The sequence below is a fragment of the Arthrobacter sp. UNC362MFTsu5.1 genome, from assembly GCF_000685965.1.
In the GTDB taxonomy this organism is placed as follows: domain Bacteria; phylum Actinomycetota; class Actinomycetes; order Actinomycetales; family Micrococcaceae; genus Arthrobacter.
On the sequence record NZ_JMLE01000015.1, the window covers coordinates 57672 to 115342 of the forward strand.

Below are 57671 nucleotides of genomic sequence, written 5' to 3' on the forward strand. Positions count from 1 at the left end.
TGATCACGGACAAGGACGAGGTGTCCTCCCGCGTGGACAAGGACGCCATCGAGGAACACCTCGCCGGCATCTGCCGGCAGCTGATCGCCGTCCCGCACGACCGCGGAGTGGCCGACGGCGACCTGGTCACCCTGGACGTGCTGAAGCCGGAAACCCGGCGCGCGTACAAGGAGATCGCGGCCGCGATTGTGGACGGGTACGTGTAGGTTTTACGGCGTGGGCCGCGTCTGCTATTTGGGCGCGGACGGTTGCGTGTCCAGCCACTCCCGGAACGTCTGGCGTCCGACGGCGGCGCCCGGCTTCGGGATCAGGTCGCCGTTGCGCATGGCTTTGCCCATGGAGCCGGGGACAAAGATCTTCACCGCCCGCTTCCGCCTGCCGGTCCTCTTCAGGTAGGCGCGGACCAGGGCGGCGAGTTCCTCATGGCGCGGACCGCCCAGGTCCGCCACCCGGCCCTGTGGCCCTGCTTCCGCGGCATCCACCAGTGCCTCGGCCACTTCACGCGCCGCCACGGGCTGGGTCCGCATCTGCGGAACGAGCACCAGCGGGCCCAGTGAAGCCACGCTGACGGTCAACGGCACAAACTCGTGGAACTGCGTGGACCGCAACAGGGTCCACGGCACATCCCCGTGCCGGACGGTGTCCTCCTGCACCAGCTTTCCCGCGTACAGCCCCGACGTCGCCCTGTCGATGCCCACAATCGAGAGGGCAACATGGTGCCGCACGCCGGCCTTCTTCTCGGCAGCCAGCAGATTCTGGGTGCTGTTGGTGAAGTAGTCCACGGCCTTCTTGGTGGACACCGCCCGGGGGCCGGACACGTCGATGACAGTCTCCACGCCGCGCAGTGCCTCGTCCAGGCCGCGGCCGGTGACCAGGTCCACGCCGTCGGCGCGGCTCAGGCTCACCACCTGGTGCCCCCGGGCCCTGGCGATGCTGACTACATGACGGCCCACAGTTCCGGTTCCCCCGGCAACGGCGATGTTCATATCGTGCCTCCTTTGCTCACCTCCGGCGGGTGAGGATTTCTCCGCTGCTGGTGAGGTGGTCTGCGACGTCCCTGAGCTTGATGTTCGATTCGGAGCTCGCCTTGGTCAGGACCAGGAAGGCCTGCTGGGGAGTGATCTTGAACCTTTCCATCAGGATCCCTTTTGCCTGGCCTATCAGGTCCCTGGTGTCCAGTGCCTGGGTCAGTTGCTCGATTTCCTTGGCATCGGAGAACGCGATGGCGGCATGGGCAGCCACGAGGAGGGCGATCTGTTCCGATTCCTCGTCGAAGACGTTCACCTCATCGCCGTAGAGGTTCAGGGCACCCAGTTTGTCCCCCTCCACAAAGAGCTGGATGGAGAGCATGCTGCGGGCGCCGATGTCATAGGCCGCCTGGGCAAAGTCCGGCCACCGCATGTCCTTGCTCAGGTCGGGCACCCGGACCACCCGCTGGTCATACGCGGCGTCGAGGCAGGGACCCTGGCCACTTTCGCTTTGCAGCGCGTCCACCCTGAGGGGAAGTTCACCCGACGCGGCCCGGGACTGGATCTCGCGGCGGCCGATCACCAGGCTGACGGAGGCCTCGGTGACGTGCGGGATCAGTTCCCGGGCGGCGTGGACGATGATGGCCAGGATCGCTTCGGTGTCCTGCTCCTGTTGCAGCTCGCGGGCAAGCTCACTAAGCCGGCCGGCCAGTCCGCCGCCGAGGTCAGCTGGCTGGTCAACCGGTTCACGCGTGTTGGCGGACTTCGATGTCATGTCTCGTCCCTAAGTCGTCCTAAAGCCGGGATCTGCGAAGATGTGCTCCGCGATACTTCTGATCGTAGTCCGCAAAGGGCCGGCACGAGAGGGGTCCCCGGGGAGGATTCGATCCTGGGCTACACCGGGGTGAACTTGGATGCGAAGCGGTACATGAACGCCGCCATGGCGTCCCGGTTCACTGCCTGGTAGGGGCGGAAGGTCCTGGTCCCGTCCGCTTCCTTCCAGCCGGTGGAGATGTCCTGGGCGGCCAGCCACGTGATCTCGTGGTAGTACACGTTGTCCTTGGCCACATCCGTGAACGGCGAGGCAGCCGGCGGATCAAATGCGGGCCTGCCGGCGAGGCGGTACATAAAGGCGGCCATCGCATCACGGTTGACCGGCCTGCTCGGACCGAACGTCCGGGTGCCGTTGCCGTCAACCCAGCCCGTGGAAACGTTCCGGGCCGTGAGCCAGATGATCTCCTTGAAGAACATGTCGCTCGGAGCGAGGTCCGCGAACGGCGAGACGGGCGGCGGCCAGAAATCCGGTTTGCCGGCCAGCCGGTGCATAAAGGCGGCCATGGCGTCGCGGTTCACCGGCCCCAGCGGACGGTACGTCTTGGAACCGTTCGGTTCAATCCAGCCGGTGCTGATGCCCTGGCCCGCGAGCCAGTTGATCTCCGCCTCGAACTGGGTGCCCGGGGGAACGTCGGCGAACACCAGCGGCGAGGCGGGGGCAGTGAGGAGGATGTTTTCCGTCAGCCCCGAAAGGACCTGCCCGGCCTCCACCGTCAGCACGGGCGACTCCACGGACCAGTCAGTCTGGCCGTACCACTGCGGCTCCAGGCCGTCCGCTTCAAAGAGGAGCTTGTACGTCCCCGGCGTCACATGCCCGATATCGAAGTTTCCGCCGGCATCCGTCCGGGCGCTGGGAACCCCGCTGGACCCGTCCTGCGGATTGGCCGTGACGAAGACCCCTGCCGGCGAGATGCCGTCTGGGACCGTGACCGTGCCGCTGATGGCCCCGGCGGCGGTGAGTGACTGGTCCACGTTGTTGATGCCGCCGAGGTGGGGGACCTCCAGCACCTTGGCGGCGGCCTCGGTGGACCCGCCGTAGTAGGTGCTGACAATGCCGCCGCCGGCCCGGTCCTGCGAGGAAAAGGACAGCTGGTACCGGCCGGGCGGGAGGCCCCTCAGCGTGTAGCTGCCGTCGGCCCGCGCATACACCGTGGCGGAATGCAGGTAGCTGGTATGGCCCGTCTCGCTGGCAACAATCCTGACCTTGGAGGCGTCCACGCCCGACGGTACGGTGAGCCGGCCGCTGATGAAAGCGCCGTCGTCGAGCGTTGCCGAAACACCGCCGACGCTCTGGCCGGCTGCAACCGTGATGCTGGTGGCCTGGCTGAAGGTGGCACCGTTCTTGTACCACTGCGGGGCGGGACGGGCGCTGTCCGGGCTGGGCCACGACTGGTAGTCAAAACGCACCGTGTAGGACCCGGCGGCGAGTTCGCCGAAACGGTATGAACCGTCCGCGGAAACGCCGATCTGCCGGGAGTAATTGGTCCCCGAAATTGCCACGTACGCATTCTTCACATCCGCACCCCGGGGAACGGATAGCGTGCCGCTGATGGTGGCTTCGACTGCCGCGGTGGCCACCGGCGCCGGTGCCATAAACAGCAGCGGCAGAATCACCGCGAGGATTACCGGCCCCAATGTTTTGGGCCGCCCGAGCATTTTCAATTGTTCCCCCAGAGAATGAATCCAAACGGCACCCGGAAAAGTGCAAGTGAGCGAAGTCTATTCGGGCCGGATTAACATGTCGAACAAATGCTTCCTCCAACCGTTCCATGCACCGCGCGGCGTGTCAGGCCAATCCAGGATCGGGCCGCCGATATGCAGTGAACTCGGGTTAGAGTCGTTTCCGTGATGAACATCTTGTCTGGCCTGTGGCCGCTGTGCTGCCTGCCACTCGCCTAGAGCCAGCCCGCCGCGCTCACGCTCTGTGGATAGCACCGGGCGCCGTGGCAGTTATCGTCGCCGCGGCGTACGTCGTGTTCGCAGCGTGGCAGTGGTCGCAGTTCACGGTGAAGTCGTGGGATCTGAGCATTTTCGCCCAACTCCTCGACCGGTACGCCACGCTCCAGGTGCCGATTGTGACGGTGAAGGGTGACGGGTTCAACCTCCTGGGTGACCACTTCCACCCGTTGCTGGCCATCCTCGCTCCGGTCTACGCTGCCTTCCCCCACGCCTTCACCCTCCTCGTGATCCAGGCGCTGTGCTTCGCAGCTGCCGCAGGCATCCTCGCCCGCGCAGCGCAACGACGCCTCGGCCTAGCGGCGGGCATCCTTCTTGGGATCGCATTCGGGCTAAGCTGGGGATTGCAGTACGCCGCGGAAGCTCAGTTTCACGAAATTGCCCTCGCCGTTCCTCTCCTCACCGGCAGTCTCGTCGCTGTTCTTGAGAGCCGGTGGTGCGCGGCCGCGATCTGGGCAGCACCCCTGGTGTTCGTGAAAGAAGACCTCGGGCTTACCGTGGTCGCAATCGGCCTTCTCATCGCCTACCGTGTCCGCAAACCGATCGGTTTCTGGCTGGCCGCGTGGGGGTTCGGCTGGTTCGCGCTGGCCACCCTGGTCATCCTGCCTCTGCTGAACCCAAAGGGGGCATGGGCATATGCAGGCAATGCGAACCCGATGGCCATCCTGTCCGACCCCGCTTCGCTCTTCAATCCGTCCAAGGGCGAGACTGTGCTGCTGCTCATCGTGTTCACCGGAGGGTTGATAGCAAGGTCTCCAATTGCGCTCGTGCTGGTTCCGACGTTGGCATGGCGGTTCCTGGCCACCAATGACGGCTACTGGGGGCCCACCTGGCACTACAGTGCGGTCCTCATGCCGATCGCATTCGTCGCCCTCCTCGACGCGATCGATCGCGGACCCGATAGCCGCTGGGCGTGGCTGCGCACATATACCTCCCATGGTGTCGCCATCGCGATCACTGCAGCAGTCGTGCTTCAACCGAGTCTTCCGCTGCGCACCATCACTGACCCGAAAGCCTGGACAAGGCCCGCCCGGGCTGACGCCGCCGCGGCCGTGCTCGCCCCCGTGCCGGCGGGGGCGAGCGTTGAGACAGACATCGGGCTGATGAACTATCTAGTCGATGACCATGACGTGTACTGGATCGGCAACACGAACCCCACCCCGGACTGCATCCTCGTGGACCGGATTGCCGGAGGCATTCCCAAGGAATGGGGCAACCTGAAAAAAATTGCTGAGCGATTACACCCATCCACCGACTACGCCGTCACTCACGAGATCGAGGGCTATGAACTCGCCTGCCGCATCGACCGTTAACGACCCACGCTGACCTACATGCTGTACAGGCGGTACATGAAGGCCGCCATAGCATCGCGGTTGACGGAGTTGAACGGACGGTAGGTGAACCTTCCGTTTCCTTCGTCCCAGCCGGAGGAGATGCCCACGGAGGCAAGCCAGGTGATCTCCTTGTAGAACTGGGTTGAGGTGGTCACATCCGCGAACGGTGAGGTGGCCGGGGGAGTGAACGCGGGCTCGCCCGCCAGACGGTAGAGGAACGCCGCCATGGCGTCACGCTTCACGGTGGTCAGCGGACGGTACGTGTACTGGCCGTTGCCTTCATCCCAGCCGCCGGAGATGCCGTACTCCGCCATCCAGTTCATCTCCTTGTAGAACTGCGTTCCGGGAGCAACATCATCGAACCACGAGTAGTACGGCGGGGTGTAGTCGGGCTGTCCTCCCAGGCGGGCCAGGCGGAACATGAACGCGGCCATCGCGTCGCGGTTGACGGGTGTCACCGGGCGGTACGTGGTGGTGCCGTTCACGTTCCAGCCCGTGCTGATGCCCTTGCTGGCGAGCCAGTTGATTTCGCCCGCGAACTGCGTTCCGGCGGGCACATCCGCGAACGGCCCGGAAATTTCGGATCCGCCGTTCAGGAAGTCCGCAGCCGTGGTGTAGCTGCCGGCCGGGGCAACCTCGAAGTTGAAGAAGTTGACCGTGCCCAGGAGGTACACCTCATTCTGGACGCGGGCGATGCCGACGCCGATGGTGGTGAAGCCGGGGTCGCTCATGATGGCATTGTGCGGGGCTGAAGCGATCCACTGATCCACCAGGCCGGCTCCGGAGTAGTCAGGGCGGCCGGCGATGATTTCCGCCGCCATGGTCCAGCGGCCCGCCACCCGGGGATCCGTGTGGAAGCCGGGGTTGTGCGCGAACGTGCCGCTGGTGGCCATGGTGTCGGACCAGTCCTCGGCCATTTCCGACACCGTGGCATTGAACGTCACTGCCTTCAGGCCCTTGGTGGCGCGGAAGGCATTGATGGCGTTGAAGACATCGGTGATCTGCTGGCTGTTTGTCCTGTCGATGCTCCCGCCGGCAGGCGTGGCCCCCTCGGTGACGGCACCGCGTTCGGTGACGGCGCCGCTGCCGGCGGCGGGTGCCTGACCGGCGTCGAGCGCCTTAGGAGCGGGTGCCGGTGCGACTGCAGGGGCTCCCACCTGCTCGCCCTGGGCATTGGACGTTTCCGTGCCCGGCGCCACCGGCGCTGCGGTGGCTGCCGTGCCGCCCACAAAGAAAGTGGCCGAAAGCAGTGCGGTGCAGGTGAGGGCGGCTGCGGCCTTTGTTGCAGTTCTGGTATTCCGCAACGAGCGCAGACTTGTGGTGAATAGGTGCAATTGATTTCTCCCCGTTTAGACATGTGAGCCGGGGGAAAATGGTGCAGCGATGAGACCTCCGGTAGCCCCCAGTATTCGCCGGCCCCGGAAGCGCAGCGACATGCAAAGAATGCCACAGACATTGCGGCCAAACAATCACCGTTCGAAAGCAATTATTTCGCGGCAAAATTCGCGGCTAAAGGAGGGCCGCAGCGGGACTTTCAAGCCGGGCTTTGACAGTGGTGCCAGCCCCCGGCGCCGTCCGGACTTCCAGTGTCCCGCCCGCAGCATTGAAGGTGTCCCGCAGAATCCTCAGGCCGCTGTGCCCTTCCGCCGAACCCTGGGCCTGGTCAAAGCCGATGCCGTCGTCGGCGACGGAAATCTCGGCGCCGCCGGGGTCGTTCGTCAAGCTGACGCGGACGTTGGTGGCGTGCGAATGCTTGGCCACGTTGGCCAGGGATTCCCGGGCAACCCGGTACAGCATGGCGGACTGGTCGCGGTCCAGGTCAATGTCCGCCGGGAGATCCAGTTGCAGCGTGATGCCCCGGTCCTGCACCGGACCGGCGAGCCTCGCTAACGCCGCCGGCAGCCCGAACTCAGCCAAGTCGGGCGGGTACAGCTCGGTTGTTATTTCCCGCAGCTTCCGGATGTTGCGCTGCAGGATGGAGCGTGCCTCGGTGAGCAGCGGATTGTTGCCCTGGCCGTGGAGCTCTTCGGATTCGAGGGCGTAGGACAGGCCGGACAGGTCCTGGATCACGTCGTCGTGGAGGTCCCTGGCAATCCTCCGGCGTTCCAGGTCAGAAGCCTCCACAGCATGTTTGAGCAAGCGGTGGCCGGTGGTTCGGTTCGCCTGGATCTTGCGAGCCAGCCGGACCGCGGTGGGCAGCTGCGCCAGCTGGAGTGCGAACAGCGAGAGCAGGAGCGGCGGAACCATGCCGAACAGGACCTCTTCCTGTACCCCGCGCAGCGGTTCGTCGTCGTAATAGGCCTCGAAGATCAGCGGCGTCCCGTTTGCAGCCGCGAAGCGGACATACACCTCAACCAGTTCCCCGCGGGCCGATTCGAACTGGTTCTCGAATTCCTGATGATGGCCTAGGGCGGCCGTGGCGTCGCCCCCCGCCAGCAGCTGCCGCTCCGGAGCCCGTAGTTCAAAAACCTGGCCGATCAGGGAGCTCTGGTCCGAATACACCACCGTGCCGTCCGGACTCCAGATCTTGATCCGCAGCACGCCCTCCTTATCCAGCCACGGCCCCACCTTTTGGTCCAGCTCGGAAATCGCGGCAGGGTCACCGGCCAGGAGTTGATCGGTTGCGAGGGGACCGGCGGTATGGTCCGCGAGCCGCTGGGTGACGAGGATCGCCTCCTGCAGGGCATGGTCTTCCGCCTCGGCGCGGACCCAGAACGTCACGGGGAGTGCCACCAGCACCAGGGCGAGGACGCCCATCAGGAGGAACTTCACCACCGCCGCGCGCACTTCGGAATGCTCGGCTGAACCGTGCTCATCCGGCGGACGCGCGCCGTGCTGATCCGGCGGACGCGCGCCGCGGCGCCAGTCAGCGTGCATGAACATTGCTTGTCTGCCTGAGGGCTTCCAGCAGTGTGGCAAGCGAGCCGTCCTTGGGCAGGAACGCGCAGATGCCCGCGGCTGCCGCCTGCCGTTGCGCCTCCGGAGTCGGCGCCCCGACCAGCATGACGATGCGGGTGTGGGGCGCGGCAGCCAGAATCTGCAGCGCTGCCGCAATGCCGTCCTCGCCGCGCAGGCGGTAGTCAAGAATGACGACGTCGGGAGCAAGTTCGCGGACCAGGTCAACACCCGCTTGCGCCGAGTCCGCAGTACCCACGCTGAGCATGTCCGGTTCGCGGTCCAGTGCGCCGGCGAGGAGCTCGGTGAACGTCCGGTGGCGGTTGATGGTCATGACGCGGATTCTTCGCGGCGCCGGGGCGCCACCGGCGCCGGGCGGGGCGACGTCGGCCGTGGCCTCCAGGAGCCTGGCGTGGATGGACCGCAAAACAGGACCCGGAGCGCAGCCCATTTCCCGGTCCATGATCCGCCGGCACTGATCGAAGGCACGCAGCGCCTCCGTGGGCTGGCCGTTCTTCTCGAGCCCAAGGACCAAGGCCGTCCAGGCCTGCTCGCTGAGGGGATCATCAGCCACCGCTTCCCTCGCCCAGGTAGCGGCGAGCTGCGTTTTTCCCAGGGCAAGGGCTGACTCCGCCGCCAGCACCCGGGCATGGAAAACCCGCGCCGCGTGGCGTGTCCGCTCCGCCTCTGCCCAGGACGGCACCAGTTCATCGCCCATCAGGGGCGCCGAGGCCAGGCCCAGGGCCTCCTGGAGCAGCACAATCGCGCGCTGGGGCGTGGCGGATTCGGCACCGTGTACCAGGGATTCGAAGCGGTCCAGGTCCAGGTCCACCAGCGCCCGGTCCAGCATGTAGCCGCCGGTCACGGTCCGCAGCGGGCCGTCCTTGCCCATCCCGGGCTGCAGGTGGCGCCGCAGCACACTCACGTAGCTCTCCAGGGTGGGGAGTGCCTCGGGCGGGGCCTGCCCGGCCCAGAGGATGTCGATGAGGCGGTCCTTGGAAACGGGAGCGCCCAGGTTCAGCAGCAGGAGTTCGAGAATCTGCCGGGGCTTGGGGCCGCCGAGCTCCCCGTATCCGAGTACTGTTTCGCCGCGCCGGATCCGGAGCGGGCCGATGATGTTGGCCTCGAGACGGCATGTTGCCGGCCCCGTCAGTGCGGGCGGCGTTGCCTGGTCTGATTTCGCTAAATCCACTGAAGACATCAAAGAGACCTGCGATTCAGTCGGGAAGCTTTTGTCCATCGTCGCTACTTACCGCCCCGGGGACACGAGTAGCCCCTACTGGTCTTTTGCCCCTCGAAGTTACTTATTTGCCCGTCGTCACTTCCTGCGCACCCGTTTGACACTCCTTTTGCCGCAGGGCGGGGGTTGCCCCAACAAGGTTTTTCCTAGGTGCCCGGTTCACCATGGCCTCATTCCATCCCTCCAACGGCAGGCATGTCATGAGACCCTTCAACTGGATGCCCCTGGGCCCGTCCGACGCTAAGGCGTCCGCGCCCCCAAACCCTGAAGACAGCAGTTTTTACGCCAGACGCGGGCGGCACGCAGCCCCCCGCCCGGCACGAGTCAGGCCGGCGCGGGTCCGGCTGGTCGCGGCCATCGCGGCCATCGTCATGCCGGTTGGCATGGGACTTCCCGTAGCCGCCCACGCCGTTACGGCTCCCGTCGGCCAAGGGTTTACGGTGAGCCCCGCCGACCTGGCGTTCATTCTGCAGCAGATCAAAATCGCCGAAGCGCACGCGGCAACCCTCTCGCCGGAACACCCGTGCGACACCATGATCGGCACCGGCCCCAACCAGATCGCCAGCCCCCTCGTCTCCAAGGGGCTGCGCACGGTGGACGGCTCCTGCAACAACCTCGTGCCCGGCCAGGAAACCTTCGGCGCGGCCGACGAAATCTTCCCGCGGCTGGGCTCCAAATCATTCCGCCCCGCGGAGTCCGGATCACTCGGGGGACCGCCGGCGCCGACCAGCTACGAGCAGAAGTCCGGCGTCGTTTTCGATTCCCAGCCCCGTGTGATCAGCAACCTGGTGGTTGACCAGACCTCCACCAACCCCGCCGCCGTGGCCGCGGCAGGTAATCCGGTCAGGACCCAGGGCGCCGAGGGCGTGGTGCCGTGCACCACGGATCCCACCCCGGACGCTGCCGGCATCCCTGCAGGCTGCGTTCCGTCCCACCAGACCTTGTTCATGCCGAACGTGACCACCGACGTGGGCCTTTCGCCACCGTACAACTCGATGTTCACGCTGTTCGGACAGTTCTTCGACCACGGCGTGGATCAGACCGTCAAGGGCGGAGGCACGGTGTTCGTGCCACTGAAGGCCGACGATCCGCTGATCGCGGGGCCCGACCACATCCTGGGCAACGGCGACGACCTGGACCCGAACCTGCGCTTCATGGTGCTGACCCGCGGCCAGAACCAGCCGGGCGCGGACGGCATCCTGGGCACGGAGGACGACATCCAGGACGCCGTGAACACGGACTCGCCCTGGGTTGACCAGAGCCAGACCTACACCTCCCACCCCTCACACCAGGTATTCCTCCGCGAATACCTGAACAACAACGCCGGCAGGCCCGTGTCCACGGGCAAGCTGCTGGGCGGCCCGGCCGGTCCCACCGCCGGCGGCATGGCCACCTGGGCCACCACCAAGGCGCAGGCTGCAGCACTGCTGGGCCTCCGGCTGGTGGACACCGATGTGACCAACATCCCGATGATTGCCGCGGACCCCTACGGCAAGTTCATTCCCGGCCCCAACGGACTGCCGCAGTACGTGACCGCCACCGGCCTGGTGGAAGGCAACATCGCCTCCCCGGTTCCGGTTCCGGCCAACGCACTGCACTTCGACACGCCGTTCCTGACGGATATTGCCCACAACGCGGATCCCACACCGGTGGACACCGACCGCAACCCCGACACACCCCCGGTGGCCCCGGTCCCGGACGGCGACAACGTTGCCTCCTCCGACTTCGCCAACCAGCCGGCGGGAACGTACGACGACGAAATGCTCAACGCACACTTCATCGCCGGCGACGGCCGCGTCAACGAAAACATCGGCCTCACGGCCATCCACCAGATCTTCCACTCCGAGCACGACCGTCTGGTGGGCGACATCAAGAATGTGCTGACCGGCGACACGACGGCGAGCGGCACTGCTGCGCTCCAGGAATGGCAGCTGGCCGCGGGTGCTGAAGGCTGGAACGGTGAGCGCCTCTTCCAGGCGGCACGGTTCATCACGGAAATGGAGTACCAGCACCTGGTCTTCGAGGAGTTTGCCCGCAAGGTTCAGCCTGCGATCAACCCCTTCCAGCCGTTCGCCTTCACCCAGACCGAGCTCAACCCGGCCATCAAGGCGGAATTCGCCCATGCCGTGTACCGGTTCGGCCACTCGATGCTGACGGAGACCATCTCCCGCCGCAACGAGGATCAGCCCGGCCCGGACACTGTGTTCGGCACCGCCGATGACATCCGCGGAAGCGACAACGACATCTCGCTGCTCGACGGGTTCCTCAACCCGCCGGCCTACACGAACGGCGGCCCCGCCGGCCAGCTGACCTCCGAGGAAGCAGCCGGCAGCATCATCATGGGTATGTCCGACCAGGTAGGCAACGAGCTCGACGAGTTCGTCACCGACACCCTCCGGAACAACCTGCTGGGCCTCCCGCTGGACCTGCCCACGATCAACATGACCAGGGCCCGGTCCGAAGGCATCCCGACGCTGAACAACCTCCGCCGGGAGCTCCACGCCGCCACCAACGACGGCCAGCTGCAGCCCTACACCAACTGGATCGATTTCGGCGAGAACCTCAAGCACCCGGAGTCGCTGATCAACTTCGTGGCAGCCTACGGGCAGCACCCGACGATCCTCACGGATGCCGGCCCCGATGCAACCCTGGGGACGGCCGACGACGGACCGGCCACGCTCGATTCACGCCGCACGGCTGCCCGTAAGATCGTCAGCCCCGACACCCTCGCCGGCGAAGTCGGCCCGAGTGACGCCGCGGCGTTCATGAACAGCATCGGTGCCTGGGCGAACGACGGCACGAGGTCCATCACCGGACTCGACACCGTTGACCTCTGGGTTGGCGGCCTGGCCGAGCGGACCAACCTGTTCGGCGGCCTGCTGGGCAGCACTTTCAACTTCGTGTTTGAAAGCCAGCTCACCGACCTCCAGAACGGCGACCGCCTGTACTACCTCGCGCGCACCCCGGGCATGAACCTGAGGGCGCAACTGGAAGGCAACTCCTTCGCCGAAATGATGATGCGCAACACCAACGTGCACACCCTGAAGGCCGATGCATTCGCCACGGCGGACTGCAAGTTCGAACTCAAGAACCTGGCGGGCACCGCCGACGGCTTCACGGCCTCGGGCAACACGGTGGCCGATGACCCGGCGTCGGAATGCAACGAAACAGCGCTCCTGATCCGGATGCCCGACGGCACCATCAAGTACCGCGCCATCAACACCGTGGACCCCTCCGGGATCAACGGCCAGAGCGTCTACAACGGCACCGCCGGCGTGGACCGGATGTACGGAGGCAACGACAACGACACCTTCTGGGGCGGCCTGGGCAACGACATCATCCAGGGCGGTGACGGCGCCGACGTCGCACTCGGCGGTGAAGGTGATGACATCATCACCGACCTCGCCGGCGACGACGTACCCAAGGGCGGTCCCGGAAACGACGCGATCGACGCCGGTCCGGGCCTGGACATCCTCATGGGTGGCGACGGCAAGGACTTCTCGAACGGTGGAGCCAACATCAACGAAACCTTCGCTGGTGCCGGTGACGACTTCATCATCGCCGGGCAGGGAGAAGACGCAGTGTTTGGTGACAGCGGCGACGACTGGCAGGAAGGCGGCGATCAGCCGGACCTCCTCCAGGGGGACAGCGGAAACCTGTTCTTCCTGGACGATTCCCAGAAGCCGGGCCATGACATCCTCATCGGCCAGGGCGGCGACGACGACTACGACATGGAAGGCGGCGACGACGTCGGCCTCGCAGGACCCGGCATCGAGAAGGTCGCCGGAGCCTCCGGGTACGACTGGGAAATCGGCCTTCAGGATCCGCAGGCGCAGGACGCTGACCTGAATCTTCCGATCCCGCCGCTGGACATCCTCCAGGTGGGCGTCCGCGACAAGTTCAACGAACTTGAGGCGCTCTCCGGTGCAAACCTCGACGACATCCTTCGCGGCGACGACCTGGTTCCCAGCGCCGTCGGCGGCGCCGGATTCATCGGATGCGACGTGCTGGACCAGGCAGGACTTGACCGCATCGCCGGCCTCGACCCGCTGGTACCCGCGCTCAGCACTCCCGCTGACACGGTCATCGCGGCATCGGCATCCAGGAGCTGCCCGCTGCTGGTCCCCGGCAGCAACGTCTGGGGCGATGGCAACATCCTCCTTGGCGGCGGCGGCAGCGACCTGATCGAAGGACGTGGCGCCGATGACATCATCGACGGCGACAGGTACTTCAGCGTTCGCCTCAGTGTCCGCACGGACGCGAACAACCCGGCCTCCGAGATTGGCAGCGCGGCCGGAATGACCACGCAGTACCTGCGGGACGGCGCCGGCAACCTCACCGGTCCCACCCTCCAGGAGGCAGTGTTCGCGGGAACCGTGAACCCGGGCAACATCGTGGCAGTGCGCGAAATCCTGACGGGTACCGGCGGCACCGACACGGCACTGTTCTCCGGGCCGCTGTCCAACTACACGATCGTCGCCACCCCGGCAACGGACACCGAGCTGGCCAAGGTGACGGTCACCCAGACCGGCGCCGACGTGGCCGGCCAGCGGGCCAGCGACGGGATCGACACCCTGCGGAACATCGAGCGGCTGCAGTTCGCCGACCAGGTGGTTGTGCTGCAGGTGCCTGATGCGCCGGCCATCGGCTCGGCGACCGCAGGCAACACCTCCGCCACGGTGACGTTCACGGCTCCGGCCGCCAACGGGTCCTCTCCGATAACGGGCTTCGAGGTCGTCGTGAACACCGGCGGCGCGGCTGTCCGGACGGTCACCGGCATTGCGGCCACGGCCACCAGCGCCACGGTCACCGGACTGACCAACGGCACCTCGTACACCTTCCAGGTGCGCGCGGTGAACCAGTTCGGCGCAGGGGCGATGTCCGCGGCATCCAACGCGGTCACACCCGCCGCCACGGCTCCCGGTGCGCCGACCAATGTGGCGGCCACGGCAGGCGCCGCATCGGCAACCGTCACGTGGACGGCGCCGGCCAGCGACGGCGGGTCCCCGATTACCGGGTCCCAGATCGACGTCCGCATGGGAACCGCGGTGGTCAGGACCGTCACCTTCACCGACGCGGCCACCAGCCAGGTGGTCACCGGGCTGGACAACGGTACCCAGTACACCTTCGTGGTCCGGGCGGTCAACGCCGCCGGGGCCAGCGCGGGCTCTGCACCGTCGAATGCGGTCAACACGCCAGCCGCGCCAGGCGCTCCGGTGATCGGAACCGCCAGGCAAGGGGCCAACCGGGGAGCAGTGACGGCCATCGCCAACTGGACGCCGCCAGCCGCCACCGGCGGTTCCCCGATCACGGGCTACAAGGTAACGGCACTGCGGATGAGCTCGGCCGCAGCCAACGCCACCGTGGTCTCACGGACAGACTCCGCAGTCCTGCCGGCGACGGCCAGGTCCCTGGAGATGACCCTGACCAACAACAACTACCGCTTCATAGTGGTAGCCATCAACGCGGCGGGCACCAGCCCGGAGTCCGCCCGTTCGAACAGCGTGGTGCCGCGGTAAGTATGGCACAGCGCAGCTAGCAGCTGCTGGCAAGTGAAGGGGGTGGCCCGCCGGCCACCCCCTTCGCTGTGCGCGGGGCTCCTGGGCAGGGGAGAGCCAAGGCGCTGCTCACAGCTCGAAGGTACGGGTACCCGCTCTGCCGGCAGCGCCTCCTGCAGGCGCAGACCCTGCCGGCGCGGCGCCCCACGTGCAGGCTCACCGTCGGCAGGCACAACGAAAGGCCAGGCCGGCTGAGATGCCCTCTCAGCCGGCCTGGCCCGTCGTCGTGATTTGCTGTTAGTGGCCGTGCACCGGTTCCTCGGCAGCGGCGGCCTCAGCCGGTTCCTTGGCCATGTCCACGCCCGTGCCCGTTTCCGACCGCGGAGCCACTTTGACGTCGTCGGCGGAATTTCCTGCGGCGCGGGCAACGCCGCGGCGGACAGCCTCCACCGTCTTGTCGCTCAGCAGCGGGCCGGTGTAAGCGAATTCGAGCTCGCCGTCGCCCACCCGCGTGTCGTAGTTGCCCAGCGCATCGGCGAGGATTCCTTCCAGCGTGATGGCCTCAGCCACCGTGCCGGGGGTGGACGTGCTCACCGTGAAACGGAGGTCGTGCACCAGCACCTGGGCCACGTGGACATGTTCCAGCCCCGGAAACGCCTGGTCGTGGCCGAAGGCAAGGTCAACCAGCTCGCCGCCGTCAGCGATGGTGGCATCAGCCGGCAAGGCAACAATGAGCTCAGGGACCGTATGCTGCAGCACGCTGGCCCCCAGGACGTCCGGTGATATCGGGGACACGGCCAGGCCAAGGCTGTCGGCGGCGGAAAAGAGCGCCGTGCGGAGCTTGTCCACGTCCGCGTCCGGGGCCGGGTGGACCGCCACCGCAATGCGCCGGCGGACCATGAGCCCGTCGTGGCTCACCTGGGGCCGGCCGTTCCCCAGCTCGGAGCCCGACCCGGACGTCAGGACGACGCCGGACGGGTCGGAAGGGCGCGGACCGGGAGCTCCGGCGGTGCAGCCGGCCAGCAGCGAGGAAGCCAGCACCACCGAGACGGCAACAGCGGCCGCCTTCATCTCAGGTGCCCGCCGGGAAGCCCGGCTGGTATTTCGGGACGAAGAAGTTGGCCGGCAGGGTGTCCGGGACGGCCGGGTCCGACGTGATCGGATCGTTGTTCCGGAGGTCACCTACGGAGAACTGGACCATCATGTCGTGGTCCTCGTGCACCAGGTTGTGGCAGTGCACCATGTAGCGCCCGCCCGTGTGGGCTCCGGTGTCGAACTGGGTCAGCAATGTGACGGTCTCGTTCTCCCCGGTATAGAAGACGTCCTTGGGCCCCGTCTCCCAGGCGAACGGCTGCCCGCCGTTGGTGTTGCGGCCGATGATCTTCGCGTCAATCAGGTGGATGTGCACCGGATGGAACCAGCCGCCGGACGCGTTGGTGATGGTCCACTGCTCCACGTCAAAGGCCTGGGGGTTGCCCAGCAGCTTGGTAAATCCGGACGCTTCCACGTCGGCCCAGGTGACGCCGCTGACCACCCATTCCCCGTTTTCGCGTTCCACCCTCAGCTCCCGCTTGGCCACCACCAGGTCCGGTGTCAGGCTCATGGTGGGCAGTCCTCCGCGCGCCGCATTCGGCGAGCCGCCGTCGTCGAGCGTCTTGGGAATCGCGGAGATGGTCCCCTTGCTCGAGCCGGAGTTGCGGACCACTTCGAACTGCATGATTTTGTCCGTATTGGCAAAATCCTCGTTGTTCTTGTTGCTCAGGTTCTTCAGCTGGATCTTCTGCCCGGGCTTGTACTTCCGGAAGTCGATGAGGATCTCGTAGCGCTCGGCAGTTCCCTGCCGCCAGGACTGGACAGCCTGGACCTTGGGCACCATGCCGCCGTCCGTGCCGACGATATAGACCGGCTCGCCCGTGGAAAGCGTGGGGCGGTAGGACCGGGTAATCGAGGCCACCAGGACCCGGAAACGGTAGATGCGCGGCTTCACTTTCATGGTGGGCCACGGCACCCCGTTGACCATGATGATGTCGCCCCACAGGCCCTTGTGGTCGTTGTCGTTGTAGCCGAAGGTGCCGTCGGCGTTGAAGAGCGCATCCGAGATCATCAGCGGCACATCGAACTCACCCTGCGGCAGCTGGTCACGTTCAAACTTGTCGGAGAGGGGGTAGAAGCCGGCCAGGCCCGAGTACACGTTCTGGGCCGTCACGTGGTGCTTGTGGTCGTGGTACCAGAGCGTGCGGCCGGTTTGCCAGTTGGGATAGTGGTAGTTCTTGACGTATCCAGGCGGAGTGACGTCGTTGGCGTAGCCGTCGTACTGCGGCAGCGACGCCGAGCCGTGCAGGTGGGTGACGGTCTGGAAGGCCAGGGGATGCAGCAGGCCCAGCGCGGGGAAGTCATTGCGGATCCGCACCTCCGTCCGGGTTCCCTGGATGGCACGGATGGTGGGGCCGGGGAAAATGCCGTTGTAGCCGGCGAGCGTGGTGGTGAGGCCGGGGACGAGCTGGGTTTGGCCAAGCTTCTGGGTCAACGCGTACTTGGCATACGGCCGGGCGGGGTCGCCGTCGTCGAATCCTGTTTCGAACGGCTCCAGCACGGGCGGCCGCCGGAAGACGCCGGCGTACGGAACCGGCGTGTTTTGAGGCGCCAGCTGGCTGGTGGTGATGGGCGGCGTGGTAGGTGGAGGAACGGTGAGCGGTGCCCCCTTCATCCCGACGAGGCTGAATGCCCCTAGCGTTCCGCCCAGCTTTAGAACTTCCCTGCGAGTTGTCATGACCTCTCCTCAATGGTGAGTAATGCATGCCCATGCAGACCACCGCATGGGCACCCAATGCCGGAGATCAAGCTGTCCTGAGGCCTGTCAGCCTTCATCCCTTTCAGCGTCAGGTCATGGCTTGCTCAATCCTGATCAGATGATGCCCGTCGCAACTTGTAAAAAGGCTGGAACGGCAACGCCGGCGGCCGTCCGGGCCGGGCCTGCATAGGATGAAAGGGATGACCTCCGCACAAGCCACCAAACCCTTCAGCCTCCGCAGCATTGCCGTCCCCGCATTCGGACCCGCGCTGCTCTTCTGCATCGGTGAGGGAGCCGTGCTGCCGGTGGTGGCGCTTTCCGCGCGCGACCTTGGCGCGTCCGTGGCGGTGGCCGCGCTGATTGTCACGCTGATCGGCCTGGGGTCGTGGTTCTTCAACCTGCCGGCCTCCCTGATCACGCTCAAATTCGGCGAACGCTGGTCCATCGTCGGCGCCGCGGCGGCGGGTGCCCTGGCACTGACGGCGGCGGGGCTGTCCTCGGTGATTCCCCACGGACTGTGGCTGCTCGCGGTGGCGATGATCGTCGTCGGAATGTCCGCCAGCGTCTTCAGCCTGGCCCGGCAGAAATACCTGACCGAAGCGGTGCCGGTGGCCTTCCGCGCCCGCGCCCTGTCCACCCTGGGCGGCGTGAGCAGGATCGGCATCTTCATCGGGCCGTTCGTGGGCGCCGGCGTGATGCAGTTTGCGGGCATCAGCGGCGCGTACTGGGTGGGGGTGGCAGCCATGGCAGCCGCCGCCGTCCTGTCCGTCACCATCCCCGACCTCCCGGCTGTGGGCGGTTCGGGCGACGCGCACCGCGGCCCCGAGCCCACCATGCGCGGCATCGCCAGGTCCCACGCGGGCGTGTTCCTCACCGTGGGCGCCGGCATCCTGCTGCTCAGCGCCCTGCGCGCCTCCCGGCAGGTGGTCATCCCGCTGTGGGCGGACAACCTGGGCATGGACGCCACGCACGCCTCGCTGATCTACGGACTCTCCGGGGCGATCGACATGCTGGTGTTCTACCCGGCCGGCAAGCTCATGGACCGCAAGGGCAGGCAGTGGGTGGCCATCCCGTCCACGGTGATCATGGGCACCGCGCTGATGCTCATCCCGCTGACGGGCAGCTTTGTGGGCCTGCTCCTGGCGGCGCTGCTGATCGGGTTCGGCAACGGCATCAGCTCCGGCCTGATCATGACCCTCGGCGCCGACTTCTCCCCGGACCGCGGCCGCGGCCAGTTCCTGGGGCTCTGGCGCTTCATTGCCGACGCCGGCGCCACCGGCGGTCCGGTGCTCCTCTCCGGCGTCACCGCCGCCGTCTCACTGGGGGCCGGCGTATGGGCCACCGGCGTACTGGGGTTCGCCGCCGCCGTCGTATTTGCCATCACCATTCCACGGCTCAAGCACCGCCGGAACTACTGACGGCGGGCGTCCATTTACCTGTTGCCTCACAGGGCCCCGTGTGCCAGCCTCGAAGTGATCCCGTCGCCGGGGCGACGACGGGCGGCAGAGGAGGAACACGGCATGGGACTGATCCATATTGACTTGTTCACGACGCTCGACGGCGTGGCGCAGGCGCCCGGCGGCCCCGAGGAGGACGCGGCAGTCGGCTTCGAATTTGGCGGCTGGCAGGCACCCCTCATCGACGAGGTGGTGGGCGGGCAGGTCCAGTCAGGGATGGCGGGGATGGACGCGCTGCTGCTGGGGCGCCGGACCTACGATATTTTCGCCGCGTACTGGCCGCACCAGAACGGTGAGATCGCGCGGCTGTTCAACAGCATCCCGAAGTATGTTGCCTCGCGCCAGGCGCCCGTCCTCGAGTGGGCGGACTCCACACTGCTCGGCGCTGATGTGGCGGCGGGCGTGAGCGAACTGCGCGACCGGCACCAGAACATCCACGTGATCGGCAGCCTCAACTTCGTGCAGACCCTGTTCGCCGAGCGGCTCTTCGACCGGCTCACGCTCTGGGTGTATCCGATCCTGCTTGGCAAGGGAAAGAAGGTCTTCGCCGACGGGGTGGTTCCGACCAACCTCACCATCATCGAGCCGGTGGTCGTCTCGCCGAAGGGTGCGGTGCTGCAGCGCTACGCGCTCGCCGAGGGCACGCCCGGCGTCGGCGATATGTCTGAGGTCGAGCCGGAGGGGTAGGGGGTTCGTTGGGGGTTCCTCGGCGGTCGCTTTGGGGTTCCTTGGCGTGCGGTGCGGGCGCCGCGATGGCGCGGCGCCACTAGCGGTCCGGGCGGATCCGGGACAGACTGCCCGTATGAAAATTGTCGAAGTTTTGGCGCCCTTCACCGGAAGCTGGCAGGGCCACAACCTTTTCCGGTTCATGCCCACGGATGACTACCAGGAATCAGTGTCCGCCGCGATGGTCGCCGTGACGGCCAAGGACTACGTGACCATCGAGTACACGTGGTCGCACGAGGGCCAGCCGCAGAACGGCCTGCTGCTCCTGGGCTCAGGCCCGGCGGACTCAGGCCCGGCGGACTCGGGCCCGGCGGGTGACGCCAACGCGGCGGGCGAGGCGACGGCGGCAGGCGAGGCGCCGCCGTCGGACTCCGACGCTTCCGGAACGGGCGCGACGGCGGTGTGGGTGGACTCCTTCCATGCGGCGCCGCAGTGGCTCACCCTGTCCGGGACCATCGACGACGACGGCGTGGTCCGGCTGGCCTGCACGTATCCCGCCCCGGAAGGTCCCGACTGGGGCTGGCAGATCCACGTCGAACCCGGCAGCGGCAACGGCGGACGCATCACCATGCACAACCTGGTTCCGGGATACGACCCGTACCAGGTGGTCGAAGCCACGTACCGCCGGCAGGCTTAGGGGCGCGCCATGGAGTCCATCAGGGCACTCATCGCCTCCGCCGAACACGAATCCCGGCTGCCCGACGGGGAAGACGAGCGGTTTTCCGGTTACGGCCTCATGGGCCAGGCCTTCAGCTCGGGCTACCTGCTGGCCATGCGCAGGTTTCCTGTCACCTCCGTGGGGCCGGGCTACACCTCGGTGTGGGTGCGCCGACCCTCCGGGTCCTGGACCATGTACACGAGTGTGCCCGCCGCTGTGTCCTGCCCGCGCTACTTCGGCAGCGCCCTGGAGTCCACCTCGGTACACCAGATCGACGTCGCGTGGCTTGATGACCACCGCTTCACGGTGGATATAGCGGACGACGTCGGCCTCCACTGGGAGGTCAGCCTCGCCGCCACCCCGATCACCCGGGCGATGTCCTCGGTTGCCTCCGCGCTGCCGGCGAAACTCTGGCGGAACCCGGCGTTCCTGCGGGTGATGGGAGCCGTGGCCGGGCCGGTGCTGCAGGCCGGAAAGATGGGACTGCTCGGCCGGGTCCCCAACGGGCAGGGCTTCCGGGCCAGCCCCAGGCGGGTGTGGTTCATCTCCGGCAGCACCGCCACACTCCGGGGCGAGGACCTGGGCAGCCTGAAGCCCCTCCCGGTGCAGACCCGGCTGGGCGACTTCTGGATTCCCCAACGCGGGATCTTCATGATGGGCACCGCGGCATTCGACACGTTCGACCCCGCCGCGCACCACGCACTCCCGGGCACGCCGTCGTGACCGGCGGCTTCGGCTGCGGGATCTTCGAACTCACCCCGCCGCCCAACTAGGTCGCAGCAGATGTCGTTTTGAGCCCTCATAACGACATCTGCTGCTACCTAGTTGGGGACCTGGCTACTCAACCGGGGCGGGGACGCCTTCCCTGGTTCGCGCAAGGATGCCGTCCACGACGTAGCCCGCGTCCCGGCCCGCTCCGCCGATCAGGCCCGACGTGAGCGAGTACTGGAACGGCATGCCCACGAAATACAGTCCGGGCAGTTCCGGCACGGCGCCGCGGCGGGTTTCCGGCCAGCCCCAGTCCGTCAGGCTCAGGCCTTCGATCCAGTCGAGCGACGGCTTGTAGCCCGTCGCCCAGATGACGGTCCGTACGCTGCGGGACGTGCCGTCGTCGAATGCTGGCTGACCGCCGGCAACGGCGCTGAACCGCGGCAGCCGGACCACACCGGCCCTGTCCAGGTCCTTGACCGAGATCCGGATCAGCGGGGCCCCGCGCCGGTGAAAGTTGGCGCGCACTTTCCGTCCCAGCGGGTTGTCCGTCGTCAGGACACGATGGATGAAGCGCCAGTAAAGGGGGCCGGCCCAGCGCAGCACGGGGTCGGGAATCTGCGGCGTGGGGCGGCCGGCGATGAAGGTCCGGCGGGTGGCGGCGAGCTCCAGGGCGATCTCAGCACCGGAGGTCCCGGCGCCGACCACAAGGACGTCGCCGTCCGGGATGTCCGACGGGCGCCGGTATTGCGAGCTGTGGAGTTGCAGGATCTGGTCATCCAGCCCCGCGGCCGCCGCCGGGATGCGGGGGAGCGCGTTGGCGCCGACGGCGGCAATGACGTTGTGCGCCTGAAGCACGCCTTCGCTTGTGGTGACGGCAAAGCCGGTGCCCGTTACGCGGACACCCGCCACGTGCACCCCGGTCCGGACCGGCAGGCTGAACTCCCGGGCGTAGGCCTCAAGGTAGTCGGCGAACTCGTTCTTGGAAGGGTACGTGTTGCGGGCCGCCGGGAAGGCAAGGCCGGGAAGGCCGTCGTGCTGGGCCGGAGTGAAGAGCCGCAGGGAGTCCCACCTGGCCCGCCAGCCATCCCCGATCCGGGGCGCCTGCTCCAGAATGACGAACCGCAGCCCCGCTCTGGACAGGTGATAACCCGCGGCAAGACCAGCCTGCCCGGCGCCGAGCACCACTACATCAAACTGCTGCACGTCCTGGTCCATGACTGGCTCCCTCGACCGAACAACCCGTGTGTTCCGATGTCGTTAGAATACCATTCCAGTGAGTGGAGGAATAGTCTAAGTTCATGCCAGAAAAGACCACCTCTTCAGCGCCGCGGGCCACCCGCAGGACGGCCCAGGCGGCCGACACCCGGCTGCACATTGTGGCCACCGCCCGCCGGCTGTTCCTGGCGAACGGCTACGTGCGCACCACCATCGAAGGCATTGCTGTGGAGAGCGGGGTGGCGGTGCAGACGGTCTACAACTCCGTGGGGAACAAGGCGGCGCTCCTCTCCGCAGTGTTGGATGCCGCAGCATCGGGCCCCAACGCGCCGGCCCAGGTGCTGGAGTTCATGCGGGAACGGACCCGACAGGCTCTGGATCTTGACGCGGTGCTGGCCGTGCTGGCGGACTGGTTCGTGGAAGTCCATCAGCGGACCGGGGCGGTGCTGGGTGTCATTGCCCAGGCGGCAGCAGTGGATACGGACGTGGCGAAGCTGGAAAAGGCGCGGGCGCTGCAACGGCTGACCCGGTATCACGAGGCTGCCGCAGCTGTCCGGGAGCTGGGCGGCCTGACCTCGGGCATGTCAGACGAGGACGCTGCCGCCGCCATCTGGTCGCTGGGGCACCCGCAGGCCTACCGCACGCTGGTGAACGATGCCGGCTGGACGCCGGAAGCATACCGGGAGTGGATCCTCAGGGCACTCGCAGCTGCTTTGGCGTAGGCCCCTGTGGCGCAAGGGGCGGGCGACGGCCCAAGAAACGGGCGACGGCCCAAGAAACGGGCGACGGCGGCCGGTTCAGTCGTCCCGGTGGCGGGGCTTCGCGGCGGCTCCGTACTTTGCCAGCGGCGCCAGCAGGGCGCTGCGGAGCTGCGGGGAGAGCTTGGTGGGAACGTCCACCTCGGCCGCGATGGCCTGCAGCACGCGGCTCAGGTAATTGCGGGCGCCGGCCGCGAGGGTGATGTCCAGGATTTCCCGGTCCGTGAAGCCGTGGTCCCTGAGCTCCAGCGTGTCCGAGTCCGTCATGTTCACGGCGTCGGTGCTGATCCGTTCGGCGTACTCCATCATGGCCACCTCCGCCGGTGACAGCCCCGCGTTGTGGTAGTCCCGGGCGATCTGAATCAGCTCTTCCTCGTCAATGGCACGCAGTGCCTTCAGCCCGTGGGCTAGCCGGCAGTGGGCGGATCCGAGCGCCTGGGCGGCGGCAAGCGTGACCAGCTCGTAGCGCCGCAGATCCATGTTCTGGGTGATGGCGCTGATGAGCGCCTCGAACGCCAGATACGCTTCCGGGTTCACCGCCAGATCCTTGGCATGCTTGGCGACGTAACCGCGGGACCGGAGCTCGTCGTCGTAAATCTTCGCCTTTTGGCCGAACGCCTGGCTTTCGGGAGTGGTGGCGAATATGGACATGGGCGATCCTTCTTCCGGCTGGGGCCACCCGCGCTGCACGGCGGCGGGAGCCCTGACAGCGCCGGTGCGGACACCTGCGATATTCCTCCGCGACCAGCTGCGAGTCAACACGCGGCCCGGCGTGTTCGACCGAACGGCGGGCACTCTGGGTAGCCGACGGCGGTTTGTGGGGGAGCCGGGGCCGATTAACAAGTAGCGGGTACTCAGGTAAGTGATCAGCTTGCTGAGTAAGGATGGTCCCTAATTGCCGTCGGTGTGAATTTGGGGGTTGCCCGCATGCTGGAAGTGGATGTGGTTTCAGGACCGCACACAGCGGTGTCGGCTTCGGAAGCCAGCGTTCCGTCCGCCAAGCTGGACGTCAATATCCTGGGTCCGCTGACCATCCGGCGGGGGACTCTGACGCTGGGAGCGCATGATCTGGGCGGACCCAAGCCGCGCCAGATCCTGGAAATCCTGCTGCTCCACTTGGGTGCCCCGGTGTCCAAAGGCCGCCTGATCGACCTGCTGTGGGAGGGGCACGCCCCCGTCCTGGCGCACCCGACGCTGGAAAGCCACGTCAGCGTCCTGCGCCGCCACCTGCAGCCCGGATCCGGCAGGGCAGGACCGCTGAAGACAGTGACCGGCGGCTACCTGATGGACCGGGCGTTGGTGGACCTGGACCTGGACCGGTTCGATGTCCTGTTCCGCCTGGCCGCGCAGGCTGAACCTCGGCGGGCACTCAGCTTCCTGACAGAGGCACTCGCCCTGGCCTCAGCGCCATTGCTCGGCGGGGAACTCCTGCCAGCCTGGGCGGAGGAAGAAAGAACCCTGCACGCGGCGCGGGTGGTGGAAGCCAAAGTCCAGGCGGCCCAGGCGGCGTGCGCGCTGGGAGAGTCAGAAACGGCCATCCTGTGGGCAACCGCTGCGCTGGAGGACGACACCCTGGCCGAACGCGCCTGGACTGTGCTGGTCCTGGGCCTGGAACGGTCCGGGCAGCTGACCGCAGCGCTGCGGGCATTCGACCGGTGCCGCCACGTGATGGACCAGGAAATGGGGTGTACGCCGGGGCCGATCCTGCAGGCGGCGCACGCCCGCCTCCTGCAAGGCACGGCCGCCACGGACGAACCGGAATCCGCCTTCGAGATCGCGGGCACCCCAGTCGCTGGAGGCGCCGGACACGCGCGTCCCGAACCCGGGCGGCCGGAACCGGGGGAGTCCGAACGGACGGTCCTGACTATTGGGCACTCCGCACTGTTCGTCGAACAGCTCAGCGATGCCCTGGAGCGCGAACCCGGCCTGCACGGCGCGGGAGCCGCTACGTCCATTGAGTCCGGAGTGGCCATGGCGCGTTCCCTGAAGCCCGATGCCGTGATCATGGCCTATCGGCTGCCTGACGGTACCGGGCTGGACGCCGCCAGGCAGATCCTGCAGGCCCTGCCGGAGACGAGGATCGTAATGCTGACCACCGAATGCACACCAGCGGCTTTGTGCGAAGCCGCGGCCTTGGGAGTGTGCGCCTTCCTTCCGAAGGACGGCCACCTGGCGCTGGTGCTGGAAACCCTCCGTCATGCGAAAACAGGCAACATGCTGGTGCACCCGTCCATTGTGGCCAGGCTCGGGCAGGGCAACAGTTAGGGCTCCTGTTTATCGCCGGCGCAGATCACCCACCTGCCCCCTGCCCCTACCCAACCTCAGCCAACCGGATTGCCTCTGCGAACACGGGCAGGCTGCGTTCCACCATGTCCTCGTTGGCGGTCAGCGAGATCCTGAAGAACCCCGGTGTTTCAAACAGGACTCCCGGCAGCACATAGACGTTCCGGGTGGCCAGGGTTTCGGTGAAGGCTTCGTCGTCGGACACGGGCGAGTGCACAAAGAGGTAGAACGAGCCTTCCGGCCGGTGCAGCTGGTAGCCCATCCCGGTCAGTTCCTCGTAGAGGCGGTCCCGCTTCCGCTGCAGCCGCCCGACGTCGATGGTGAACGTCTCCAGCGCAGGCAGCGCGTACTGGAGCAGGGCGTTGGGGTAGATCCAGCCCATGGCAACCTGCAGGGCGCTCAGGATTTCGCGCAGGCCCTCCCTGTCCGGCATGGTGGGTGGCAGCGCCAGGTACCCCACGCGCTCGCCGGGAGCCAGGTGCGTCTTGCCGTAGGAGTAGGCCAAAAGCGTGTACGGATAAAACTCGCTAGGGCTGTGGAAGCGGGCGCCGTCATACACAATCCGGTTATAAGCCTCATCGGACAGCAGGTAGATCCGACGCCCGTTCCGCTCCGAGGCGAGTTCCAGCATCGCGGCCAGCTTCACCAGCAGTGTCTCCGGGTAGATCCGGCCCGTGGGGTTGTTGGGCGTATTGACGATCACCACCCTGGTCCGCGGCGTAATGGCGGAGGCAATGGCCATCAGGTCCAGGTCGAACGTCTCGGGGTTGATGTGCACTTTGACCGGCACCAGCCCGGCCTCAACAATGATCGGTTCGTACAGGAACCATGGCGGCAGGCTGTAAAGCGCCTCGTCGCCAGGATCCGCCACGGCCTTCATTGCCATGGCGATGGCCGTGAAACCGCCCGTGGTGAGCATGATGTCCTCCGGCTCGAAGGGCAGTTCGAGCAGGCGCTGCAGCGACTGGGCCGCGGCAACCTGGGCTTCGGCGCCGTTCGTCTTGTACGCAAACCAGCCTTCGTTGCGGGGTTCGAGCTGGTCCCGCAGTGCCGAGACATACGCCTCCTGCGGCATCTGGTGCGGATTGCCCAAAGTGAAGTCGCAGATTCCGGGGTTGTGCTGGCGGCCGGCATGCGTCCGCAGGAATCCCTGCACCCTCAACAGTGACGGAATCGACGCAACCGCCCTGGCCCGGGCCGGGAAATCCACGCGGGTGGAGAGCTTGGAATCGTAGATGCCGGCCATGAAAGCAACCCCCTGGATAAGCAGTACGGAAGGCAGCTCGCTGCTGAGCCAGTGGAGGCTGTTGTGCGATTTATTCTGGCCCCCGCCGGCGGCAATGTAAATGGGACAGAACTCCGCGGCGCCATACCAATCAGGCACCCGGCAGGTCAACACTCGTTTTTCCGCTTTTCGCTACCTGCCTCAACTTCCGTAAAGTTGGGGGCGGACCTCGGCGCTCCTTGTGCGCGGTCCCACGGGTTGACCGGGAACTGGGCTCGATCAACTGCGCATCCCACCCGAACGCGGCCTTCGCTGCGCCATGCCTGCCCCCGATCCAACCGGGCCGGCCAGACCCAGGAGTATCGTTTTGCTTCAGATCAACCTTGTTGCCGCCCTCGCGGCACTGCCCCTCCTGCTGGGCCTCGGCACGGCCCCCGCCGCGGCACCGGTTTCGGCGCCCGCCGCGGCCGCGCCGACGACGAACGTCCAGTCGGACGTCCAGGCGGCAGCGCTGCAGCCGGCCTCAGCGCGTCAAGGCGCAGCGCGTACCGACTCAGTGCAGGAGGCGAAGATGCAGCCCGCCAAGGTCCGTCCGCCCGCCAGCGGCCCGTCGGTCAAGGTTGTGGACACCACAGCCGCGATCTCTGATCCCGCCTGGTTCAAAAAAGCGTACGACGCCGGGATCCGGCTTTACGTGATGCACTCCACCGCCTGGGGTACTTGCGACCCGTGGTACCGGACCCAGGCCCAGCTGAAGATGGCGCTGGACGCAGGCCTGAAGATCGCCGTCTACACGCGGGACGCCACCTGCTGGCGGGGCGGCATCAGCGCAGCGGGACCGTACGCGGCCCAGCTTCAGTTCTTCGCCCTGGACGTTGAGCCGGGCAGCCCTCCGGTGACCCGCGAGATGGTGGACGGCGTCCGCAGCATGGGCGTGCGGCCGGTCATCTACAGCGGCAGCGGCATGTGGCCGGACCTCATGGGCAACAGCACGGCCTTCGCCGATGTGCCGCTCTGGGACACCAACACCGCCACCAACCTCAACTACTCCACCTGGACGGCCGACTACCTCGCGCCCGCCCCCGTGCAGTACGGCGGCTGGAACACCGCCAGCACCATGCGGATCGGCATTCAGCAGAAGTTCGAGCACAGCCTCAACGGCGTACCGGTGGACCTGAACTCCTTCAACGCCTCGTTCCTGAAGTAGCCGGACTGTCAGCCGCCCGCCGTCGTGCGGCAAACGCGAACAGGGCGGTGGTTGCAACGGCGGCGAGGTATCCGGCCACCACGATCAGCGAGATGCCGCCCCAGAAGTAGCTCGTGCCGCTGCCGCCCTCGCCGGGCACGTAGCGGGTGAGCAGGAACGCAGCGGCCGCGGCAAATACCAGGCAGATCAGGCCGGGCAGCCGCAGCCACCAGCGCGACGACGCCCAGTGACCGCCGAAGCCGTCCCACACGTTCCAGGCGTTCCCGGTGCGGATGATGAGCCAGCCGGCCGGTATGACGAAAGCGCCCACCAGCAGGAAGGCCGCAATCACGTCGGCCGGGCGGTGCCACTGGTTCACCACGGTGGACACCCCTGAAATGATCGCGAAGCTGCCACCCGCAAAACCTGCGAACGGCCGCCATCGTGGTGACGCCATCAGGAAGACCGCGGCCGCGGCGGAGGCAGCGAGCGTGGTGTGGCCGGACGGCAGCGAGTTAAGCTCCAGGGTTTCCACGCCGCGAAACGGCCGGTCCGGCAACAGGGCCTTCAGGACCTGCGTGGCGATGTTCGCGCCGACGCACGCGCCAACGGCAATGCCGGCGGCACGCCAGCGCTTCCGGATCACCGTGACGAAGAGGACGACGACGGCGCCCACCACGAGTGACACCGTGGGCAGCCAGTCCAGGAACCGGGTGGCGGCCTTCCCGGCCGGCCCGTGGATGGCCACGGCCTCCACCAGTGCGGATTCGTCAATGTACTGGCCCGTGGTGGTCCGGACGAAGAAATAGTATGTCGCGATCAGGCCGGCCGCACAGGCCAGCGTCGCGAGGATGCACAGCACACCCAGCGCCGCGTCGCCGCGCATCTGCCCGGCGGGCCGCCGTCGTCGGGAATCTCTAAGGTGGGAGCTCATCACCATCAGCGTCCCACAGAAAGCTGGGAACAGGCCGGAGGCCGGTGCTGGATCGGGGGAGGGGAGCACCGTATCCGCCGCCGACACTGGCAACAATCCTGCGCCAAAACAGGTAGCAAATACTCGTGCCGGGCGGTGGCAGTTTTTCCTACGCTGGGACGTAGCGGGCGTCAGCCGATCAGCACTAAGCCGGCGGCCGTAGCGGATGCCAATGACCCGGGACGGTGACACGCCGGGCATTGGCGTCCGCAAAACCATGCCCGTTGACACCCCGGAGATGGCGGCGCTAGCTTGAACGTATTGCAGGCCTGAACACAGCGGCCGCAAGATCACCGCATCACAACTGGTCTCGCCGCCTTGATGGCATTTGATGTTGATACATCGGCAGGACAGGCTACTGGGCATCCCCTCCTGCCACATTTCAGGAGTGCTGCCATGAACCGAACAATGAGGATTTTGTGCCTGCCCGCCACCCTGTCGCTGGCGCTGCTATCGGGGGTTTCGGCCCCCGCGTTTGCCGGATCCGACGGCGGAGGAGGGGCCGCGGGTCCGTGGCCCCCGCAGGACACCGACGGGAAGTACGTCTCCGTTCCCGATGCGTACTACGCGGACTACGAGTTCGAGGCCTGCGACACCACCATCAAGGTGTCATACGGGGACGAGCGCGAGCTGAAGTACAAGGGCGAGAAGAAGGACGACGGAACCCTGGTGATCAAATATCGGGGCGACATTACCGTGGACCTGACCCGCGACTCAGACAAGGCCACCATCGACGAGCTGGACATCTCCGGGCCCTTCACCATGAAGCTGGCTGCGGATGGCCTGAGCGCCTACCTTTCCGGCCGCGGTCCCGGCCTCGTGTATGCCATGAGTCCGGCCGAGGAGAAGGCCTTTGAGGATGAGGGACTGCCCAAGGCGTTCTACTTCAAGGAAGGGCGGTTGTCCGGCAAGGTTGTCTACTCTTCGACCGACCAGAAGGAAGTAGTCTCCGGCGAGATTACGCACAACAGCATCCGTAACGCCAAGGACATCTGCAAGCTGCTGGACCGCGCCAAGGATGACGACCACGGGCACCGGTAGCCCCGGGTCAAACGCCCACTGAATGCCCGCTTACCGGAGGCGGCCATCATGCGCTGTTGGCGGCGCGTGATGGCCGTTTCCTTGAGTACCTTCCGGCGGTAAAAACGAGTAGCACCCACTCATGCGGGCCCGGAGTCCAATCCCTAGGATTTTATTACCGGCCGGGTTTTACATCGGCCGCCCCGCAACAGACCAGGCGGTTAACCGCAGGGAATGCGTGCCCGGGGCTCCTTGAGCTGGGCCGGCGGCGACGAGTCTCATAAAACGTGAAGCTCGCCCCCAGTCGCCGCCGGCCCTACCAAGGATTTGCTGGCCTTGGATTTGCCAGCCCAGGATTTGCCGGCCCAGACGCTGAAAGCGCGGGCCCGTGACCTCAGCCGTAAACCTCAGCCGTGACCGTCAGGCGCGGCCGGTAGAGTGAAATCATGCCCGCCGACGCAGCACGCCAGCACCCTGACTCGTTCCCGGCTTTGCCTTCGCTGGAGCAGCTTGCGGCGTCCGCCCATGTGGTGAGCCTGCCCATGCGCGTGAAGTTCCGGGGCATCACCCGGCGTGAGGCACTGCTGCTGGACGGCCCGCTCGGCTGGGGGGAATTCTGCCCCTTCCCCGAATACGACGACGCCGAAGCCTCCCGCTGGCTCGCCTCCGCCATCGAAGCCGGCTGGCAGGGATTTCCGCCGCCGCTCCGTTCGGTGATCCCCGTCAACGCCACGGTTCCCGCTGTTGCCGCGGACCGCGTCCCGGACGTCCTGGCCCGTTTCGGCCGGGTGGACGCCGTCAAGATCAAGGTTGCCGAACGCGGGCAAACGCTCGACGACGACGCCGCCCGGGTTGCCGCCGTCCGCAGCGCCCTCCCGGACGCAGCCATCCGGGTGGACGCGAACGGCGGCTGGGATGTACCCGGGGCTGTGGAGGCACTGACCCGGTTGTCCGCCGTCGGGCTTGAATACGCCGAGCAGCCGGTGCCGGACATCGAAGGACTGGCCGAAGTGCGCCGCCGGCTGCGGGCTGCCGGCATCCCCGTGCTGATCGCCGCCGACGAAAGCGTCCGCAAGGAATCCGACCCCCTCCGTGTGGCGCGGGCGGGCGCGGCCGACCTCATCGTGGTGAAGGTGGCGCCGCTCGGGGGAGTGCGGCGCGCCCTGGACATCGTCGCCCAAGCGGGGCTGCCCGCCGTCGTCAGTTCCGCCCTGGACACGTCTGTGGGGATCCGGGCCGGGCTGGCCCTGGCGGCGGCGCTCCCCGAACTGCCCTATGCCTGCGGGCTGGGAACGGTGTCCCTCTTTGAGCAGGACATCACGCTGGATCCGCTGGTGGCCGACGACGGCGCCATCCGCCTTCGCAACGTCGCCGCCGACGCCGGGCTGCTGGAGCGCTACGCGGCTTCCCCGGACCGCCGGGACTGGTGGCTGGACCGCCTCCGCCGCGTCCACGCCGCCTGTTCACCGGATCTTCACCTGTCTGACAACTGCCGGTAGGGATCCGCTGGAAGGGTGGGCGGGACCGCATCACATCCCTTGGAAGGCCCCCATGTCTGATACGACCGGACGTAAGTTTGCCCTGCTACCCATGCTCGGCCACACCAAAGGCAAGCGCAGCCCCGTCACCTGTGCGCTGAAGTGCGACAACGCCTGCTCGGGCGAGGTCTGCAACACCAGCTCCAACAGCTACTTCCGCGACATCGCCTCTGCCACGATGTCCCGCCGCGCCGCCCTCGGCTTCGGCGCCGCCGGCGCGCTCGCCGTCGTGCTCGGCAGTGCAGTAACGTCTGCCGGGACGGCAGTGGCCGACGGCGGGACCGGCCTCGCCGCCGCTGCAAAGGACGGCTTCGGCAAGTCCAAGCTGCAGTTCACCGCGATCCCGTCCATCGCCGCGGACGTGGACAAAATGACCGTGCCCGCAGGGTTCACCTGGCAGCCGGTCATCCGCTGGGGTGACCCGATTTTCAACACCGCGCCGGACTTCGACCTCAACAACCAGACGGCCGCCGCCCAGGAACAGCAGTTCGGCTACAACAACGACTACTCCGACATCCTGGAGATCCCGGGCAGCAAGGGCCACCGCGCCCTGCTGTTCGCGAACCACGAGTACACCAACGACGCCATCATGTTCCCGGCCAGCATGCCGGCAGCGGATGTCCGGAAAGTCGGCGCCGCCGCGCACGGCCTCACGGTGGTGGAACTGGAGCGGAAGAACAAGAACAAGCCGTGGAGCTACGTCAAGGGTGCCGGGCTTAACCGCCGCTACCTGAACAGCACCGTCTACGAACTCACGGGTCCCGTTGCGGGCTCCTCCCTGGTTAAGACCAAGGACGATTATGCGGGCCGCTGGATCAAGGGAACCCTCGGAAACTGCTCAGGCGGCACCACCCCCTGGGGCACCATCCTTTCCGGCGAAGAGAACTTCAACGGCTACTTCGTCTCCCCGGGCACGTCCGACTACGACAAGCGCTACGGCCTGACGAACAAGCCCACGGCCCGCCAGTGGGAACTGGACGATCCCCGCTTTGACACCCGCAATACCGACTACGGGAACGAGGCCAACCGCTTCGGCTGGATCGTGGAAGTCGACCCGTTCGACCCCACCTCCACACCGAAGAAGCACTCCTCGCTGGGCCGCTTCAAGCACGAAGGCGCCAACGTGATCGTGGCCGAGTCCGGCCATGTAGTGGCCTACTCGGGCGACGACGAGCGCTTCGACTACCTCTACAAGTTCGTCTCCAAGGACAAGTACCGCGAGGGCGACCGCAAGCACAACATGACGCTGCTGTCCGCGGGCAACCTGTACGTGGCCAAGTTCACCGGCAGTTCGCCGGCGGCCGAGATCACCGGCACCGGCGCTGTTCCGTCCGACGGTTCGTTCGACGGCACCGGCGAGTGGCTGCCGCTGGTGGTTGACGGCGCCTCGGCCGTGCCTGGGATGACCGTCGAGGAAGTCCTGGTGTACACCCGCCTCGCGGCCGATAAGGTGGGCCCCACCAAGATGGACCGCTGCGAGGACGTGCAGCCCAGCCTGCACACAGGCAAGGTCTACGTGGCCTGCACCAACAACTCCGACCGCGGCAAGGTGGGCAAGGAAGGCGCCACCGAGATCAACCCGCGCAACGCCAACCGCGACGGCCACATCGTGGAGATCACCGAAACCGGCGACCAGACCTCCACCAAGTTCACGTGGAACCTGCTGATGGTCTGCGGCGATCCGGCGCAGGGCGACGTCACCTACTTCTCCGGCTTCCCGGTGGACCAGGTCTCGCCGATCTCCTGCCCGGACAACCTCGCGTTCGACTCCGTGGGCAACCTCTGGATCTCCACAGACGGCGCCCCCTCCGGCATCGGCCGCGCGGACGGCCTGTTCAAGGTGACGCTCGACGGCGCCGAACGCGGCAAGGTGGAGCAGTTCCTGGCCGTGCCCCGCGACGGCGAGACCTGCGGACCGATCATCCACGACGACGAGCGCACCGTTTTCGTCTCCGTGCAGCACCCGGGTGAGGAAGGCACGTTCGACGCGCCCAACTCGTACTTCCCGGACTACGTTCCGGCAGGCACGACGCCGGCACGCGGCCAGGCGCGCGCCCCGCGCCCGTCCGTGGTCCAGGTCTTCCGCACGGACGCCTAGCCCCTTCCGGCCTCAGCGCCCTTTCCCGGCCTGCACACCCGCCAGTCCCGACTACTACCGACGCTCTCTCAGTTCCTGCCGGTTTTTTCGGGACGCTCTCTCACCTTTGGTGGGTTTTTTCTGAACGTTCTCTCACCTCCGCTGCCGCACGGCAGGGAGGTGAGAGAGCGTTTCTTTTTGGGCGGCAGGAAGTGCGAGAGGGTTTTGGATTTAGCCGCAGGAAGTGAGAGAGGGTCGGAAGGGGGTTGGGCTGATAATTTTGAGTTTGTGAAGAATCCGGCCGAGATGGTTGTCCCCAGAGTCCAGGCAGCTATTGCCCAAGCGTTCGGCGAAGAATTCCGCGACACCGATCCGGTGGTCCGGCCCTCGCAGTTCGCGGACATCCAGATCAACGCCGCCATGGCCCTTGCCAAGAAGGTGGGCCTCCCGCCACGCGATGCCGCTGCCCGGATCGTCGAGGCTCTGGAACTCGACGGACTCTGCACCGGCGTGGAAATCTCCGGGCCCGGCTTCATCAACCTCACGTTTGACGGCACGTGGATCGAAGAACTCCTCAACGCCCAGGCTGACACAGCTCAGGCGCCCCAGCCGCAAGGCGGGCCGGAGACGCAAGCCCGTCGCGTCGTCGTCGACTATTCCTCCCCGAACGTTGCCAAGGAAATGCACGTTGGCCACCTACGCACCACCGTGGTGGGGGACAGCCTGGTCCGGGTCCTTGAGGCGCTGGGCCACACGGTGATGCGGCAGAACCACATCGGCGACTGGGGCACTCCCTTCGGCATGCTGATCGAGCACTGGCTGGAGATCGGCGAGGATTCGCCCGAAGCCGCCCTGCTCGTGGAGGACCCCAGCGCGTTCTACCAGGCAGCACGGGCGAAGTTCGACAACTCCGATTCCGGTCCGGACAGCTTTGCGACGCGGGCCCGCCTTCGCGTGGTGTCGCTGCAGTCGGCCCACGAGGAGACGCTGGAGGTCTGGCAGCGTCTGGTGGACCATTCGAAGGTCTACTTCAATGCCATCTACGCCACGCTGGGGGTGAGCCTTGAGGACGAGCACATCGCCGGCGAAAGCTCGTACGATCCCCATTTAGCACAGCTGTGCCAGGAACTGGAGGAGCGCGGCCTGGCCCGCGTCAGCGAGGGTGCGCTGTGCACGTTCCCCGCGGGATTCACCGGCAGGGATGGCGAGCCGCTGCCGCTCATCATCCGCAAATCCGACGGCGGCTACGGGTACGCGACGACCGACCTCGCCACCATCCGGTACCGCGTGCACGAACTCCATGCCGACCGCATCCTGTACGTCGTTGGCGCGCCGCAGAACGTCCACCTGCGGATGGTCATTGAAACCGCCCGCGAGGCCGGATGGCTGCCGGACACCGTCGAGGCCACTCATGTGCAGATCGGCAACGTACTCGGCGAAGACGGCAAGATCCTGAAGTCCCGCTCGGGCACTCCGGTGAAGCTCATGGCGCTGCTGGACGAAGCCGTGGAACGCGCCCGCGCCGTGGTGGATGCGAGCCGCCCCGACCTCTCGGAGGACGAACGCGCCGTGACCGCCCGGCAGGTGGGGATCGGTGCCGTGAAGTACGCAGACCTCTCCGTGGGGCATGATACCGAGTATGTATTCGACTTCGACCGGATGCTGGCACTGAGCGGGAACACCGGCCCGTATGTGCAGTACGCCGCCGCCAGGATCCGCTCCATCCTGCGGAAGGCGGGGGAGGCTGTGTCCGTTGGCGGGGCTCCGCTGGGAGCTGAGCCGGGGACGGCGGTGGCCGGGCCCCTCGAAGGGGAGACGACGGCGGGAGCAAGGATCGCCGTCGTCGAACCCGCCGAGCGCGCCCTGGCGCTCCACCTGCTGGAGTACGGCGCTACGCTGCGGAGGGTCGGCGAGTTGCTGGAGCCGCACCGGCTGTGTGCGTACCTGTTCGAACTCTCGCAGCTCTTCACCTCGTTCTACGACCAGTGCCCCGTCCTGAAAGCGGACGAGTCCGTCCGCGAGTCGCGGCTCGCCCTGTGCACACTGGTCCTCCACAGGCTCACCGAGGGTCTGGACCTGCTAGGCATCGAGGCGCCCGAGAACATGTAGCAGTAGGTTGCCGGCACTGGCCCTATTCCCGCCGTGGCCCGCCGCCGGCGATGCTCTCTCACCCGCCGCCGCCCGGCGCCGGGAGGTGAGAGAGCGTTTGGGTTGGGGCGCCGGGAAGTGAGAGAGCGTCCTAGCCGGCCAGGCCCGCGCCGAACTCCTCGACCTCGATCAGCGGTTTGATGACCGCTTCCACCTCGCCCTGGACGAAGTTGCGGCGGATCACGTTGTTGCCGAAGACGTTGCCGATCGCGCCCAGGACCATGGCCTGGTCCAGCGAGAGGTAGCGCCGGGCGATGGTTCCGGACTTGACGGCCACGGCATCGAAGAAGCCGCCGGCGCCGTATGCGCCGAGGTCGCGTTCGATCTTGACCAGGTTGTCGTACGCCTCGCGAGGCTCGTATTCCATCGCGAGGAACGCAGCGTGCGGAGTCACCACGCCGTCGCCCCAGGCCGGGGTCGGATTGCCGGCCGGGCGGCACCCGTCGAAGCCGGTGTCCACGCTGGTGCGTTCGACGTCGGACGGGTAGCCGTCGCTGCTCATGCCCAGCGCATCGACGCCCCACTCGGAGTAGCCGCCGTTCGGGTGGCTGGCTGGCGAGAAGCCCCAGTACCCGTACTTGGCGTCGTCCAGGCCGAACTCGCGCTGGGCACGGACGGTCAGCGGATGGTTGATGCCCCAGGCCTTCGGCGCCCAGCTGGACTCCGGAACGAACAGGTCCGGCATGAGGGACTCGAACATGTCCCCGCCCCAGCTCGGCACGATCCGCATGCCGCGGTACGTGTAGGCGCCCTCGAAGACGTCGATGCCCTGGTACGTCCGGGTCTGGCCCGCCGGCTTCTGCTCCTGCCACGACCAGTCGCAGCTGTCCGGGAAGACCCGCATGGTGGCGAAGTAGTGCGCCGGCGGCAGCTGGCCCAGGGCAATGCCGATGTAGGTGGCGATCCGCGGCTCGGAGTTGGTGACGTCGTAGTGGTTCATCGTGTAGTAGACGTCCGGGCCGCGGCCGAGGTAGTTGCCCTGGACCGTTTCCACCGGCGGTTTGACGTCGTAGAAGCCGCCGCGCAGCAGCCCGGCGGCAATGCCGGGCCGGGCGTCCTTGTTGTAGAAGATCCCGAAGTCCATCCGGCCCAGGATTCTGTTGGCCAGCCCGGCCACCTTCGGCTCTGCGTTGCGGACCACCATCAGTGCGGCAGCGAACCAGCCGTTGTCCACGCTGGACATGAACGGCGCCACGGGGTTCCCGTTCTCGGGCCAGACGGTGATGACTTCGCCGGTGGCTTCGTTGTACCAGTTGTAGAGCATGCCGCTGGGCTCGTGGTGCTTAAGTCCGGCCAGGGTGGTGAGGGTGCGCGTGAGCCGCTCCCGGCACTCGCTGGCGCTGATGATGTTCAGCTCCCGGGCCACCACGGTGCTCCACATGTAGCCGCCGATGTTGGTGGGCGAGGTGAAGCCGCTGCGCTTCGGCGCGGTGATGGACTCGCCGATGTAGTCGGCAGGCAGGCCGGTTGTGGAATCGGTCATGGCAACCAGCGATTTCCAGGTGTCCTGGGCCCAGCGCGTGATGACGTTGCGGTCCACCCCGCCAAGGTTCCGTGCGCGGGCAAAGTACGACGCCGGTTCCGCACCTGCCGCTGCGAAGCCGGGTTTTGCTGTGGCGGCGGCGAGTCCGGTGACGGCAAAGGCGGCCGCGCCGGCGAGGAGCTGGCGGCGGGTGGCGGTGGAGAATCCCGGGGCGGCATCGAAGCGCTGGTTCATGAGCTCAGTCCTGACTGGCTAGCGGCGGCGGTTCCGGACCGGGGTGCGTGGGTGGCCACGACGTGCGGCAGGCGCAGGCCGTGCCCGAACGGGAACAGGGGATCGGCGGTGTCTCCGGGGACATCCGAGCGCGAAGCACGCACGGCGTCCATGGACCGCGGGATATCGAAGGGAAGGCTGCCCTGGGGCTCGATGCGTCCGAACAGGGCGTCGAGGAGTGCCGCGTCCGAGACGCCGAAGGTGCCCACCAGAGCCGAGGCGAACTCCGCCATGGGCGTGAGGATGGCAGGCCGGTCCAGCCGCACGTCGATGATCAGCGGAACCTTCGCGGCCAGGGTGCGGAGCCGGGAAACCAGCCCCGGCGGGAAGTCCAGGCTGCCGGCGTGGAAGTGCTGCTCCAGGAACAGGTCGTCGCGGTGGTCCCACGGGGAGTGCAGCCGGATCACAGCAACATCCGCCTGGTCCGGGTCCTCCACCACGGTCCCGAAACCGTCGAAACTCAGCGGGTCGATTCCCTCCACGTAAACGGCGGGTGAGCCGGTCAGCGGCAGGGCGGTCCCGCCGTCGTGCGTTCCGTTGGCCAGCACCGTGATGGACTGTGCCTGCGCGCGGTGGCCTTCACGCCGGAACTCGGCGTTGCCCACGGTTTCGGCCGCGGCGTCCTCGTCCACGAAGGGGTTGTCGAACAGGCCGAGCTGGAACTTGACCAGCAGCAGGCGGCGCGCGGATTCGTCCAGGCGCTCCTCGCTGACCAGCCCGTCCCGGACCAGGCCGAGGAGCAGTTCGGTGCATTCCTCGCCGCCGAACTGGTCCACGCCTGCGTTCAGGATCTTCAGCATCCGCTCGGGCGCAGTGAGCTCTTCGACGCCCCAGGCCCGGGCCGGCAGCACCTGGTCTCCGACGATGTTGTCGTTGACCAGTTCCCAGTCGCTGAGCACCACGCCGTCGTAGCCGAGCTTCTCGCGGAGCAGGCCGGTGATGATCTGTTTGTTGTAGCCGAAGCCGACCTCCTCGACCGGTTCGCCGTCGAGTTCGACGCCGATCGGCATGCCGTAGTACGGCATGATGGCGCTGGTCTTCTCCGCGATGGCGGCGCGGAACGGTGCCAGGTGCTCGTCGAAGCGGCCGCCGGGGTAGACCTGTTCGCGGCCGTAGGGGAAGTGGGCGTCCTCGCCGTCGCGCTGCGGCCCGCCGCCCGGGAAGTGCTTGGTGGTGCAGGCGACGCTGTCCGGCCCCAGCTCGTCGCCCTGGAAGCCCTGGAGGTATTCGACGACGTACTTGGAGCTAAGGTCCGAGTCCTGCCCGAAGGTCCCCGCCTGCCGGCACCAGCGCGGCTCGGTGGCGAGGTCAACCGTGGGGTGCAGGGCGGCACGGATGCCGACGGCGGTGTACTCCTTGCGGGCGATCTCGGCGAAGCGGCGGATCAGGTCCGCACTGCCGACGGCGGCCAGTCCGATCGGCTCGGGCCACTGCGAAAAATGGGCCGCCGTGAACGAGACGCCGGAGTTCTCGATGAAGGCATGGCGGGGGTCGGTGGAGATGGTCACCGGGATGCCGTGCGGGGTCTGCTCGGCAAGGGCCTGCAGGGCGTTGCTCCAGCGGGCCGCCTCGCGGGCGGTGCCCAGCGCGTGGATGTTGAAGTGGTTCATGAACTTGCCCAGGATCACGGTGCTGGTGGGCGACTTGCTGATGTTGCCGGGTGTCTCGAGCAGGGTGCCGTCCGGGCCGGTTTCGATGACCGTGTGGAACATCAGCCCGGCCTTTTCCTCGAGGCTGAGGCGGCCCACGAGGTCGGCGGCGCGTTCGTGCGGGCTGAGGTCCGGGTTTTCGAAGGGATCCATGATCCCGTTGCCGTTGAGGTCCCGGTAGGGGGTGCCGCCGTCAGCCACGGAGGTGACGGGGCGCGGGCTGGTATGGGTGTGTGAAGTCATGGGTGCTCTCTTGCGTCAGGTGAAGTCTGGAAGGGCAGGGGAGAAGGCGGCTCTATTTGATGCCGGTGGCTGCGACGCCCTGGATGAAGTAGCGCTGCAGGGAGACGAACAGCAGGATGATGGGCGTGATCACCAGGACCGATCCGGCGAGGAGCAGGCCGTAGTCGGTGGCGTTCTGGCCGGTGGAATACAGGGACAGGGCCACCGGCAGGGTGTACATGTCCTCGGTCTGCGCCACCACCAGCGGCCACAGGAAGTTGTTCCAGGACCCGAGGAAGGTCAGGATGCCGAGGGTGGCCAGCGGCGGCCCGCACAGCGGCATGACGATCCGCAGGAACGTCCGGAGTTCGCCGGCGCCGTCGATCCGGGCCGCTTCGATCAGGGAGTCCGGGATGCCCATGATGAACTGGCGCATCAGGAACACGCCCATCGGAGCGGCCAGGAACGGCAGGATCAGGGCCGGGTAGGTGCTGACCAGGCCCAGCTTGCTCACCATCACGAACAGCGGCACGAACGTGACCACGCCCGGGACCATCAGCATGACCATGACCAGCAGGAAGAGGAAGCGCTTGCCCGGGAAATCCATCTTGGCCAGCGCGTAGCCCACCATGGAGCAGAACAGCAGGTTGCCGAGGACAGTGAACACGGCCACCACCACGCTGTTCAGGAAAAACGTGCCGATGTGCAGCTCGTTGAACCAGACCAGGAAGTTGTCCAGCGTGGGCTGCTCCGGCCACCAGGTGATGGGCCGGCGGAGGAGCTCGCCCTGGGTCTTGAACGCGCCGAGGAACATCCAGGCAAACGGCAGGAGAGTCGCGGCAACGGCCACCACCAGGACAGCGTAGGTCAGCGTGCGGCGCGCCGGCGCGCGGCGGCTGGACCGCCGTCGTGCGTTGCGCTGTTGAGGGGAACCACCAGTGCTTCCGGCCGGGACCGCTCCGCGTACGACGGCGGCGGGTTCCGTTCCGGTGGACGCTGCGGCGGGTGCCGGGGCCGCGGGAAGCGGCGCTGAAGTTTCGGGGATCGTCATGGGGATCGGTCCTCAGTCCTTGGATCGCAGGGCTCGGAATTGGAGCAGGCTCAACAGTGCGATGGCCACGAAGAGCACGTAGCTGGCCGCGGAGGCCAGGCCGTATTTGCCGAACCCGAACTGGTTGTACGTGAAGTAGCTGACGGACAGGGTCGAATCCAGCGGGCCGCCCTTGGTCATGACGAACGGTTCTTCGAAGAACTGCAGGAAGCCGACCGACAGCAGCACGGTTCCCAGCAGGAGCGTGGGGCGCAGCATGGGCAGGGTGATCCGCATGAACCGCTGCCAGGCGTTGGCGCCGTCCACTTCGGCGGCCTCGAGGATGTCGCCCGGAACAGCCTGCAGCCCGGCCAGGAAGATGATCATGAGCGTGCCCAGGTTCCGCCAGACGGCCAGCAGGATCAGGGCCGGCATGGACCAGGTGGTGCTGTTGAGCCAGTCCGGGCCGGCGATTCCCACCCAGCCGAGGATGACGTTCAGGAGCCCGTCAGGCTGCAGGATGAACCGCCACACCACAGCCACGGCCACGATGCTGGTGACCACAGGGGTGTAAAAACCCACGCGGAAGGCGGTGCGGAAACGCGTGATGCCGTTGTTGAGGGCCACCGCAAGCGCGAGGGCAAGGACCGTGGTGAGCGGGATGCCGACCACTACGAAATAGGCCGTGTTCAACACGGAGTGCAGGAACTGCGGGTTCCGGAAAAGCGCGGCGTACTGGTCAGTCCCGACGAATCCGACCGCCAGGGGGTTCTCGATGTCGCGGCTGGTGAAGTCGGTGAATGACATCAGGAACGACGACACCAGCGGTCCCAGCATGAACACGGAGAAGATGAGGACGAAAGGCAGCGCGAACAGCCACGCCGTCAGCGCGTTCCTGCGCCGCCGCGTCTGCCCTGCGCGCACCTTGGCGCGGGCCGGAGGCCTGCCGGCACTTTTGGTGCCGGCAGGCGGTTTGGTGCCGGCAGGCGGCGCGTTGGTGGTGGCCACTGTTACTTCCCGGTGCCGATCGAATCTGCGGCCTGCTGCAGGGACTTCAGCGCCTCCGCGGGGTCCTTGCCGGCCTTGACGATCTGTTCGATTTCGCTGTCAGCGGCCGCGGCAACCTGGGTCCACGTGGTCACGGCCGGCGGGTTGTTGGTGGTCTTGAGCTGGTCGCCGAAAACGGAGAGCTTGCTGTCTCCCGCCAGGGACTGGTCCTTCCAGGCACTCTGCTGCGAGGGGAGGTCGCCGGTGGCCTTGTACCACTTGAGCTGGACCTCGGGCTTGGACAGCCACTGCAGGAGCTTCCAGGAAGCGTCGCGGTTCTGGGACTTCTTGAACACCACCATGTTGGAGCCGCCGACGAAGGACGTTGAGGTCTTCTCCTTGGGCATGGGGGCAACCTTGTACTTGTCCTCAAAACCTGCGCCGCCGGCCTTGTTGAGCAGGCCGACGTGCCACGGGCCGCTGATCATCATGGGGGCGGAACCGTCCACGAAGGATGCTTCGGCAGTGGTGCCGGTGGACACGGCCTTGGACGCGAGCCCGTCGGCGAAGAAGCTGGAGTAGTACTTCAGCGCCTCTGCCGCTTCCGGGGTGTCGAGGGTCCACTTGGTGCCGTCGTCGTTCATCAGCTTCGCGCCGTTGGACCACTGGAAGGGGAGGGTGTCCAGGTACGAACCTGCGACGCCGGCGGGCAGCTGGACCCCGTATTTTGCCCCGGCCTTCTCCTGCAGGCCCTTGGCGAGGGCCTTGAAGTCATCCCAGGTTTCGGGCGCCTTGGTGATGCCGGCCTTCTCCGCGAGGTCGCTGCGGTAGTAGACCACACGGGTGTCGACGTACCACGGGACGCCGTAGGTGGTGCCTTCGACTTCGGTTGACTTCACCGAGCCGGGGAAGAAGTCGCTGGTGCTGATCTCCTGGGGCGTGGCGTCGAAGGAATTGGCGAAATCGCCCATCCAGGTGGTGCCCATCTGGGCGACGTCCGGGGTGGTGCCGCCGGCGATGGCGGTCTGGTACTTGCTGAGCGCGGCGTCCCACGGGATGGCCGTGACGTTGACCTTGACGCCGGGGTTTTCGGCTTCGAATTCCTTGAGCAGCGCCGGAAGGGCTTCGCCTTCGCTGCCCTGGGCCCACAGCGTGATGGTGCCGGATGCCGGGCCCGAGGCAACGGGCTTGGCCGACGACGCGGCGGACGAACCTGCGGAGTCCCGGCCGCAGCCGGTAAGCAGCAGTGCGGCAGCGAGGCCGACGGCGGCTGCCTTCTTGGCGTTCGGATGGATCATCATTGTTCCTTTCATCGGTCCCGCAGGCGCGGCCGGCGTGGGCTTGGCGTTCGGCTCATGCCGGGCCGGTGCTTCGGCTGGTGCGTAGCGGGGCGGGGCCGGTGAGGGCACCGTTCTGCAAAGTATCTAAGCGCTTTGATTTATCGCTCGAACCAATCTAAGCGCATTGAATGTGATCTTGGCAACAGGTAGCCGGAAGAAAGTTGTTGCGCGGGGAGTGGGTGCGCGGGTGCGGCGGGGGTGCTCCGGAGGCGCGACGGAGGCGCGACGGAGGAGCGGCGGAGGGGTTCCGGAGGGGTTCCGGAGTGGCTGCCGACGGGGTGCTCGGGGCGCGCGCGTCGAAGCTCAAGCGGGGGAGAGCGAAGGCGACGGGGGTTCGGGCCCCGCGGGCGTGCGCGGGTTCGGGCTGTGTGGGGCCTGGCGCACGGTGCGCTTCGAAGCTCAAGTGGGGGAGCGCGAAGGCGAGGAGTGCCGCGCGGGCAGTCCCGCCGTCGTCGGGCGCTTCTGTTGTTTGCGGCGGCGGGCTTAGCCCGGCTGGCAGCCGCAGCTTTCACGTAGCACGACGCGCACGGGAAGCCTGAGGTTCACGGCAGGTTTGTCGGGATGGTCCAGCCGGTCCAGTAGCAGTTCCACCATGGTGCGTCCCATTTGTTCCATGGGCTGGCGCACGGTGGTAAGCGACGGCTTGATGACCCGCCCGGCAGCGATTCCGTCGAAGCCCGTCACGGCAACGTCCTGGGGAATCCCGACACCGGCGGCGGCCAGGGCGTCCATCACCACGAGCGCGTCCTGATCGGTGGCGCATACAAAGGCCTCGGGCAATGAGCCCTGCCGAAGGATGTCGGCGACGACTTCCGTCAGGGATTGTTCGCTGCCGCACGGGTATTTCGGCTCACGCGTTGCCGGCAGTCCCGCGTCGTGAAGTGCCGCCCGGAAACCTTCGAGCCGTTGCTCATTGTCCGAGGACGGCATGCCGCCAAGGAACAGCAGATCCGAGAGGCCGTGCGCGGAGATGAGGTGTTCGGTGATGGCCCGCACCCCGGAAATGTTGTCCACAGTGACGTGGTCCAACGCGCGGTTGTTCACGTTCTCGGACACTTCCACCACGGGGATGCGGCGGGCGATCCGGGCAAGGGCTTCGCTCGGGACGGAACGCGGAAACACGGCCAGCCCGTCGACGCGGCCGGCAATGTCCGACAGCACGGCCTCGTTGTTTTCCGGGTTTCCGCCGCCAACGAGCAGCGCCTGCCCCCGGCGCCAGCACTCGAGCTCAACGCCACGCTGGACCTCGTCCACGTACAGCGGAAACAGCCGGAGATCCTCGTTCCGGCGCTCAAGGTCGGCGGCCGCCGGATTCTCCGGGTCTTCGGGGTTTTCGGTGTTTTCGGGGGCCGGGCCGTCGCCGTGCATGCCGTCGGCCGGGTCCAGCAGGTAGTCGTAGGCAAATAGACCCAGGGCGCCCGTGCGGCCCCTTGCCAGGCCGCGCGCGCTGGCGCTGGGGACGTAACCCAGTTCTTCCGCGGCAGCGAGGACAAGTTCGCGCGTGGACGCCTTCACTTTGTCGGGCTGCCGGAAGGTGAACGAAACGGTCGCGATGGAGACGCCCGCCCGCTCTGCGACGTGATAAACCGTGGGACCTTTTGCCATTGTCGGCCTCCTTCTCCCACGAGTCTATGCGCTTAGCATTCCCCTGTGGAGTGCATGGCGGTTCCAACGCTCTCTCAGGTCATGCCTGTTTTTGGGGAACGCTCTGTCCCTTCTTGCGGGTTTTGGGGAAACGCTCGCTCCCTGTGTCCCCGACGTCGACGCCGCGGCCCGCCAGGGCGTGGAGGAGGTCAGAACGTGCCGGGCGGGGCATTGGGGTCTTCGAGGTGCAGGAGGTGAGAGAGCGTTCGGGTTGAGGCGCCGGGAGGTGAGAGAGCGTTTGGGTTGGGGTGGCAGGAGGTGAGAGAGCGTTTGGGGAGGGGGCGCAGTTGTGACGCTTGACACGTGTTAGGTCCTTGATCTACAGTTCCTAACACGTGTTAGGAAGGAAATTGACATGACCGGAGCCACAAACGGGCACCTGCGGGAAATCACCCGCCGTACCGCCCTTGGTGCCCTCGGCGCGGGAATCATCGGAGCAACCGTGGCGTCGTGGCCGCGGCTCTCCGGGACCGACATTCCGGGCCGCGGGGACAACAGCCTCAGCATCGCCATCATGGGCACCGCCGCGGACGCCGCCGCCCGCCAGCGCGCCATCGACGCCTTCACCCGACTCCACCCGGAGATCAAGGTCAAGGTCCAGGCCATCCAGGCCGTCGACTGGAAGGACTTCTTCACCAAGATCCTCACCATGGTGGCCGCAGGCACACCGCCGGACGTGGTCTACGTGGCCACCGAAGGCGCCCAGCTGTTCGCGGAAAAGCTCGCCCACCCGCTCGACGAGTACGTGCGCCGCGACGCCGCGGACATGCGGGAGTTCTTCGAGGACGTCCACCCCAGCCTGGTGGAGGCCTTCATGTACAAAGGCAGCCTGTACCAGCTCCCCATGGACTGGAACGCGGCCAACATGTACTACAACACCACCGCATTCGCGCAGGCCGGTCTGGACCGCCCGGCGGATGACTGGACCCACCTGGACTTCCGCAACAGCCTGGCTGCCATGCGCAAGGCCCGCCCCTCGGACTTCACCCCGTACTACTGGACCAACCGGCTCTTCGGCGGTGTGGTGCCCTGGCTTTACGCCAACGACACCAGCTTCCTGAAGGAAACCCGGTCCTCCGGCGGGGAGTGGCTCTGGGACGGCTTCTACGCCAACGATCCCTCCCGCAGTCTCCGTTCCGGCGGATACCAGTGGCTGGAGCCGAACGCCAACGACGACCGCGTCTTCGAGTCCTTCGACTACCTCCGCGGCCTGGTCAAGGACGGGCTCGGCGTCCGCCCGGAGGAAGGCGGCGGCAGCTCCCTGGTCGGGCTGTTCGCCTCCAACCGCATCGGTACGACGCCGGCCGGCGGCTATTGGGTGCAGGGCCTCCACGAGGCCGGCATGGGCGAAAACGATTTCGACGTCCAGTTCTTCCCGCGCTGGAAGACCCAGCGCCACCAGTTCGGCACCGCCGGCTACGCGATCATGAAGACCGCCAAGGACAAGGATGCCGCCTGGGAATGGATCAAGTTCAGCTCCAGCCGCGAGGCCATGGAACTGATCTTCCCCAACCCGATTACGACGCCGGCGCGCCGCTCCATGGTCAACGAGAAGCTCTACGCCGGCAAGGGACCCGCCAACTGGAAGGTCTTCTACGACACCCTGGACAGGTTCCCCACCACCGGGCCCATCCCGGCCCCACCGCAGCAGGCCGCCGTCGAAACGGCCCTGATGAAGAACGTTTCGCTGGCTGTCAGCGGCGACGAGCGCCAGCTCAAGCAGGCCCTCGCCTCCATGCAGCGCGACCTTGAACTGGCCCTGAGGAGGCAGTCATGAGCACCACCACCCCGCCACGGGAGCGGCCGAGGCAGGCGGCCGGGCAGGCCGTGCCGGCCCAGCACCAACCCACCGCCAAGTCACGGCACAGCCAGCGCTGGCTGGCCTGGATTTTCCTGGCCCCCACCATCCTCGGCATGGGCCTGTTCACCCTGATCCCGATCGTGGCCTCCGTGGTCCTTGCTTTCTTCCGCTGGGACATCATTTCCGCGCCGACGTTCGTGGGCTTCGACAACTTCTCCGAAGTGGTCCAGGACCCCACCGTCCGGGTCTCCTTCCTGAACACCATCGTGTTCGTGGTGGTGGCGGTGGCATTCCAGCTGGGGCTCGCCCTGGCGCTGGCCATCATGGTGCAGGAGAAGATGCCGGCCTGGCTGCGGGTGTTCTTCCGCTCGGCCTTCTTCTTCCCGCTGATCCTGTCCGCGGCCTCGGTATCCATCTTCATGCGCTACCTCTTCAACGAACAGTTCGGCGTGGTCAACTGGTTCCTGTCGCTGGCGGGCATCCCCGCGGTGCCCTGGCTGACCACCCCCGGCGGGTCTGCCGCCGTCGTGATCCTTGTCTACGTGTGGCAGAACTTCGGGTTCTCCTTCCTGCTGTTCATTGGCGGCCTGGCTTCCATTCCCGTGGAGACATACGAAGCGGCATCGATCGACGGCGCCACCGGCTGGCGCAAGCACCTCCACGTCACGCTTCCCCTGCTGAGCCCCACCACCCTCGTGGCCTCGGTGATGGCGATCATCAGCGCGCTGCAGGTGTTCGACCAGCCCTACGTGCTGACCCGCGGCGGCCCCGGCGACTCCACGCGCACCGCAGTCATGGTCATCTTTGAATCGGCCTTCCAGCGACTCGAGTTCGGTCAGGCGTCCGCCATCGGCGTGCTTCTCACCCTGATCATCATGGCCATCACGGCCGCGCAGTTCCGGCTCAGCAAACGATTCGTCTTCTACCAGTAAGGCCAGCCATGACAACCACAACAGACCACGGCCTGGCTGGGCATTCCCCCCGGCTCTCCGAAGGCCTCCCCGTAACGACTCCCAGGCGGCGCAGGTTCAGCTGGACCTTCGCCCTCCGCGTGGGCCTGCTGCTGATCGCGGCAGCCCTGACGCTGGGCCCGGTGCTCTGGACCCTGTCCACCTCGCTGCGGTCGCCGTCGGAATCCTTCAAGCTGCCGCCGTCGTTCTTCCCGTGGAACCCGGACTTCACGTCCTACGGTGAAGTATTCCAGCAGCTGAATATCTTCCTCCTTGTCCTCAACAGCGCCCTGGTGACCGGGCTGATCGCGGTGGGCCAGATGGTGTCCGCGGCGATGGCGGGCTATGCGTTCGCGCACCTGAAGTTCCGCGGCCGCGGCGCACTCTTCTCGATCGTGCTGGCCACCATGATGGTGCCGGTCCAGGTCACGATCGTGCCCGTGTTCATGCTGATCCGCGGCATGGGCCTCTCGGACACGCTGCTGGCGCTGATCCTCCCGGCCATTCCGACGGCGTTCGGCACCTTCCTGATGCGCCAGTACTTCATGGGGCTCCCCGCCGAACTGGCCGAGGCCGCCTCGATCGACGGCGCCTCGCCCTGGCGGACGTTCCGTTCCGTATATGCTCCGCTGGCGATGCCCGGCATGGCGATCGTGGGAATCCTCGCGTTCAACTTCCATTGGAACGAGTTCTTCCGCCCGCTCATCCTGACCATCTCCGAACAAAACTTCACGCTTCCGCTGGGACTGGTCTCGCTCCAGGGCAACCTGGGAACCGGCAGCATCTCAGTAGTTCTCGCAGGCGTGGTCCTGTCCATGATTCCGGCGCTGGTGGTCTTTATGTTCGGCCAGCGCGCACTCCAGGACGGCCTCACGGCCGGCACCGGAAAATAACCTCCCCACCGAAAGGCCCCGCCATGCCCTCCCCGGACCTCGCCGCCATGCGCTTCGACGACGTCGCCGCCGCCCACCCCGACCCCGCCTTCCCGCGGTTCCACCCGCGTCCCGCACAGGGCTGGATCAACGATCCCAACGGCATCAGCTACATCAACGGCCGCTACCACGTGTTCTTCCAGTACAACCCGGACTCCGCCCGGCACCACAAGATCGCCTGGGGCCACGTGAGCTCCGCCGACCTGGTGCGCTGGGAGGAACACCCGGTGGCACTGCGCCCGCAGCACGGCGGGCCGGATGAGTACGGCTGCTGGACCGGTGTGGTGACGGACGACGGCGGTGTCCCCACCGCCGCTTACTCGGGCGTCCGCGGCGACGGCGGCCACTCGCAGGTGGTCATTGCCCGCGGCTCGGAGGATCTGGTCCATTGGGAGCAGACCGGCCATGTTGCCGCCTCGATGCCCGCCGACGGACAGGTCACCGCCGTCCGCGACCCGTTCATCTTCCGGTTCAACGGCAAGCGGTACGCCATGCAGGGCGCCGGCCTCGCCAACGGGCACGCCGCGCTGCTCCTGTACACGGTGGAGGATATGTCCGACTGGAAGTACCAGGGCATCTGGCTGACCTCGGAGAACCCGGTGGCCGCCGAATCCACGCCGGCCGAGATCTGGGAATGCCCGCAGCTGGTGCGGGTTCCGGATGCGTCCGGCGCCTCTTCCGGCGGTGCAGGGGACTCGGGCGATTCCGGAACCTGGCTGATGATGTTCTCGCTCTGGCTCTCGGGGGATGCGCACGAACATGCCAACGGCGTGGGCCACCTGGTCGGTGCGCTGACCGAGGACCCGGCGACCGGATTGCCGGTGTTCACGCCGCGCGGCGGCGGAAAGTCCGACCTCGGGCGCGACTTCTACGCACCCCAGATCGTGGCGCTCGAAGACCGGGCGCTCCTGTGGGGCTGGGCCAACGAGGGACCTGGCCGCGACGGCCGCCGCGGCCGCAGCCAGGACGAAATCGACGCCGCCGGCTGGGCCGGAGTCCTGACTTTCCCGCGTGAGCTCTCCGTGGTGGACGGCACCCTGGCCGTGGGCCCCGCCCCGGAGATCGATGCCTACCGCGGAACGCTGACGGCCAGCCAGGCTGCAGGGCCCGTTGTGCTGCCTGCTTTTGCCGAGGCCCTGGTGACCGGCGGGGCTCGTCCGGGCAGCGGGGACGCTTCCGGCGGCAGCGGGGACTCCGCCGTCGAACTGCTGCTCGTGGGGGACTCCAGCCGGCAGACAGTGTTCAGCGGAACCATCGCACCGGGGGAGGAGCTGCGGGTCTTCGTGGATGCCTCCCTGGTGGAGGTCTACCGGGCCGGTTCCGTGGCCACGACGCTGCGGGCCTACCCGGCTGCGGGGGAGCAGTGGCAGCTGCGGCTTCCGTCCGGGGCCATGGCGGACGTCTGGGAACTGAAGCAGCCCTCGTAGCGACTGGTGCTGCGGCCCGGCCGGCTAAACCGGCCGGGACTTAGCGTCCGGCCGGGACGGGGCCGGTGGAATCCCGGACCACCAGGCGGCAGGGGACCATAGTCTCGGAGCTTGACGCGGGCTCAGCGCCGGTAGCGGAAGCGCCGCCGGCGCTGGCGCCCGTGCCGCCGTCGTCGTTCTTTCCGTTCGGAACCGCTTCCACCTCGGCGAGCAGCGCCGTCATGGCAGCCTCACCCATTTCCCGCAGCGGAAGGGCCATGGTGCTGAGCGCCGGGACCATGGCCTTGGCGACGCGGAATTCGTCGTCGTAGCCCATAACGGACACGTCCTCCGGAACGTTGAGCCCCAGCCGGTAGCAGGCCAGCACGACGCCTATGGCAAGGCGGTCGTTGGCACAGAGGATCGCGGTGGGACGCGCGAGTGGTTCCACCCCGTCGAGGAGCTTCATGGCGCCGTGGAATCCGGCGTCGATATCCCAGCCCACCTGGATGACCCGGTCCTCATTGACGGGCATGCCCGCGACCTTGAAAGCATCGCGGTAGCCGTCGATCCGCCGCGGCGCCGCAGGAGTCAGGGAGTCGCCGGCGAGGAAGGCGATGTCCCGGTGGCCGAGCGACATCACATGCTCGGCGGCTTCGCGTCCGCCGCGGACCTCGTCGGGAATCACGGACGGAAGCCCGGCCTCGGGGCGGTCGTCGAAGCAGTTGGCCAGGATGGACGGGACCCGGGCCATGTTCGGGGGCACGTGCAGCGGACGCAGGCCCACCGTCACATACATCAACCCGTCCACCTGCCGGTCCAGCAGGGTTTCCACAGCGCTTTCGTCCCGGGACTCGTCCAGTTCCGTGTCCATCACCACGGTGACAAAGCCGTGCGACCGTGCCACCGCGTCCGCACCGGCGATGATGTTGCCGTCGAACGGGCTGGTGACCACCTGGTCCGACACGATGCCGATGATGCGCGACTGCTGGTTGCGCAGGCTCAAGGCGATTTTGTTCGGCGAGTAGTTGAGGGCGGCAGCTGCTTCCCGGATGCGCTGCTGGCTTTCGAGGGCAACGTTGCCGTCGCCGCGGCCGTTGAGCACGAGCGACACAGCGCTGCGCGAGACACCCGCCAGCTTGGCGACGTCCAGTGCGGTGGCCTTGCGGTTCATCGGCTGATCCTCCGGATGGGAAACACTTCTTCGCTGCAGTTTACCTAACTCGTGTGAGCTGATGTGCGGCTTGGGATCCTCTCTCACTTCCTGCGGGGTCTGGGGCAACGCTCTCTCACTGCGTTGAGGGAAGTGAGAGAGGGTGCGGGGTTGGGCGGCAGGAAGTGAGAGAGGGTGCGGGGTTGGTGGCAGACTGGATTGGTGACTTCCGAGAACCCGCTGGACCCGCTCAACACCTACGCCGCCGCCGAGGATGCCCCCCTTTCCGAAGGTGATCCCACCGGCGCCGCCACAGATCCCGAAGCTACCGGCACCCCCGCCGAATCATCAGCAGGCATCCTGACTGCCGTCGAATCAGCCCGGATCGCCGTCAAAACCCTGCTCGACGGCGGCGTGCGGTACGTGGTGGTCTCGCCCGGATCGCGGTCGGCACCCATGGCCTACGCGCTCGCCGAGGCCGACGCCGCCGGCCGGGTGGAACTCCTGGTCCGGATCGACGAACGTTCGGCCGGGTTCACCGGACTGGGCCTGGCCCTGTCCACGGGAGCGCCGGTTGCCGTGCTCACGACGTCGGGCACCGCCGTCGGGAATCTCATGCCGGCCGTGATGGAAGCCAACCACGCCGCCGTTCCGATGGTGGTGCTCTCCGCCGACCGGCCCGACGAACTGCGGGGGACCGGTGCCAACCAGACCACTGACCAGCTGGACCTCTTCGGCGAACACGTCCGGTTCGCCGTCGACGTCCCCGCCGGCAGCGACCCGCAGCGCGCGGTGGAGACCGCCCTCAGCGCGGCCACGGGAGCCTTCGAGGACACGCCGCCCGGGCCCGTGCAGCTGAACCTGGCCTTCCGCGATCCGCTGGTCCCGGCCGCCGGCGACCACCTGCCGGAGACAGCCGGGCCGGGAATCTGGCAGATCGGTCGCGGCCCGGAGCCGCTCACCCTCACGCCCGCCCCCGCCGGGCTGCAGGAACGGCGCACGGTGGTGCTCGCAGGGCACGACGCCGGGCCGGTCGCCGAAGCCTTCGCCCGCGCGCACGGCCTGCCGCTGCTCGCCGAACCGTCCTCCAACTCGCGCTTCGGCCCCAACGCCGTGGGCCCCTACCGGCTCCTGCTGGAGCACTTCGGCCCGGACTCCGCGCAGCCGATCGAGCGCGTCGTCCTGTTCGGCCGGCCCACCTTGTCGCGGCCCGTGGCGCAGTTGCTGGCCCGTGCCGACGTCCCCTCGGCCCTCTACCAGCCCGTTCCCGTGGCCTGGTACGAGCCGGGCCGCCGCACCGAGCTGCCCCTGGACAATCTTAGCGACCTTGCCGATTTCTCCGGCCGGGGCTCAGCGGCGTGGCTGGACGCGTGGCTCCTGGCCGGTGCTGCCGCCCAGCATGCGCTCGACCAGGTGCTGTCCGGGGAAACCGCAGCGTCCGGCCCCTCGGTGGGCGCCCTGGTGTGGCAGCACGCGCGCGGGCAGCTCATGCTGGGCTCCTCCAACGGCATCCGCGACGTGGACCTCGCCGGCCAGCCCGCGCCCGGACCGCAGGCCACCGTCTTCGCCAACCGCGGCCTCGCAGGGATCGACGGCACCATCTCCACCGCCACGGGCATCGCGTGGGGCGGCCGGCAGGAAACCACCCTGCTCGTAGGCGACGTCACCTTCCTGCACGACGCCGGCGGGCTCCTCCTGGGCTTCGCCGAGAACGATCCCCTGCTGCGCATCGTGGTCCTCAACGACGCGGGCGGGGCCATCTTCAATCTCCTGGAACACGGCGCCGTGCAGGAGTCCGGAACGTACGGGAACGCCGTCGAACGGCTCTTCGGCACCCCGCACAGCGTGAACATCGCGGCACTCGCCGCAGCGTACGGCGTCGAACATTGCTCGGTAAGTACGACGGCGGCACTCGCCGAGGCGCTTTCCGCACCGCGGCAGGGCCGCAGCATCATTGAGGTCCGCACGGACCGGCAGGGCCTTCGGGAGCTGCACGGCCGGATCAAGGCGGCAGTGGGAGACGCGGTCCGGAACGTGCTGGCGCCGTAGTCCGCGATACGCAAAAGGTCTCATGACGCGCAGACGTCCCGGCGCACCCCGAATAACCCGTGCGCAGGGACATTTGCGCGTCGAAAAAAGGCTGCGGGCGTTGTCCACATACGAGCCCAGTCTCCTCGTTTCTGCGGCTTGGTCCTGACAGCTTGAGTGCATGCCGGATCTCCCAACGCTCCTCCTTGCCCGTGACTGCGGGCTGCATGGGCTCACTGCCAAGGACCTCTCGAAGCAGGTGAACTCCGGTGCCCTGGTGAGGATCCGGCACGGTGTGTACGCGGACGGGCCGGCCTGGCGGGAACTGAAGGACTGGCAAAAGTACCGGCTGCAGATCCAAGCTGCCGCGGAGATGTTCCAGAAGCCCACCATCTTTGCCAGGCATTCGGCGGCAAACGTGTGGGGAGTACCTACCATCGGCGTCCGCCATCCGGTTCAAGCCCTAGCCCTGACGAACGACGGCGGGAGGTCGCGGGCGGGGGTCAGGCGCCACTTCGCGGCCCCGTCAGGTTTGGAAGTAGTCCGGCGCGACGGGTTGCTGGTCACGTCCCGGGTCCGCACCGTGCTGGACCTGGCTGCGTTCACGCCGTTCGCGGAGGCTGTTGTCCCGCTGGACCATGTACTGCGGCCGGGCGCTGTACTTCGGCCGGGGACTGCCGCGCGGCCGTCCGCCTTGGGTAAGGACGACCTCAGGGCGGGCATCGGATCAATCTATAGCGCGGCCAGACAGCGCAAGATCCACGCCGCGCTCGACTTCGCAAATGCCCTCTCCGGTTCCGCAGGGGAGTCCTACAGCCGCTCGCTCCTTCACGTTGCAGGGTTCGAAGCCCCGGTCCTCCAGCAGGCATTCAGGGATGGCCAGGGTTTGATTGGCTACTCCGACTTCTGCTGGAAGCGGGCCAAGGTGGTTGGTGAGTTTGACGGCGAGGAGAAGTACCTCAAACCGGAGTACCTCAAGGGGCGCACGCCGTCCCAGGCCGTCGTCGAAGAAAAATTCCGCGAGGACCGGATCCGGGCCCTCGGGTTCACGGTGGTCCGGTGGGTGTGGGCCGACCTGATGCAGCCGGGCCGGCTGGAACGGAAGCTGGCGGCGGGCGGGGTGCCCCGCCGTCGTGCGCGTTCTGCCATTCTCGACGCGCAAAATGTCCCGTGACGCGCAAATGCCTTGGCGCACCCGGAATACCAGGTGCGCCAAGGCATTTGCGCGTCGAAACGCGCGGGCCGGACCCCTACTTCGAGATGTCGATGTGCGTTGGGTCCAGCACGCGCTTCAGGAATTCCTTGGTGCGGGACTGCGTGGGGGCGCTGATGACCTGCTCGGCCACGCCTTCCTCCACCACAACGCCGCCGTCCATGAACACCACGCGGTCGGCCACTTCGCGGGCGAAGCCCATCTCGTGGGTCACCACCAGCATGGTCATGCCCTCCTTGGCCAGGTTCCGCATGACGGACAGGACGTCGCCCACCGTCTCCGGGTCCAGGGCCGAGGTGGGCTCATCGAACAGCATGAGCTCGGGGTCCATGCTGAGCGCGCGGGCAATGGCCACACGCTGCTGCTGGCCGCCGGAGAGCTGGTCCGGGAAGCGGTCGGCCAGGTGTCCCAGGCCCACGCGTTCGAGGTTGGCGTGGGCCACCTTGTCCGCCTCCGCCTGACCGCGCTTAAGCACCTTGGTCTGGGCGATGGTGCAGTTCTGCAGGGCGTTCAGGTGCGGGAACAGGTTGAACTGCTGGAACACCATGCCCACCTTGCGGCGCATCTTGTCGATGTCCACGTCCGGGTCGGTGGCCTCGAAACCGCCGACGTGGATGGTGCCCTCGTTGGGCTTCTCGAGGAGGTTGACGCAGCGCAGGAGGGTGGACTTGCCGGAGCCGGACGGGCCGATCAGGCAGACAACCTCGCCGGGGGCAACGTCCAGGCTGATGCCCTTGAGGACTTCGTTGGTGCCGTAGGACTTGCGGAGGTCCTTGAGGGAAACTCCGGCGGCATGCACGGCGGAACCGCGGGTGCCGGCTGTGTCTGAGGGATGTACGACGTCGTTCATGACTGTCCTGCCTATCGCTTCGTCCGCGCGGAGCGGCTTTCGAACTTCCGGGCCAAGAGGCTCAGCGGGATGGTGATCACCAGGTAGAAGGCGCCGGCCACCAGGAGCGGGGTGAGCCCTGCGCCCAGGCTGGAGATGCCGTCGCGGCCGAACTTGGTGAGCTCGTACTGGGAAGCGGTGAGGCCCAGTACGTAGATCAGCGAGGAGTCCTTGGTCAGGAGGATGACCTCGTTGGTCAGCGGAGGCAGCACGATTCGGAATGCCTGCGGGATCACGATGGATACCATGGCCCGCCACTGCGGCATGCCCAGCGAGCGGGCGGCTTCGAGCTGACCCCTGGGCACGGCCTGCAGGCCGGCGCGGAGCGTTTCTGCGATGTAGGCCGCGGCCACCATGCCCAGCGAAATCATCACCACGACGGTCACGTTCCACTGCACGCCGAACGCGAGCGGAACACCGTAGCCGAAGGCGATGAACACGAGCAGGGCGGGGATGCCGCGGAAGAACTCGATGTAGCCGGTGGCGATCCAGCGGTAGAGCGGGAAGCTGGAGAGCTTCATGAGCGCCAGCAGCAGTCCGCCGGACAGGCCCACGATGAAGCCCAGGGCCGTGTAGATCAGGGTGTTCTTGAGGCCCGACAGGAAGATGTCCGGAAACATCGGGCCGATCTTGCCGAAGTTGAAGACGCTGGTGCCGATGGTCTTCCAGTCCGTGGCCAGAATCAGCGCGGCCACGGCCACAACGAAGATTCCGGCCTGGACGTACAGGCTGACTTTGGCTCGTTGACGTGCGGTCATTGCCATGGTGTTCTCACATTCGTTTTGCGCAGATGAGGCCCCGTACGGACTGTCGTCCAGCGGTACGGGGCCTCAACTGAGTCGGTCTCAGGCCGGGGTGCTACTTGGCGGCTTCGCCGAACCAGGTGGTCTCGTACTTCTTCAGGGAGCCGTCATCGGTCAGGCGCTTGAGCGTGGAGTTGACCTGGTCAGCCATGGCGGTGTTGCCCTTTTTGATGGAGACGCCCAGCTTCTCGCCCGTGGCGTAGTTCTCCACGCGCTTGTACTTGGCGTCGTCCTTGATGGCGTAGGCCAGGACGGACTGGTTGCCCAGGGCGGCGTCGATGGTGCCCGCCTGGAGGGCCTGGACCAGGAGGCCGGAATCTTCGAACTGCTGCGCGTCGATGCCTTTTTCCTGTGCGTACTTGGCGCCGGTGGTGGCCTGCTGGACGCCCACCTTCTTGCCCTTGGCGCTGTCAATGTCCTTGATGCCGGAGGCTTCGCTGGCCACGAGGGTCAGGTCATCGTCCATGTACGGGTTGGAGAAGTCCATAACGGCCTTGCGGGTGTCCGTGATGGAGACCGAGGAGATGGAGACGTCGCAGCCGGTGAGTGCGGTGCCGGTCTCGATGGCCTCGAAGGAGCTGTCCACTACGCTGAGCTCGGCCTTGAGGTCCTTGGCCACCTCGGCGGCGATGTCCATGTCGAAGCCGACGATCTTGCCGTCCTTCTGGAATTCGAACGGCTCGTAGGGAACGTCGGAGCAAACGGTCAGCTTGCCGGCGTTGATGAGCTGGACGCCGCCCGCGGAGGATGCAGCAGGGGTGGAGCTGCCGCCGCAGGCCGTGAGGGAGAGGGCGCCGACGGCGAGGATTGCGGCTGCTTTGGCGGCCAGCTTTGCCGTGGCGGAGGACATGGGCTGCATAGTTTCTTACCTTTTGTTGCAGGGGTATGCGTGACTAAAACGGCTTATAGTGTATCGCCGAATAAGAGATGTGCATCACAGAAAACTTAGTTTCACTATTGGATAACTAATACCGAGGCTAGCGCAAGACCCCACGCGGCAGCATTGTCTGGAATCCCGGACTCACGGCGCGGGCCTCCCAGCGACTCTAGCTCTTGATGCCCAGCGACTCGAGCATCGGCCGGAACTTGGCCCAGGTCTCCGCGAGTTCAGCCTCGGGATGGGAGCCCTCCACGATGCCGCAGCCGGCGTAGAGCCGCACGGAGTCCGGTGCCTCGACAACGGCGCCGCGCAGCGCGATGCCCCATTCGCCGTTCCCCGCCGCGTCCAGCCAGCCCACCGGACCGGCATAGGGCCCGCGGTCCATGTGCTCCAGCTTGCGGATCAGCGCGCCGGCCACAGTGGTGGGGGTTCCACAGACCGCAGCCGTGGGGTGCAGCGCGTTGATGAGGGCGAGGCAGGTGGGCACGTGTCCCTCCACCTCGGTCAGTTCGGCCTTCACGTCCGAAGCCAGGTGCCACACGTTGGGCAATTCCAGGATGAACGGTTCGCTGTGCGCGTTCATCGCCTCGGAAAACGGCGCCAGCTGGGTGGTGAGCGACTGGATCGCGATTTCGTGTTCGTGCCGCTGCTTCTCGGACCCTGCCAGCACGCGCTCGGCAAACTCCAGCGGGGAGCCGTCCATCCCCTCGGCGTCGCGCCGGTCCAGGGTGCCGGCAAGAACCCGGGCCTGCGCCGTGCGTCCCTCCACCTGGATCAGCATTTCCGGGGTTGAACCCACCAGGCCGTCCACGCCGTAGGTCCAGCATTCGCGGTACCGGACGGCCAGCTGGCGGAGGATCTCGGCGGCATTCACGCCTTCGGGAATCGTGGCCACAATGTCCCGCGCCAGCACCAGCTTCTCCAGCTTGCCGGTGCGGATTTCGGCGACGCCTGCAGTCACCGCCGCCATCCAGTCATGCTCGCTGAGCGATCCGGTTTCAAGTTTGGGTACGACGTCGGCGCCCAGGTCTGCGGCACTCCCGCCGCCGGGACGGTTGCCCTGGGCGAGTACGACGGCGGCGGCCGGGTTCCCGGCTCCGTCGCCCTCGGCGTCAATCGGGTCGGCTCCCGGGTCAGAGTCAAGCGGGTCCTCATCCAGCCAGCGGTCCAGGGCGGCGAGGGCGCCCGCTTCGGTGAGTTCGCCGTCGTCGAACGTTAACTGGGTGAGCCAGGCGCGGCCGTCCCTGACACCCACCACGATTTCGGGGACGATCAGCCGGGAGCGGTGCGTGGACACCTTGGAGAACGCGAAGGAGCCAAAGGCCACGGGACCGGTGCCGGGACAGTCCACGGAGTCGGTGACGTCCGCCTCGAGAACCAGGTGCCGCCACCAGATATCGGCCTCGAGGAAGCGCTCGGGCCCGGTGGCGGTGAAGCGGGCGATCTCGCCGAAGCCCACCAGCCCGGCTTCGCGGCGGGTCCAGCAAAGGACATCGT

General features: G+C 66.9%; 42 protein-coding genes and 2 pseudogenes (2 of these 44 cut by a window edge). 20 read left to right on the forward strand and 24 right to left on the reverse strand.

Going from position 1 to position 57671, the window contains the following annotated elements; all coding sequences use genetic code 11:
- On the forward strand, positions 1-206 hold the end of the coding sequence (locus BS38_RS0114945; protein ID WP_028271548.1) for a MinD/ParA family ATP-binding protein. 1195 nt of this gene lie to the left of the window's left edge; only the last 206 of its 1401 coding nucleotides appear in the window; the start codon falls outside the window, past its left edge; its stop codon occupies positions 204-206.
- Positions 207-230: 24 nt separating this feature from the next.
- On the opposite strand, the gene BS38_RS0114950 is transcribed toward BS38_RS0114945, so the two are convergent.
- The 3 genes from BS38_RS0114950 to BS38_RS27640 form a co-directional block, all read right to left on the reverse strand.
- The gene (locus tag BS38_RS0114950; RefSeq protein WP_028271549.1) at positions 231-986 is read right to left on the reverse strand and encodes an SDR family oxidoreductase; all 756 of its coding nucleotides are present in this window, start codon (positions 984-986) and stop codon (positions 231-233) included.
- A gap of 16 nt (positions 987-1002) precedes the next feature.
- Entirely contained in the window at positions 1003-1743 is a 741-nt protein-coding gene (locus BS38_RS0114955; protein WP_028271550.1) for a GAF and ANTAR domain-containing protein, read from the reverse strand.
- 119 nt (positions 1744-1862) lie between these two features.
- Positions 1863-3458 (reverse strand): carboxypeptidase regulatory-like domain-containing protein, encoded by a 1596-nt coding sequence (locus BS38_RS27640; RefSeq protein WP_156037139.1) that lies wholly within the window; start codon positions 3456-3458, stop codon positions 1863-1865.
- A 287-nt stretch (positions 3459-3745) separates the two neighbouring features.
- On the opposite strand from BS38_RS27640, the gene BS38_RS25275 reads away from it, so the two are divergent.
- On the forward strand, positions 3746-5071 hold the full coding sequence (locus BS38_RS25275) for a DUF2079 domain-containing protein (RefSeq protein ID WP_051628941.1): 1326 nt from the start codon (positions 3746-3748) through the stop codon (positions 5069-5071).
- 14 nt (positions 5072-5085) lie between these two features.
- Here BS38_RS25275 and BS38_RS27965 read toward each other — a convergent pair.
- The 4 genes and pseudogenes from BS38_RS27965 to BS38_RS26490 form a co-directional block, all read right to left on the reverse strand.
- Positions 5086-5661, reverse strand: a pseudogene (locus BS38_RS27965) (S-layer homology domain-containing protein); the annotation flags it as partial.
- A 108-nt stretch (positions 5662-5769) separates the two neighbouring features.
- Positions 5770-6321: pseudogene (locus BS38_RS27970) on the reverse strand (CAP domain-containing protein); the annotation flags it as partial.
- Between the two features lie 280 nt (positions 6322-6601).
- Positions 6602-7969: a sensor histidine kinase gene (locus BS38_RS25285; protein ID WP_197024958.1), complete on the reverse strand. Its 1368-nt coding sequence runs from the start codon at positions 7967-7969 to the stop codon at positions 6602-6604.
- Positions 7959-9188: a BTAD domain-containing putative transcriptional regulator gene (locus BS38_RS26490; RefSeq protein ID WP_051628944.1), complete on the reverse strand. Its 1230-nt coding sequence runs from the start codon at positions 9186-9188 to the stop codon at positions 7959-7961. The genes BS38_RS25285 and BS38_RS26490 overlap by 11 nt, the downstream gene beginning before the upstream one ends.
- Before the next feature lie 422 nt (positions 9189-9610).
- Between BS38_RS26490 and BS38_RS25295 the strand changes: the two genes are divergently transcribed.
- On the forward strand, positions 9611-14746 hold the full coding sequence (locus BS38_RS25295; protein WP_231511264.1) for a peroxidase family protein: 5136 nt from the start codon (positions 9611-9613) through the stop codon (positions 14744-14746).
- Positions 14747-15022: 276 nt separating this feature from the next.
- Here BS38_RS25295 and BS38_RS25300 read toward each other — a convergent pair whose 3' ends face one another.
- Together BS38_RS25300 and BS38_RS25305 are read right to left on the reverse strand one after the other, a co-directional pair.
- Positions 15023-15796: a hypothetical protein gene (locus BS38_RS25300; protein WP_043438816.1), complete on the reverse strand. Its 774-nt coding sequence runs from the start codon at positions 15794-15796 to the stop codon at positions 15023-15025.
- Between the two features lies 1 nt (position 15797).
- On the reverse strand, positions 15798-17495 hold the full coding sequence (locus BS38_RS25305; RefSeq protein ID WP_043438818.1) for a multicopper oxidase family protein: 1698 nt from the start codon (positions 17493-17495) through the stop codon (positions 15798-15800).
- Between the two features lie 221 nt (positions 17496-17716).
- Here BS38_RS25305 and BS38_RS0115000 point away from each other — a divergent pair, with 221 nt between their 5' ends.
- The 4 genes from BS38_RS0115000 (at position 17717) to BS38_RS0115015 (ending at position 21080) form a co-directional block, all read left to right on the forward strand.
- Positions 17717-18934, forward strand: coding sequence for an MFS transporter (locus tag BS38_RS0115000; RefSeq protein WP_028271551.1), 1218 nt, complete (start codon positions 17717-17719; stop codon positions 18932-18934).
- Between the two features lie 102 nt (positions 18935-19036).
- Positions 19037-19660: a dihydrofolate reductase family protein gene (locus tag BS38_RS0115005; protein ID WP_028271552.1), complete on the forward strand. Its 624-nt coding sequence runs from the start codon at positions 19037-19039 to the stop codon at positions 19658-19660.
- A gap of 115 nt (positions 19661-19775) precedes the next feature.
- Complete coding sequence (locus tag BS38_RS0115010; protein WP_043438822.1) at positions 19776-20336, forward strand: DUF1579 family protein; 561 nt, start codon at positions 19776-19778, stop codon at positions 20334-20336.
- A 9-nt stretch (positions 20337-20345) separates the two neighbouring features.
- Positions 20346-21080 (forward strand): hypothetical protein, encoded by a 735-nt coding sequence (locus tag BS38_RS0115015; protein ID WP_028271554.1) that lies wholly within the window; start codon positions 20346-20348, stop codon positions 21078-21080.
- A gap of 114 nt (positions 21081-21194) precedes the next feature.
- Here the strand turns inward: BS38_RS0115015 and BS38_RS0115020 are convergent, their stop codons facing one another.
- Positions 21195-22283 carry a flavin-containing monooxygenase gene (locus BS38_RS0115020; protein ID WP_043438825.1) on the reverse strand — a complete coding sequence of 363 codons (1089 nt, stop codon included), beginning with the start codon at positions 22281-22283 and terminating at the stop codon, positions 21195-21197.
- Between the two features lie 83 nt (positions 22284-22366).
- Here BS38_RS0115020 and BS38_RS0115025 point away from each other — a divergent pair, with 83 nt between their 5' ends.
- The gene (locus BS38_RS0115025; protein WP_028271556.1) at positions 22367-23005 is read left to right on the forward strand and encodes a TetR/AcrR family transcriptional regulator; all 639 of its coding nucleotides are present in this window, start codon (positions 22367-22369) and stop codon (positions 23003-23005) included.
- A gap of 75 nt (positions 23006-23080) precedes the next feature.
- Here BS38_RS0115025 and BS38_RS0115030 read toward each other — a convergent pair whose 3' ends face one another.
- Positions 23081-23692 (reverse strand): carboxymuconolactone decarboxylase family protein, encoded by a 612-nt coding sequence (locus BS38_RS0115030; RefSeq protein WP_028271557.1) that lies wholly within the window; start codon positions 23690-23692, stop codon positions 23081-23083.
- A gap of 276 nt (positions 23693-23968) precedes the next feature.
- Here BS38_RS0115030 and BS38_RS0115035 point away from each other — a divergent pair, with 276 nt between their 5' ends.
- Positions 23969-25306, forward strand: coding sequence for a BTAD domain-containing putative transcriptional regulator (locus tag BS38_RS0115035; protein WP_028271558.1), 1338 nt, complete (start codon positions 23969-23971; stop codon positions 25304-25306).
- A gap of 46 nt (positions 25307-25352) precedes the next feature.
- Here BS38_RS0115035 and BS38_RS0115040 read toward each other — a convergent pair whose 3' ends face one another.
- Positions 25353-26570 carry an aminotransferase class I/II-fold pyridoxal phosphate-dependent enzyme gene (locus tag BS38_RS0115040; protein WP_028271559.1) on the reverse strand — a complete coding sequence of 406 codons (1218 nt, stop codon included), beginning with the start codon at positions 26568-26570 and terminating at the stop codon, positions 25353-25355.
- 346 nt (positions 26571-26916) lie between these two features.
- Here BS38_RS0115040 and BS38_RS0115045 point away from each other — a divergent pair, with 346 nt between their 5' ends.
- Positions 26917-27756, forward strand: a complete 840-nt coding sequence (locus BS38_RS0115045) for a hypothetical protein (RefSeq protein ID WP_028271560.1) — start codon at positions 26917-26919, stop codon at positions 27754-27756.
- On the opposite strand, the gene BS38_RS25310 is transcribed toward BS38_RS0115045, so the two are convergent.
- Complete coding sequence (locus BS38_RS25310) at positions 27734-28675, reverse strand: phosphatase PAP2 family protein (RefSeq protein ID WP_043438867.1); 942 nt, start codon at positions 28673-28675, stop codon at positions 27734-27736. The two genes, BS38_RS0115045 and BS38_RS25310, sit on opposite strands and share 23 nt — an antisense overlap.
- A gap of 429 nt (positions 28676-29104) precedes the next feature.
- On the opposite strand from BS38_RS25310, the gene BS38_RS0115055 reads away from it, so the two are divergent.
- The 4 genes from BS38_RS0115055 (at position 29105) to argS (ending at position 35452) form a co-directional block, all read left to right on the forward strand.
- Positions 29105-29749, forward strand: coding sequence for a hypothetical protein (locus BS38_RS0115055; protein WP_156037140.1), 645 nt, complete (start codon positions 29105-29107; stop codon positions 29747-29749).
- Between the two features lie 425 nt (positions 29750-30174).
- A complete protein-coding gene (locus tag BS38_RS0115060) occupies positions 30175-31227 on the forward strand; it encodes an o-succinylbenzoate synthase (protein WP_051628946.1) in 1053 nt (350 codons plus the stop codon).
- A gap of 52 nt (positions 31228-31279) precedes the next feature.
- Positions 31280-33364 carry a PhoX family protein gene (locus BS38_RS0115065; protein ID WP_028271563.1) on the forward strand — a complete coding sequence of 695 codons (2085 nt, stop codon included), beginning with the start codon at positions 31280-31282 and terminating at the stop codon, positions 33362-33364.
- Positions 33365-33649: 285 nt separating this feature from the next.
- Positions 33650-35452 (forward strand): arginine--tRNA ligase, encoded by a 1803-nt coding sequence (gene argS / locus BS38_RS0115070; RefSeq protein WP_197024959.1) that lies wholly within the window; start codon positions 33650-33652, stop codon positions 35450-35452.
- Positions 35453-35582: 130 nt separating this feature from the next.
- Here argS and BS38_RS0115075 read toward each other — a convergent pair whose 3' ends face one another.
- The 6 genes from BS38_RS0115075 to BS38_RS0115100 form a co-directional block, all read right to left on the reverse strand.
- Positions 35583-37208 (reverse strand): glucoamylase family protein, encoded by a 1626-nt coding sequence (locus BS38_RS0115075; protein WP_028271565.1) that lies wholly within the window; start codon positions 37206-37208, stop codon positions 35583-35585.
- The gene (locus tag BS38_RS25315) at positions 37205-39139 is read right to left on the reverse strand and encodes a glycoside hydrolase family 3 protein (protein WP_051628947.1); all 1935 of its coding nucleotides are present in this window, start codon (positions 39137-39139) and stop codon (positions 37205-37207) included. The genes BS38_RS0115075 and BS38_RS25315 overlap by 4 nt, the downstream gene beginning before the upstream one ends.
- A gap of 52 nt (positions 39140-39191) precedes the next feature.
- Positions 39192-40169 carry a carbohydrate ABC transporter permease gene (locus BS38_RS0115085; protein ID WP_043438827.1) on the reverse strand — a complete coding sequence of 326 codons (978 nt, stop codon included), beginning with the start codon at positions 40167-40169 and terminating at the stop codon, positions 39192-39194.
- A 12-nt stretch (positions 40170-40181) separates the two neighbouring features.
- Positions 40182-41072, reverse strand: a complete 891-nt coding sequence (locus BS38_RS0115090; protein WP_028271567.1) for a carbohydrate ABC transporter permease — start codon at positions 41070-41072, stop codon at positions 40182-40184.
- Positions 41073-41158: 86 nt separating this feature from the next.
- Positions 41159-42433: a sugar ABC transporter substrate-binding protein gene (locus BS38_RS0115095; RefSeq protein WP_028271568.1), complete on the reverse strand. Its 1275-nt coding sequence runs from the start codon at positions 42431-42433 to the stop codon at positions 41159-41161.
- A gap of 525 nt (positions 42434-42958) precedes the next feature.
- Positions 42959-44080, reverse strand: a complete 1122-nt coding sequence (locus BS38_RS0115100; RefSeq protein ID WP_028271569.1) for a LacI family DNA-binding transcriptional regulator — start codon at positions 44078-44080, stop codon at positions 42959-42961.
- Positions 44081-44474: 394 nt separating this feature from the next.
- On the opposite strand from BS38_RS0115100, the gene BS38_RS0115105 reads away from it, so the two are divergent.
- From BS38_RS0115105 to BS38_RS0115120, 4 genes are read left to right on the forward strand one after another with little or no spacing between them, the layout of a single operon-like run.
- Positions 44475-45896, forward strand: a complete 1422-nt coding sequence (locus BS38_RS0115105) for an extracellular solute-binding protein (protein ID WP_028271570.1) — start codon at positions 44475-44477, stop codon at positions 45894-45896.
- A complete protein-coding gene (locus tag BS38_RS0115110) occupies positions 45893-46852 on the forward strand; it encodes a carbohydrate ABC transporter permease (RefSeq protein ID WP_028271571.1) in 960 nt (319 codons plus the stop codon). The genes BS38_RS0115105 and BS38_RS0115110 overlap by 4 nt, the downstream gene beginning before the upstream one ends.
- 8 nt (positions 46853-46860) lie before the next feature.
- Positions 46861-47763 carry a carbohydrate ABC transporter permease gene (locus tag BS38_RS0115115; protein ID WP_028271572.1) on the forward strand — a complete coding sequence of 301 codons (903 nt, stop codon included), beginning with the start codon at positions 46861-46863 and terminating at the stop codon, positions 47761-47763.
- Positions 47764-47786: 23 nt separating this feature from the next.
- Positions 47787-49229: a glycoside hydrolase family 32 protein gene (locus BS38_RS0115120; RefSeq protein WP_043438833.1), complete on the forward strand. Its 1443-nt coding sequence runs from the start codon at positions 47787-47789 to the stop codon at positions 49227-49229.
- A gap of 40 nt (positions 49230-49269) precedes the next feature.
- Here the strand turns inward: BS38_RS0115120 and BS38_RS0115125 are convergent, their stop codons facing one another.
- Entirely contained in the window at positions 49270-50382 is a 1113-nt protein-coding gene (locus BS38_RS0115125; RefSeq protein WP_028271574.1) for a LacI family DNA-binding transcriptional regulator, read from the reverse strand.
- Between the two features lie 201 nt (positions 50383-50583).
- On the opposite strand from BS38_RS0115125, the gene menD reads away from it, so the two are divergent.
- Positions 50584-52410, forward strand: coding sequence for a 2-succinyl-5-enolpyruvyl-6-hydroxy-3-cyclohexene-1-carboxylic-acid synthase (gene menD, locus BS38_RS0115130; RefSeq protein WP_028271575.1), 1827 nt, complete (start codon positions 50584-50586; stop codon positions 52408-52410).
- A 160-nt stretch (positions 52411-52570) separates the two neighbouring features.
- Positions 52571-53563: a type IV toxin-antitoxin system AbiEi family antitoxin domain-containing protein gene (locus BS38_RS0115135; RefSeq protein WP_028271576.1), complete on the forward strand. Its 993-nt coding sequence runs from the start codon at positions 52571-52573 to the stop codon at positions 53561-53563.
- Positions 53564-53639: 76 nt separating this feature from the next.
- Here the strand turns inward: BS38_RS0115135 and BS38_RS0115140 are convergent, their stop codons facing one another.
- The 4 genes from BS38_RS0115140 to BS38_RS0115155 form a co-directional block, all read right to left on the reverse strand.
- Positions 53640-54452 carry an amino acid ABC transporter ATP-binding protein gene (locus tag BS38_RS0115140; protein WP_028271577.1) on the reverse strand — a complete coding sequence of 271 codons (813 nt, stop codon included), beginning with the start codon at positions 54450-54452 and terminating at the stop codon, positions 53640-53642.
- An 11-nt stretch (positions 54453-54463) separates the two neighbouring features.
- On the reverse strand, positions 54464-55255 hold the full coding sequence (locus BS38_RS0115145; RefSeq protein WP_028271578.1) for an amino acid ABC transporter permease: 792 nt from the start codon (positions 55253-55255) through the stop codon (positions 54464-54466).
- Between the two features lie 94 nt (positions 55256-55349).
- Entirely contained in the window at positions 55350-56153 is an 804-nt protein-coding gene (locus BS38_RS0115150) for an ABC transporter substrate-binding protein (protein ID WP_028271579.1), read from the reverse strand.
- A gap of 187 nt (positions 56154-56340) precedes the next feature.
- Positions 56341-57671: the 3' portion of an isochorismate synthase gene (locus tag BS38_RS0115155; protein ID WP_028271580.1), read on the reverse strand. It continues 97 nt past the right edge of the window; only the last 1331 of its 1428 coding nucleotides appear in the window; its start codon lies off the right edge, out of view — the gene reads right to left on this strand; it ends in the stop codon at positions 56341-56343.

Coding starts and splice junctions, on each gene's coding strand:
- BS38_RS0115120 (WP_043438833.1), top strand. CDS start 47,787: ATGCCCTCCCCGGACCTCGCCGCCATGCGCTTCGACGACGTCGCCGCC.
- BS38_RS0115035 (WP_028271558.1), top strand. CDS start 23,969: ATGCTGGAAGTGGATGTGGTTTCAGGACCGCACACAGCGGTGTCGGCT.
- BS38_RS0115025 (WP_028271556.1), top strand. CDS start 22,367: ATGCCAGAAAAGACCACCTCTTCAGCGCCGCGGGCCACCCGCAGGACG.
- BS38_RS25295 (WP_231511264.1), top strand. CDS start 9,611: ATGGGACTTCCCGTAGCCGCCCACGCCGTTACGGCTCCCGTCGGCCAA.
- BS38_RS0115075 (WP_028271565.1), bottom strand. CDS start 37,208: ATGAACCAGCGCTTCGATGCCGCCCCGGGATTCTCCACCGCCACCCGC.
- BS38_RS0115095 (WP_028271568.1), bottom strand. CDS start 42,433: ATGATCCATCCGAACGCCAAGAAGGCAGCCGCCGTCGGCCTCGCTGCC.
- BS38_RS0115065 (WP_028271563.1), top strand. CDS start 31,280: ATGTCTGATACGACCGGACGTAAGTTTGCCCTGCTACCCATGCTCGGC.
- BS38_RS0115145 (WP_028271578.1), bottom strand. CDS start 55,255: ATGGCAATGACCGCACGTCAACGAGCCAAAGTCAGCCTGTACGTCCAG.
- BS38_RS0115110 (WP_028271571.1), top strand. CDS start 45,893: ATGAGCACCACCACCCCGCCACGGGAGCGGCCGAGGCAGGCGGCCGGG.
- BS38_RS25305 (WP_043438818.1), bottom strand. CDS start 17,495: ATGACAACTCGCAGGGAAGTTCTAAAGCTGGGCGGAACGCTAGGGGCA.
- BS38_RS0115040 (WP_028271559.1), bottom strand. CDS start 26,570: ATGGCCGGCATCTACGATTCCAAGCTCTCCACCCGCGTGGATTTCCCG.
- BS38_RS0115105 (WP_028271570.1), top strand. CDS start 44,475: ATGACCGGAGCCACAAACGGGCACCTGCGGGAAATCACCCGCCGTACC.
- BS38_RS0114950 (WP_028271549.1), bottom strand. CDS start 986: ATGAACATCGCCGTTGCCGGGGGAACCGGAACTGTGGGCCGTCATGTA.
- BS38_RS0115055 (WP_156037140.1), top strand. CDS start 29,105: ATGAACCGAACAATGAGGATTTTGTGCCTGCCCGCCACCCTGTCGCTG.
- BS38_RS0115115 (WP_028271572.1), top strand. CDS start 46,861: ATGACAACCACAACAGACCACGGCCTGGCTGGGCATTCCCCCCGGCTC.
- argS (WP_197024959.1), top strand. CDS start 33,650: ATGGTTGTCCCCAGAGTCCAGGCAGCTATTGCCCAAGCGTTCGGCGAA.
- BS38_RS0115005 (WP_028271552.1), top strand. CDS start 19,037: ATGGGACTGATCCATATTGACTTGTTCACGACGCTCGACGGCGTGGCG.
- BS38_RS25310 (WP_043438867.1), bottom strand. CDS start 28,675: ATGGTGATGAGCTCCCACCTTAGAGATTCCCGACGACGGCGGCCCGCC.
- BS38_RS0115010 (WP_043438822.1), top strand. CDS start 19,776: ATGAAAATTGTCGAAGTTTTGGCGCCCTTCACCGGAAGCTGGCAGGGC.
- BS38_RS25285 (WP_197024958.1), bottom strand. CDS start 7,969: ATGCACGCTGACTGGCGCCGCGGCGCGCGTCCGCCGGATCAGCACGGC.
- BS38_RS0114955 (WP_028271550.1), bottom strand. CDS start 1,743: ATGACATCGAAGTCCGCCAACACGCGTGAACCGGTTGACCAGCCAGCT.
- BS38_RS0115125 (WP_028271574.1), bottom strand. CDS start 50,382: ATGAACCGCAAGGCCACCGCACTGGACGTCGCCAAGCTGGCGGGTGTC.
- BS38_RS25300 (WP_043438816.1), bottom strand. CDS start 15,796: ATGAAGGCGGCCGCTGTTGCCGTCTCGGTGGTGCTGGCTTCCTCGCTG.
- BS38_RS0115015 (WP_028271554.1), top strand. CDS start 20,346: ATGGAGTCCATCAGGGCACTCATCGCCTCCGCCGAACACGAATCCCGG.
- BS38_RS0115140 (WP_028271577.1), bottom strand. CDS start 54,452: ATGAACGACGTCGTACATCCCTCAGACACAGCCGGCACCCGCGGTTCC.
- BS38_RS0115085 (WP_043438827.1), bottom strand. CDS start 40,169: ATGACGATCCCCGAAACTTCAGCGCCGCTTCCCGCGGCCCCGGCACCC.
- BS38_RS26490 (WP_051628944.1), bottom strand. CDS start 9,188: ATGTCTTCAGTGGATTTAGCGAAATCAGACCAGGCAACGCCGCCCGCA.
- BS38_RS0115020 (WP_043438825.1), bottom strand. CDS start 22,283: ATGGACCAGGACGTGCAGCAGTTTGATGTAGTGGTGCTCGGCGCCGGG.
- BS38_RS0115150 (WP_028271579.1), bottom strand. CDS start 56,153: ATGCAGCCCATGTCCTCCGCCACGGCAAAGCTGGCCGCCAAAGCAGCC.
- BS38_RS27640 (WP_156037139.1), bottom strand. CDS start 3,458: ATGCTCGGGCGGCCCAAAACATTGGGGCCGGTAATCCTCGCGGTGATT.
- BS38_RS25315 (WP_051628947.1), bottom strand. CDS start 39,139: ATGACTTCACACACCCATACCAGCCCGCGCCCCGTCACCTCCGTGGCT.
- BS38_RS0115135 (WP_028271576.1), top strand. CDS start 52,571: ATGCCGGATCTCCCAACGCTCCTCCTTGCCCGTGACTGCGGGCTGCAT.
- BS38_RS0115060 (WP_051628946.1), top strand. CDS start 30,175: ATGCCCGCCGACGCAGCACGCCAGCACCCTGACTCGTTCCCGGCTTTG.
- BS38_RS0115030 (WP_028271557.1), bottom strand. CDS start 23,692: ATGTCCATATTCGCCACCACTCCCGAAAGCCAGGCGTTCGGCCAAAAG.
- BS38_RS0115000 (WP_028271551.1), top strand. CDS start 17,717: ATGACCTCCGCACAAGCCACCAAACCCTTCAGCCTCCGCAGCATTGCC.
- BS38_RS0115100 (WP_028271569.1), bottom strand. CDS start 44,080: ATGGCAAAAGGTCCCACGGTTTATCACGTCGCAGAGCGGGCGGGCGTC.